This is a genomic window from Marinobacter sp. 1-4A (assembly GCF_016597725.1).
In the GTDB taxonomy this organism is placed as follows: domain Bacteria; phylum Pseudomonadota; class Gammaproteobacteria; order Pseudomonadales; family Oleiphilaceae; genus Marinobacter.
The window spans coordinates 1-57671 of record NZ_VCGY01000005.1 but is presented as its reverse complement, the minus strand read 5'-3'; the positions used below and the strand labels follow the sequence as shown (position 1 = coordinate 57671).

Here is a 57671-nt window from a genome sequence, read left to right as displayed (position 1 = left end):
CTTGGTCGTCGCCGTGATAACCGGGCACCAAAGGTACACCGGCTTTTTCCATAATGGCCTTGGCGGCGGATTTGGAACCCATTGCCGCAATGGCGGAAGAGGGTGGCCCAATAAAGACGATGCCGTTGGCTTCGCAGGCTTCGGCAAACCCGGTGTTTTCCGAGAGGAACCCATAGCCTGGGTGGATAGCCTGGGCGCCACTGCGTTTGGCGATTTCGATGATTTTCTCACCGCGCAGATAGCTTTCCGAGCTGGGAGCCGGGCCGATATGGAAGGCTTCGTCTGCCATGGCGACATGGTGGGCGTTGGCGTCTGCATCGGAATAAACGGCGACACAGCGGATACCCATGCGGTGTGCTGTTTGGATAATCCGGCAGGCGATTTCGCCGCGGTTGGCAATGAGGATTTTGCTGAACATGGTTAGTTGCTCTCCGGAATCCAGTTGGCGCGGCGTTTGTTCAGAAAGGCGCTTAGCCCCTCCTGACCTTCTTTGCCTACGCGGATATCAGCGATGCGATGTGCGGTGTCGTCAATCACGTTGCTATCAATAGGTTTGTGGCTGACGGCAAACACCAAGCTCTTGGCGGCCTTCATGGCTTCGGGGCCATTCTGGGCCAATTGTGTCAGCATTTCGTCACAGCGGGCGTTCATGGCATCAACGTCGTCACAGACAATATGCACAAGGCCGTGTTGCTCGGCGGTCCGGGCGCTAAAGACTTCCGCTGAAATGAAGTAGCGACGGGCCTGACGCTCGCCGATGGCGCGCACCACGTAGGGGCTTATCACAGCCGGGATCAAGCCAAGTTTTACCTCACTCAAACAAAAGCTGGATGTTTCTGTAGCAATAACTATGTCGCAACATGCTGCAAGGCCGACGGCACCGCCGTAGGCAGCCCCCTGAACAAGCCCGATGACGGGTTTGCTGAGGTGGTTCAGGCAGTCCATCAGGCGCGCTAGCTGGCGTGAGTCTTCTAAGTTTTCTTGCTGGCTGTTGTCTGCCATACGGCGCATCCAGCCCAGATCTGCGCCTGCTGAGAAGTGTTTGCCTTCGGAGCGTAGGACCACCACTTTGGTCTCACTATCGGCGTCTACTTCTGTTATCGCACTGATAAGCTGTTGGATAATCAGGTCATCAAAAGCGTTGCGTTTGTCTGGCCGGTTCAGAACGATTTCTGTTACGCCTTGAGCGCGGCGGTTGAGTAGAACGGCGGATTCCTGTTCTGTCATGATCATTCTCCCCGATTACATCCGGAACACGCCGAAGCGTGTGGGCTTCGCCGGCCGGTTAAGGGTGGCAGAGAGACTGAGGGCAACGACTTCCCGGGTTTGTGCTGGGTCGATTACGCCGTCATCCCACAGGCGGGCGCTGGCATAATAGGGGTGGCCTTGCTCTTCATAGGTGTCAGCAATTGGCTTTTTGAACGCGGCCTCTTCTTCGGCGCTCCACTCTTGGCCTTTACGCTCCATGCCATCACGGCGAACCTGGGCCAGTACGCCTGCGGCCTGTTCGCCACCCATTACGGATATGCGGGCATTTGGCCACATCCATAGGAAGTCGGGGCTGTAGGCGCGACCACACATGCCGTAGTTGCCAGCGCCATAGCTGCCGCCGATCAGTACGGTGATTTTTGGTACGTTGGCGCAAGCAACGGCCATGACCATTTTGGCGCCGTGCTTGGCGATGCCTTCGGCTTCGTACTTCTGGCCGACCATAAAGCCGGTGATGTTCTGCAGGAATAGCAGAGGGATATTGCGCTGGCAGCAGAGTTCGATGAAGTGCGCGCCTTTTTGTGCAGACTCGCTGAACAGTATGCCGTTGTTGGCGATGATGCCCACGGGGTAGCCGTGTATGTGGGCAAAGCCGGTGACTAGCGTTTGGCCGTAGTAGCGTTTGAATTCGTCAAACTCGGAGCCGTCTACGGTGCGGGCGATGACATCGCGCACATCGAAAGGTTTACGCAGATCGGTGCCGACGATGCCGTAGATTTCGGCAGGGTCGTATAGGGGCGCTTTGGGTTTGCGGATTTCAACGGGTACCGGCTTTTTGCGGTTGAGGTTGGAAACGCAGCGGCGGGCTATTTCCAGCGCGTGGGCGTCGTTTTCGGCGTAATGGTCTGCAACGCCGGAGATTTTGCAGTGTACGTCGGCGCCGCCGAGGTCTTCTGCGGTAACGACTTCACCGGTGGCGGCTTTTACCAGAGGCGGGCCTGCCAGGAAGATGGTGCCTTGGTTGCGTACGATGATGGATTCGTCGGCCATGGCGGGTACGTAGGCGCCGCCAGCAGTACACAGGCCCATTACGACGGCGATTTGCGGGATATCGTCGGCGGACATGCGGGCTTGGTTGTAGAAGATGCGGCCAAAGTGGTCGCGATCGGGGAATACTTCGTCTTGCCTTGGTAGGTTGGCACCGCCAGAGTCTACTAGGTAGATGCAGGGTAGGCGGTTTTCCAGGGCAATTTCTTGGGCGCGCAGGTGTTTTTTGACGGTAAGCGGGTAGTAGCTGCCGCCTTTAACTGTGGCATCGTTGGCGATGATCATGCATTCGGTGCCGGAGACGCGGCCTACGCCTGCAATAACGCCTGCTGCGGGGACTTCTTCACCGTAGACGTTGTAGGCGGCAAACTGGCCTATTTCAAGAAAGGGGGAGCCGTCGTCTAGTAGGTGGTTGATGCGGTCTCTCGGCAGGAGTTTGCCGCGGGCTATGTGGCGTTCCTGATAGGAGGGGCCGCCACCTTGTTGGATGGTGGCGACTTTTTCCCGCAGGTCTGCGACGGCTTCTGCCATGGCGGTTTGCTTGGCCTGAAACTCTTCAGATCTTGGGTTTATTTTGCTTTGGAGTATTGTCATGGTTTCCTGACCTGGTTGCATCGGGACTGGCGGGGTGTCGTTCCGGGAACCGCTACGAGCACATCCATGTGCGCTTGTCTCCGGCCGTCCTTGGCCTACGACATTCCCGGAACGACACCCCGCCAGTCCCTTGTCAAACTTGGGTGCTGGCTTCCGCCGGACAAGTGGGCCGAGGAAGCCTAAGGCTCGAACCTGCTGTTTAGTTGTTCAGGAACAGTTCCCGACCGATCAGCATGCGCCGAATTTCGGATGTGCCCGCGCCGATTTCATAAAGCTTGGCATCACGCAACAATCGGCCCGTGGGGTATTCGTTGATGTAACCGTTGCCGCCCAGAAGCTGGATGGCGTCCAGAGCCAGCTTTGTGGCCATTTCGGCTGAGTAGAGAATTGCACCGGCGGAGTCTTTGCGGGTGGTTTCGCCGCGGTCGGCAGACTGAGCCACCATGTAAACGTAGGACTTGGCGGTGTTCATGAAGGTGTACATGTCGGCAATTTTGCCCTGAACCAGCTGGAATTCGCCGATGGCTTTTTCGAACTGTTTGCGCTCGCGAACGTAGGGGATCACAACGTCCATGGCGGCTTGCATAATGCCTAGCGGGCCGCCCGCCAGTACCAAGCGTTCGTAGTCTAGGCCGCTCATGAGGACTTTTGCGCCTTTGCCTACTTCGCCCAGTACGTTTTCTTTGGGCACTTTGCAGTCTTGGAAGACCAGTTCGCAGGTGTTGGAGCCGCGCATGCCGAGTTTGTCGAGTTTCTGGTGTCGGCTGAAGCCTTCGTAGTCGCGTTCTACGATGAAGGCGGTCACGCCCTTTGAGCCAGCCTTTACGTCGGTTTTTGCGTAGATGACATAAACGTTGGCGTCTGGGCCGTTGGTGATCCACATTTTGTTGCCGTTCAGCACGTAGTGGTCGCCGGCGTCTTTAGCGCTGAGTTTCATGGAGATAACGTCGGAGCCAGCGTTGGGCTCAGACATGGCCAAGGCACCAATGTGCTCACCGCTGACGAGCTTGGGTAGGTATTTTTGCTTTTGCTCTTCGGTTCCGTTCCTGTGTATCTGGTTTACGCAGAGGTTGGAATGGGCCCCGTACGATAGGCCAACGGAGGCCGATGCGCGGCTGATTTCTTCCACGGCAATGACATGGGCCAGATAACCCAAACCGGAGCCGCCATAAGCTTCATCCACGGTAATACCCAGAAGGCCCATGTCGCCGAATTTTTTCCATAGGTCCATGGGAAACTCGTTGCTGCGGTCGATTTCTTCGGCGCGTGGGGCGATTTCGGTTGCGGCGAATGCGTTGACTTGCTCGCGCAGCATGTCTAGGGTTTCGCCGAGGCCGAAATTGAGTTCTGAGTATTGTGATTTCATGCTTGGTTGCCTTTTATTCTGCCAGATACGTGGTTGGAAATAGGTTGTGTGGCCAGAGATCAATTGTTGTCCGTTTTTTTAGCAATATTTTCTGGCTCGTCATTAGCCGGAGCTTGTTGTTTTTTCTTTTTCTGCAATTCGGTGAGGGCTTCACGACAACGGGCCTCGGCGGTGTCGATTTCCATTTCTGCCATGGCTATGTCGCTTTTCTGCTGTTCCATGTGAGCGCGTTTGTTGCTCAGTATAGTCAGCATTTTTAGTAGCTGTTTTTCGTTCCCGGTCGGGGTTTCATCCCATAGATCGAAAAGCTCTCTGGTTTCAGCAAGCGAAAAGCCCATGCGCTTTCCACGAAGAATCAGCTTTAGGCGCACTTTGTCTTTGGTGCTGAATATGCGCGTTTGCCCGCGCCGTGTCGGTTTTAGCAGCCCTTGATCTTCATAAAAACGGATGCTTCGCGTAGTTACGTCAAACTCGCTGGAGAGTTCGCCGATACTGAATGTTCTTTTTTGGATCATGGCGGTTTCCTTCTTTTAGTCTAGATTAGAGTAAGTTTACGTTAACGTAAAGTATTTGGTGGGGCGAAAGAGTTGTTAATGTGGACCAACAGAATTAGGCGAACTTATTGCGCGTAATGGAGGGCACTTAAGGAAGGGCCCGTAGTGACGGAGAGAATATCAGACGGCAGGCAGCTGGTCAGGCTCTCCAGGGGAATAAAGAGAGAGCCTGACGTCTTCGGAATAGGAGTGTTAAGAGAAGTCTTCTCTTAGCTTCCTTTTTAATAGCTTGCCCGCGGTGTTCTTGGGTAGCTGATCTGCAAAATGAATATGTTTCGGCACCTTGAAGCTTGCGAGTTTTGAGCGCGCATGGCTCATTAGGGCGTCAGGATCTTCGGTGTATCCGCTTCTAAGCACGACAACCGCACAGATGGCTTCAATCCACTTTTCATCGGGCACGCCTATCACCGCAACTTCTGCCACGGATTCGTGTTGGTAAAGGGCTTCTTCCACATCACGGCTGGCAACCAGAACACCGCCGGTATTCACCACGTCTTTTATGCGATCAACGATGTAGATATAGCCCTCATCATCTTGGTAACCCAAGTCTCCAGAATGGAACCAGCCGTCCTTGAAGGCTTCTTCGGTTGCTTCGGGCTTGGCCCAGTAGCCGACCATCAGTTGAGGGGACTGGTGCACCAGTTCACCTTGTTCGCCAGGTTTGCAGTCTTTGCCCGTCGCCGGGTCCACTATGCGGGTCATAACAGTTTGCATGGGGCGGCCAGCAGAAGAGGGTCGGTCAGCATGCTCTTCCGGGAGTAGAACGGTTGCCAGTGGTGCAATTTCACTTTGGCCGTAACAGTTGTAGAGGCCTGCGCCCGGTAGTTTTTCTCCCAGCTCTTTCACGACCTGTCCGGGCATGATGGACGCGCCATAGTAGAGTTTGTCCATATGCTGGAGTTTGTCTTGACTGAACTCCGGGTTCTGCAGCAGTGCAATCCATACGGTAGGTGGCGCGAAAAAGGCATTGAGTTGTTCACGGGCCAGCAATCCGAGAATGGCATCCGGCGTTGGTGTGTTGATCAGTCGGCTGTAACCGCCGCTTAGCAGCATGGGCATGGAAAACACATGCATTTGTGCAGAGTGGTAAAGAGGCAAGGCCGCGAGAGAGCGGTCGCTGGCGCGGATGTCCAAATGGTACTGGCAGGCGCTGTAGTGGCTCATTAGCGAGCGGTGCGTGTGCATGGCGCCTTTGGGGTCGGAGGTTGTGCCGGAGGTATAGAGTATCTGTACCACGTCTGTGTCTGAAAGCTCTAGCTCCGGTGCCGTGTCTTCACCCGCCGTAAGTGCGAGCTTTAGCGCGTCTGGGCTGTTTTCGCTCTGGCCCCCGTGAAGAGACCCGTAAATGCCAACCTCGATTGTGTCTTTAACGGCATCCACCTGCGGTTGCAGGTCTGTATCGAAAAACAGAGCCTTGCAGCCAGATTGGTTCACTACATAGGTCAGCTCTTTGCCAATCAGCGCGTAGTTAACAGGCACATGAATAAGTCCGGCTTTTGTGCAGGCAAGCCAAAGTAACAGGTAGGCATCTGAATTTTTACCATAAGCGCCAACTCGGTCGCCTTTGGTTAGTCCAAGCCCGATAAGACGGTGGGCCAGACGGTTTGAGGCTGTGTGAATGTCAGTGTAGGTCCAGACCCGATCTTCGAATGCCAAAGCTGTGCGCTTGCCATGAGTGTGCGCGGAGCGGGCGAGGGCATCACCTATAGTGTTGCGCAGTGCACGGGCAATGCCCGCAGGCAGAGAGTTGGAGGCCGTTGTGCTATGGGTGTTCATTCAAGTACCTCTATTGGTGTTTTTATACTGGTATGGCTGGCATTAACTCAAACAAGCACTGGCTCGGGGAATGACCTGTCAGGTCGAAAAAATTGACCCAATCGGCCAAGTAGATGCATTTTCTACAGGGTTTTCAGCCACCCCATTGCGAGGGTGATTTGCCCGTCCAGCGCTTGAAAGCACGGCAGAATGAGGCGGTTTCCGAGAAGCCAACCCGCTCGCTGATGTCTGCCACGCTGAGATTTTCTGTGCTCATGAGCTTAATTGCATACTCCCTCCGCAGACTGTTTTTGATCAGGCGCAGAGAGGTGCCTTCTTCCTGCAACTTGCGGCCTATGCTTCTGGGTGTCATGTGCAGCAGCTCTGCAATTTCAGCAAGGCTGGGCATGTTGTTCAGGCTCTGGCTTGCCAGCATGGTGCGAACACGATTCCGCAGGCTGTCGTCGATATCGGGCCTGTGCAGAATGTAGGCTGGTGCCTCCTTCAGAAACACCTCCAGTTCTGCTTCGCTCCGGGTTACGGGGAGTTGCAAGTACTTTTCATGCAATGAAAAGCCGCATACAGGCTCGTTAAATTGCAACTCCGCCGGGAACATAGCGCGATACTCGTTAAGATGTTTCGGCGCGGGGTACCTGAAGCAGGTTGTGGCGAACGGGATCTGTTGGTCCACTAGCCAGCAGGCGTATCGTTGCCACATAAGAAGCAGAAATTCCTGCAGCATGTGGTCTGTATCCTGGCTGGCATCTTCGAGACTTAGGCGGAAAAACACCAGTTTGTTGCTGTCGCTTTCGCCCAGACCGATATCGACGTTGTTGCAGGCGACGCTGTATACCCGGGCGCTTTTGCGCAGTACCGCCCCGAGGGAAGCTGAGCCGAGGGAGTAGTCTGCCATCAGCGCGAAGGTGCCGTTTTTGCAGGGGCTTGTTGAAAGCCCCATAAATTCATCACGGGTTACTCGCCACACACTCTTAATCAACTGGGTGAGCTGTTGCTCTGTAATGAGTTGCTCGGGCTTGCTGATCCAATCGGACGGAATCCCTGCCATGTCAAGAAGGGTGTCTTTGCTCACCCCTTGTCTTTCGGCCCCGCGAATGGAAGCTTGCAGGTAGTGGTTGGCGATGTGGGGTACGGATTGCGGTTTTGGCATATCTACGGATGATCAGGTGCGTATTGTGTCAATTTTTTCGGCTTGTACGGCCATTCCCGAGGAGCAGGATAACCCTTTAAATGATTGGCTGCCTGAATAATCAGATGACTAATGGGTTTGTTGATGGGTTTGCTAATTAAAGTTACTTGAGAGGTTATCTATGTCCGGACACCAAGAAGATACCGCGCTGTTTCATGAAATGATCAACCGGGTCTTAGATAAGGAAATCGCGCCGCACTACGAACAGTGGGAGGAGCAATCTGCAATCCCGCGCTCGGTTTGGAACACGCTGGGCCAGGCTGGCATGCTTGGCATAGATATGCCTGAAGAATACGGGGGAGCGGGTGCGAGCTTTGAAATCTCGCAGCTGGCCATCTCAGAGATCGCCCGCAAGGGCTTTGGCGGTCTGGCCGGTGGCTACAATATTCACGCCAATATAGTCATGCCTTATCTTCTGCATCTTGGTACACAGGCCCAGAAACAGCACTATCTCCCGGCGATGATCCGCGGCGATATTCTCAGCGCAATAGCCATGACCGAGCCGGGTGCCGGTAGCGATCTTGCGGCTATGCGCACCACGGCGCAGCGTACTGAAAAAGGCTATGTGATCAATGGTGCCAAGGTATTTATTACCAATGGTTTGCACGCCGAACTGGTGATTGTGTGTGCCAAAAGCGATCCCCAAGCCGGTGCTAAAGGTGTTTCCCTGTTTCTTGTGGATGCCAGCTTGCCCGGGTTTTCCCGCGGGAAAGGCATTCGTAAAATAGGTCAGCATGCCAGCGATACGGCGGAGCTCTTTTTCTCTGATCTTTTGGTGCCCCATGATGCGTTGCTTGGCGAGGAGGGCAGGGGCTTTGCTTATCTCATGCAGGAGTTGCCCCGGGAACGTTTGGGTGTAGGCGCACAAGCGGTGGGCGCAACTGAAGGCGTGCTGGCGCTGACTCTGGATTATGTGCAACAACGCCATGCCTTTGGCCAGCGGGTTGCGGATTTCCAAAATACCCGGTTCAAACTGGCTGAAGCCAAGGCACGGCTGGAAGTGGCGAAAGCCTATTTGAATCAATGTATCGGAAATTACCTGAAAGGCGAGATGGGGCCAACGGAAGCCGCCATACTCAAACTGATGCTCACAGAGATGCAGTGCGATATCGCCAACGAGTGCTTGCAGCTATTTGGCGGCTACGGGTATACCTTGGAGTATCCTGTATCGCGGTTCTTTGTGGATGCCCGTGTGCAGACAATTTACGCTGGAACCTCTGAAATTATGAAAGAAGTCATTGCCCGCTCCATGCTGGGCAAATAGATTATGTGCTCTCCAGTGCTTTAGTCATCCAACTCTTGAGGACGAATTAATGAAACTTACCGATGTTGTTATTCTCGACGGTGCCCGTACAGCCATTGGTGGCTTTGGCGGCAGCCTAAGCTCCTTGACGCCTGCAGAGCTGGGAACCTGCGCCGCCAAAGAGGCGATTAGCCGCTCTGGCGTGCCTGCGGAAGACATCGATCATTCGGTGTTCGGTCACATTATCCCTACTGGCCCGGCCGACGCCTATGTAGCCCGCCACATTGGCCTGAACTCTGGCCTTCAGAAAGGTTCGGCGGCGTTCAACGTAAACCGCCTTTGCGGTTCCGGCGTGCAGTCGGTTATCAGTGCTGCACAGATGATCATGATGGGCGACAGCAAGATTGCTCTGGCCGGTGGCACGGAAAGCATGAGCCAAGGCGCCTATGTTCTGCCCAACGTTCGCAAAGGTTTGCGGATGGGTGATGGGAAAGCGGTTGATATGACTCTGGGAACGCTCACCGATCCGTTTGGCAGTGGCCACATGGGCATGACGGCAGAGCGTATTGCCGAAAAATATGGCCTAACCCGCGAAGATTTGGATGCCTTCTCCGCAGAAAGCCACCGTCGGGCCAGCCAAGCTATTGAGCAAGGGTACTTTAAAGAACAAATCGTACCGGTAACCGTAAAACAGGGCCGTAAAGAGGTTGTTTTCGAACAGGATGAACATGTGCGTGCGGGCACCACAACTGAAAGCCTTGCAAGCTTGAAGCCGGCCTTCACAAAAGACGGCATAGTTACTCCTGGCAACGCATCAGGCATTAACGATGGCGCCGCCGCCATGGTGCTGACCAGCGCAGCCGAAGCGGAAAAGCGCGGCCTCAAAGCCCGCGCACGTATTGTGGGCTATGCCTTTGCCGGGGTAGACCCGAGTGTGATGGGGCTTGGACCAATCCCTGCGGTGCGGACCGTATTGGAGAAAACCGGCCTCAGCGTGGCCGATCTGGATGTGATCGAGTCTAACGAAGCGTTTGCAGCGCAAGCGCTGGCGGTTAGCAAGGAATTGGGCTTGCCAGCGGATAAGGTTAACCCGAACGGCGGTGCTGTTGCGTTGGGTCACCCAGTGGGCGCAACCGGCTCCATTATTATCATTAAAACCCTTGCAGAACTTGAGCGCACCGGCGGACGCTATGGCCTTATAACTATGTGCATTGGCGGCGGTCAGGGCATTGCGTTGATTGTTGAACGCATTAACTGATGTAACAGGCAGATTTCTTTTTAAGGCTGAATTGGGTACAGTTTACGTTAACGTAAACATTAATGCGGGCCAATCCAGCCGATAACACCCAATTCGAAGGGAGAAGTTAATGGAATTCAATAATGTACCAGCCATTGTAACAGGTGGCGCTTCAGGGCTTGGCGAGGGCGCGGCTCGGGCGCTGGCTGCTGCTGGTTGTAAAGTAGCGATCTTTGATTTGCAAAAAGAGCAGGGTGAGAAGGTTGCAGCGGATATAGGCGGAATCTTTGTGCACTGCGACGTGAGCTCCGCTGAAAGCGCGGAAGCGGCACTAGCTGCTGCCCGTGAAGCCCATGGCCTTTGTGGCATTGCTGTAAATTGCGCAGGCATTGGCCCCGCGGCCAAGATTCTGGGGCGCGATGGTGTTATGCCGTTAGAGAGCTTCAGCAAGGTTATACAGATCAACCTGATTGGTACCTTCAACATCCTGAGGCTTGCTGCCGCCGATATGGCCCAGCGCGAACCTAATGCTGACGGCGAGCGCGGCGTTATCATCAACACGGCATCAGTGGCGGCTTACGAGGGACAAATAGGTCAAGCAGCGTACAGTGCTTCGAAAGGCGGAGTTGTGGGTTTAACGATTCAATCGGCCCGTGAGCTTGCTCGCGAAGGCATTCGTGTAAACACCATTGCACCGGGTCTGTTCATGACCCCGATGATGTCCGGTATGCCGCAAGAAGTTCAGGACAGCTTGGCGGCAACGCTGCCGTTCCCGAAACGTCTGGGCGAGCCTGCTGAATTTGGCATGATGGTGGACCAGATGGTGCGCAACCCCATTTTGAATGGCGAAACCATCCGGCTGGACTGCGCTTTGCGCATGGCGCCTAGATAAATCCAATACCATTAAAGGAGAGCGCAATGACAAACACGGTAGATCAAGAAGAACTGGCTCTGTTCCGTTCATCTGTCATCAAGGCTTTGGAAACAGAAGTTGCGCCCCATTACGAGGCTTGGGAAAAGGCTGGCCTTGTACCCCGTGAGCTTTGGAACACTCTTGGCGATGCAGGCATGTTGTGCGTCGACATCCCCGAGGATTGCGGCGGCTGTGGCGCACCTTTCCAATACTCTGTGGTTGTTGGCGAAGAGCTGGCACGCATGGGGTTTGGTGCGCTCTCCACCAATGTAATGGTGCACTCGGATATCGTTGCTCCCTACATCAGCCATTTGGGGAATGAAGTCCAGAAGCAACAATGGCTGCCAAAAATGGTGTCGGGAGAGGTGGTGGGCGCCATTGCCATGACCGAGCCGGGTGCCGGAAGTGACCTGCAAGCGATGCGCACGAGTGCAGTGCGCGATGGCGACGACTATATTCTGAACGGATCGAAAACCTTCATCACCAATGGCCAGCACGCGGACATGGTGATTGTTGCCGCGAAAACCGACCCCTCTGCCGGAGCCAAAGGTATCAGCCTATTTCTGGTGGACACCAGCCTGCCGGGATACAGCAAAGGGCGGAATCTCGACAAGATAGGCCAGCACAGTGGCGATACCTCTGAGCTGTTCTTCTCCGATATGCGTGTGCCAGCATCGGCTCTTATTGGCGAAGAGGGCAAGGGGTTTGTTTATCTGATGCAGGAGCTGCCGCGGGAGCGGTTGGTTATAGGTGCGCTTGGCGTAGCTGCGGCCAGAGGTGCGTTAGATCTAACCATTGCATACGCCCAAGAGCGGGAGTTGTTCGGTCAGAAGCTGGCTCAATTGCAGAATACCCGTTTTGAAATCGCCCGCATGGAAACCGATTATCAGGTTAACAAGGCGTTTGTGATTCAATGCATCAGCCAGTACGAAGCCGGTGAGCTGGATGCACCCACCGCCTCCATGGCCAAATACAGCGCCACCGAAATGCAGTGCCGTGTTGCAGATGGCTGCTTACAGTTGTTTGGCGGCTATGGCTACACCACCGAATACCCCATTTCCCGTGCCTTTATGGATGCACGTGTGCAGCGCATATACGGCGGCGCCTCGGAAGTGATGAAGGAGATTATCGCCCGATCGGTTCTAGGTCGCTAATCTTTTAAATCCTGCGAACAGATATAAACGTTGAACGGGCAGGTGCGGGTGGCTCTTCAGAAACCGTCAAAAGCCATGGATTGCTTTTGTCGAGCGTACAGGGATGTATTTACAGCGTGTTTCTGAAGGGCCACCCGCACCTGCCCGCGCTCCCAAACCTGAGGACAGTCTCCATGAAAGAAAACGATGTAGTAATAGCCGGCTCCGCCCGAACCCCCATGGGCGGAATGATGGGCTCCCTGAGTTCCGTACGCTCTCCGGATTTGGGCGCTGCTGCTATCAAAGCAGCCATTGAGCGCAGCGGACTGCAGCCTGTAGATGTTCAAGAAGTGATCATGGGTTGCGTTTTGCCTGCCGGATTGGGTCAGGCCCCTGCTCGCCAGGCCTCCCGTGGCGCAGGTATTCCTGACAGCTCCGGATGCACCACTGTGAACAAAATGTGCGGCTCCGGTATGCAAGCAGTGATCATGGCCCATGATCAGATTAAAGCTGGCACCAACAATATTATGATTGCTGGAGGCATGGAGAACATGAGCCAGGCGCCTTACCTGCTACCAAAAGCACGTGGCGGTATGCGTATGGGCCATGGACAGGTAATGGACAGCATGTTCCTGGATGGTTTGGAAGATGCCTACGAAGGTGGCCTGATGGGCGTGTTTGCCCAGAAGAGCGCAGACGATTACAAGATTACCCGTGAGCAGATGGACGACTTTGCCATTCGGTCGTTAGAACGAGCCAATGCGGCGATCAGCAATGGTTGGTTCGAGCCGGAAATTTGCCCTGTGACCGTATCCGCCCGTGGTGGCGATACTCAGGTGAGCGTGGACGAACAACCCGGGAATGCTCGGCCCGAGAAAATCCCCAACCTGAAACCGGCGTTCAAAAAAGACGGCACCGTAACGGCGGCCAACGCCAGCTCCATCAGCGATGGTGCTTCGGCTCTGGTGCTGGCCTCGGCTGAGGAAGCGCAAGCACGCGGCCTGACTGCTCAGGCAAAAATTGTCGCCCACGCCACTCACGCCCAGCTGCCCGCTGAGTTCACACTGGCCCCCATCGGTGCCATCGAGAAGGTGCTGAAAAAGGCAGGATGGACCAAGGAAGATGTAGATCTGTTTGAGATCAATGAAGCCTTCGCCGTCGTTTCCTTATTGGCGATCAACGAGCTGGGACTGGATGCAGACAAAGTGAACGTCTACGGCGGCGCCTGTGCGTTAGGGCACCCCATAGGCTCCTCCGGCTCACGTATTCTGGTCACGCTGATGAACGCTCTAAAACAGGAGGGCCTCAAGCGCGGTGTTGCTTCGCTGTGTATTGGCGGCGGCGAGGCGACAGCGGTTGCTATCGAGCTGATCTGATGTTTATGTAAGCGGGGCAAGTAACGGCTTGCCCTGCTTACACTGAATCACGCAATACAACTTGCGGCAGCCACCACCGGCGCCGCAAGCTTAACCTCCGCTACCGTGTGCAGCTTTTCAAGCTGAGACTGAAGCATAGCGACAGGGCGAGTGCCCTGAATGGTTAGCGCGATATCCAGCGCCCCGTCTGCGGTCTCCACCGCCATCTTCGCAATGCGAAACCCCCTGATGCGAACCACTTGGCATAGGCGCTCAAGTGCTGCGGCTTCGTGATTCATACGGCAAGTAATGGTATAGCTTGTTGCATTATGGCTGCTCTCGGTCTTCATGCGGTCATCTCCTTTTTGTCCGCTGCAGTGCGGCGAGTTTCATCAATCATCTCTTTGTTGCTTCCGCCCGGTTTTACGATAGGCCAAACGTTTTCATCGCGTGCAATAGCCACGTGCAGCAGCATAGGGCCGCTGTATGCCAGTATGGTTTCAATTCCTCGCCGCACCTGATCTGTGCGTTCAATTTTCAGGGCAGGAATATCGAATGCCCGGGCCATGGCAACAAAATCCGGATTGTCATCGAGGTTAATTTGGCTTTCCCGATTGTTGTAGAACAGCTCCTGTTGTTGACGAACCATGCCCAAACACTGGTTGTCCATAATGATCAATTTAACGGGCAGGTTATATCGGCGAATAGTGGCCAGCTCCTGTGCGTTCATCATGAAGGAACCATCGCCGGTAACATTGATTACCGTGCTTTCGCGATTGGCAAACTGTGCGCCTATAGCCGCTGGTAATCCAAAACCCATAGTGCCAAGGCCCCCACTGGTAAGGTGATGCCGTGGGTGATCAAACTGGTAATGCTGGGCAACCCACATCTGGTGCTGACCAACATCACAGGCAATGATGGTGTCGTCTGGTGCGGTGCGAGAAAGCTGGCTGATAAAAGCTGGGCCGGTAATGGGCGCCAAGGGCTCTTCGTTATCTGCTGCCTGAAACCCACCCGTTGTACGCCAGGCTTGGCACTGCTTGCGCCAATCGTTGATTACCAGAGGGGTTTCCCTAAGAGCGCGGGTCAGTTCACCTAGAATAGTGTTTAGATCCCCGCGAAGCGCAACGTCAGCACTTCGGAGCTTATTGAATTCTGCCGCATCGGCATCGATGTGAATTGTTCGGGCATTGGGTGCGAAGCCATCGAGCTTGCCGGTGGCGCGGTCATCCAAACGAGCACCAATAACCAGTAAAAGGTCGCATTCGTCTACGGCTCTGTTGGCAGCGCGGGAACCGTGCATACCCAGCATGCCGAGGTTGTGGGCACTGTGTTTGCCGGAGTTTCCTATACCTTTAAGGGTTACTACTGCGGGCATCGCGGAGCACTCGGCAAACGCCCGAAAGCTTTCCTCTGCGTGGGCCAAGCTAATCCCGCCACCGCTATAAAGCAGCGGCTTACGAGCGGTGCGCAACAAAGCTATCGCGCTTTCGAGATCGGGGCAGGTGTCATTTGGCTGTGCCTGTGTGTTCATCGGTGCAGCAGTTACGTCCTCCAGTAATATGTCTTTAGGAATATCGATCCAAACCGGTCCGGGCCGACCGCTTTGTGCGAGGTCCATCGCTTCTTCAAGAATTCCGGGTATCTCGGCTGCGCTCTCAATCAAATAACTGTGCTTAACGATGCCAAGCGTCATACCCAAAACATCGGTTTCCTGAAAGGCATCGGTACCAATAAGCGCCGATGGAACCTGACCGGTAATAACCAACATGGGGATAGAATCCCGGTGCGCATTGGCAACGCCTGTAATCAGGTTGGTGGCACCCGGGCCGGATGTGGCAATACAAACCCCCAGCTTGCCGCTGGCCCGGGCGTAGCCGTCGGCGGCCAGAGCGCAGCCTTGCTCGTGACGACAGAGCACATGCTCCACACGCACATCGTCCACCAGTGCATCGTACAGCGGCATGATGCAGCCACCGGGATAACCGAAAACCGTTTGGATGTTGTGGCGATGGAATGCGTCGAGAATGTGCTGTGCGCCGTTCATTATCGTGTTCCCTATTTTTTTCTTTCGCAAAAAAGAAACCCCCGGGACCTTTCGGTGCCGGGGGTTTCTGGTGTTTGTGTCAGGTTTGTCGCTATCTCACCCGATTATCCACGCAAAATCCCCCGGAAGGTATCACTACCACGAGGACTAGCACTGCAAGGATAATTACTGAGTTGAGGTTCATAAAACGGACAATCTGCTCTGAATTCGATCAATGATTCTGTGTAGAATCTACCCCACGATTTAAACCGGTTGCAACCGTTTAATCGTTTTATTTTTCAAACAACGCTGCTTTCTGAGCTGTTGTTCACCAACTTCAGGCTGTGTAGGTACCTAATGAGCAAAGTAAAATGGAGTTCGCTGGGTCTGTCCGTGATTGTTGTGATTGCGTTGATTATCTGGATGGCAACCGGCGAAATCAAAGAGGCCAGTACTGAAGCACCTGCAGAACCCGAGGTTGCAGAACAGGAGCGAACACGGGTTCAGGTGACCACGCTCAATGCACAGCTATACGAGCCGGGCTTGTTGTTGCAGGGCCAACTGGAACCCTGGAGTGCAGTTACCCTGAGCGCACGGGTTGCGGGTACGGTGGAGTCTATTGCGGCAGAACTTGGCGATACAGTTAACGCTGGAGACGAGCTTTTAACCTTGTCTGAAGATGGCCGGGGCGCTGGGGTTCAGCGCTGGCAAGCGCGGGTTAAAAAGCTGGAAGCGGATTTGTCTGCAGCGCAAAAGCTTGGCTCTAGAAATCTGGCTTCCCAGTCGGAAATTCTTAATGTTGAAAGTGAATTAGCGGCGGCGCGCGCGGAATTGAAAAGCGCGCAGCTTGCCGTTTCCCATCTTAGACCCACAGCACCTTTTGAAGGGGTGATCAATCGTAAACACGTTGACGCTGGCAGCTTAGTTCAGGTGGGCTCGCCCTTGTATGAACTGGTGCGCATAGACCGTCTCAAGGCCAGAGGGCAGGTGCCCCAGCAGTCCGTTGCACAAGTCGCACCGGGCCAAAGCGTACGGGTACGACCACTGGATGGAGAGGCGCTCGACGGGGTGGTTACCTTTGTAGCCAGTGCTGCAAATCCTGAGACCCGAAGTTTTGCGGTTGAGATTGCGGTGGAAAACCCCGAACGGAAACGTATCGCTGGCGGTAGCGCCAACCTTCGGGTTGCTCTGGCTGATGTGCAAGCCACGTTTATCTCCCCGGCGTATCTCTCACTTGGCGACGATGGTCGTCCGGGTGTGAAGTATGTGGATGAGCAGAACCGTGTCGTTTTTCGCAACGTGAGGTTGCTCAGTGTGTCCACCGAAGGAGCCTGGGTGACAGGCCTGCCAGACGAGACTCGCCTGATTACCCGGGGTGCGGGTTTTGTTAGCGAGGGCGAGCTGGTAGAAGCTGTTGACGCCTCCGAAGAGCGGGGCTAAACACGATGCGCGCACTTATTTTTGCGGCCATAGACCGCAGCCGCACCACATTGCTGACACTGTTTTTTCTAACGCTTGGGGGTATTGCGGCATTTCAGGCTATCCCGCGGGAGGCTAACCCAGACGTCACCATTCCCATGATTTATATCTCCATGACACTGGAAGGTATAAGCCCGGAGGATGCGGAGCGGTTGTTGGTACGCCCCATGGAGCAGGAGCTGCGTTCCCTCGAGGGAGTAAAAGAAATGCGTGGCACTGCATCTGAAGGGCATGCTTCTGTGATGCTGGAATTCGATGCTGGCTTTGATCCGGACACCGCTTTGCAAGACGTTCGGGAAAAAGTAGACACGGCCCGTAGCAAGCTACCACGGGAAGCCGACGAACCGCGGGTGAACGAAATCAACGTTTCTTTGTTTCCGGTACTCTCCATTGGCTTGTCCGGGCCCTTATCTGAACGCGAGCTGATCACGATTGCCCGTGGGCTTCAGGATGCTATCGAAGCGATTCCTGAAGTTCTGGAGGTGGAGATCGGTGGTGACCGGGAAGACCTGTTGGAAATTATTGTGGACCCTCAGGTATTGGAAGGCTACGGCATAGATTTTGACCAGCTCAGCAGCCTAGTGACCCGCAATAATCAGCTAGTGGCAGCTGGGTCACTGGACACCGGCAATGGTCGTATGACACTCAAAGTGCCCGGCGTTATTGAAAATATCGAAGACGTTATGTCTATGCCTGTGAAAGTTGATGGCGATACCGTGGTCACCTTCGGCGATGTCGCCATGCTACAGCGTACCTTCAAAGATCCGACTGGGTTTGCCCGCATTAATGGTGAGCCAGCCGTGGTGCTGGAAGTATCCAAACGCAGCGGGGCTAACATCATCGAAACCGTGGCTCAGGTACGGGAGTTAATCACTCGTGCTCAGCCGCAGCTGCCGGATGCTCTGGATGTGCGGTACATCATGGATCAGTCCGATGAGGTTCGCGACCTGCTGAGCGATCTGCTCAACAACGTATTGACCGCCATAGTATTGGTTATCATCGTAATCATTGCCGCTATGGGGCCACGTTCTGCTTTGCTGGTGGGGCTTACCATTCCGGGAGCCTTTCTCACCGGCATTCTGGTTATCTGGAGCATGGGGCTCACCCTCAACATTGTGGTGCTTTTCAGCCTTATTCTTGTTGCCGGAATGCTGGTGGACGGAGCCATTGTGGTATCGGAACTTGCAGACCGAAATTTGTCTGAAGGTCATACCGTGAAAAGCGCTTGGGCGGAAGCTGCAAGCAGAATGGCCTGGCCGATAATTGCGTCTACCGCCACCACCCTTGCGGTGTTTGTGCCGCTTTTGTTTTGGCCTGGCGTGGTGGGTGAATTCATGAAGTTCCTACCCATTACCGTAATCATCTGTTTGATTGCCTCTCTTGCCATGGCTCTGGTGTTTTTACCGGTGCTGGGCGGCGTAAGCGGCGGGCGCCGTGCACGCACCGTTAGTGAAAACGGGCGAATGATGCAGGGCTACCGCAAGTTGCTTTCCGCACTGCTCTCATATCCCGGATTTACGCTGGTGGGCGTTTTGGGTGTGGTTGTGTTGGTGTACGTCGCCTACGGCAAATTCAACTATGGCATCGAATTTTTCCCCAGCGTAGAGCCAGACTCTGCTCAGGTGCAGATTCGCGCCCGGGGTGACCTTTCTGTTATGGAACGGGACGCCATTGTGCGTCAGGTTGAGGGGCGCTTGCAGGGTATGCCGGAGGTGAAAGCGGTTTATGCGCGTTCCATGCTGAGCACCAGTACGCAAATGGCACCCGATGTGATTGGGGTGCTCCAGTTCCAGTTTACCGACTGGTTTACCCGGCGCCCGGCAAGTGCCATTTTGGATGACTTTTTGGCTCGCACGAAGGGTATTCCGGGCATTGAGTTGGAGTTTCGCGAGCAGGAAAACGGCCCTGCTGGCGGCAAACCGATAGAGCTTCAAATAAGCAGTCGGGACAGCTCCAAGCTCAACGGCTATGTTGATCAAATCGAGGATCAGATGCGCGCCCAAGGCGGCTTTGTGGATATTGAAGATGACCGAAGCTTGCCGGGCATTGAATGGCGACTGGAAGTGGATAGGGAAGCGGCTGCCCGTTTCGGAACCGATGTACTTAGCATTGGCAGCGCCGTTCGTTTGGTCACCAACGGTTTGGTTTTAGCTACGTTCCGACCGGAAGACGTTCGGGATGAGGTAGACATTGCCGTGCGGGTTCCCAACAACTGGCGCGAGCTGGATCATTTGCAACGTCAAACGATTAACACGGCTCGGGGGCAGGTGCCTCTATCACAATTTCTCGATCTGCAGCCGGGGCACAAAACCGGCAGCATTGCCCGTGTCGATGGCCAGCGAACCATTACCATCAAATCCGATATTCAGCCGGGAGAGCAGGTGGACAGCTTGTTGAAACAGTTGCAAGCCAAGCTCCCTGATACACCAGAGGGTGTGTCGGTAAAGTTTGCTGGTGAAAACGAAGACCAGCAACAGGCTTCTAATTTCCTGATCAGTGCGTTTTTGATCGCGATTGCCATGATGCTGCTTATTCTGGTGACCCAATTCAACTCGCTCTATCAGAGCTTTTTGATCCTTTCGGCTATTGTTCTCTCCACAGCGGGGGTGCTTTTGGGGTTACTGCTGAACGGCCAGTCCTTCGGGATCGTAATGGTGGGTATGGGCATTATTGCGCTGGCGGGTATCGTTGTGAACAACAACATCATTCTGATCGACACCTACAATCAGATGAAAAAGGACGGTATGGAGGCCTATGAGGCGGCGCTTGAAACCAGCTGCCTGCGTTTGCGTCCCGTGTTGCTCACAGCTGTTACCACGGTGCTCGGGCTGATGCCGATGGTACTAAGTGTCAACGTGGACCTGCTCACTCCCTCCCTAGGGCTGGGCGCGCCATCAACCCAATGGTGGGCGCAGCTTTCAAGCGCTATCGCCGGTGGTCTGGCATTTGCCACCATTCTGACACTGTTGTTAACACCGGCGATGCTGGTGTTGGGTGAGCGAGTGGGGCAGGCTGTCCGCAAAATATTTCGCCGATCACAACCAGCACAATGATGTAAATAAACCGCACTTATGAGTGCGGTTTGTAGCTTTTTTTGTTGATTTGCGCCAATTAGTACGAAGGGTAGGTAAAAAACCGAAGCTTGGGCCATACTTCTAGCATAAAGCTAAGCGACACATTTGGTCAGCGTAAAATCGGGGCTGGTTTTTGCAAAAACACTTCGGGCTGTTATGCATATTCATCCTACTGTTTATGTCCGTGTCGGCATACTCTGCCGATCAGGTGGCCATGTGGGGAAAACACTCTAAGCACATGGAATTGGCCAGCTATGTCGACTACTGGCAGGAGCCAGCAGCAGAGCGCGCAGGTATTTCCGAAATCACCAACTTGGGTGGTGATGTCTGGACTCGTAATGGCACCGATAGTGTCAATCTTGGCTATGGTCAGCATATTTACTGGTTTCGAGTGAAACTGGAAAACGTCACTGGCACAGAAGCCAATACGTTCCTTGAAATCGGTTATCCGGTCCTCGACCACATCGAGGTATATATCAACCCCAACCAACAGCTAGAAGCGCCGCTGATTTTGGGTGACAAACAGCCCTTTTATGACAGGCCAATTCTGCATCGCAATTTTGTTGTACCCATCACGCTTGCCTCCAAAGAGAAAACGACGGTTTACCTTCGTGTAAAAACCACCAGCTCTATGCAGGTTCCGCTGACGTTGTGGAATCAAAATGCATTTTATTCAGTAGAGCAGGCTCGGAGCATGTTTGAAGGGCTTTACTATGGCATTGTTCTGGTAATGATTCTGTATAACCTGTTTGTGTTTTTAGCAGTCGGGGAGCGTAGTTTCCTTCATTATGTAGGATTCATGGTTGCTATGCCGTTATTCCTGTCCAGCTTTCACGGCGTGGCGTTTCAGTATCTATGGCCGGAAGCAATCTGGTGGAATGACCAATCTATTATCGTTTTTCTCAGCTTGGTGGTTCTGTTTGGAGGGACCTTCACGCTCAGATTTATAAATGTTACCCGCGAAAACCACCCTGTGCTAAACCCGTGGACGCAGGGGATTGTGGTGGCCGCCGGGTTGATGGCTGCCGGTGGTTTTTTGATACCTTATAAGTACCTAATTTTACCAACAATATTAGTGGCTTCTGTCGGCTGCACAACCTTGTTGCTATTGAGTATTGTCCGGTGGGTCAAAAAAGATCCGGCAGCCCGATATTACACCTTTGCTTGGGTGTTCGTATTGTCCGGCGGGCTTGTACTGGCGCTCAGTAAGTTCACCCTGCTGCCCAGCAATCTGCTAACGGAGAATGCTACTCAGGTTGGCTCTGCCCTTGGCGTTATCTTACTGTCCATTGCTTTGGCAGATCGGCTTAACAAAGACAAGAAGCGAGTTTTTGAGGCCCAGCAAGGGCTTTTGCGCGAGGAACGTAAGGCTCGGATAGCTCAGGCGAAAACTCTGGAAATACAGCGGGAAGCCAATGCCTTGCTTGAAGAGAGAGTGCAAGAGCGTACCCGCGATCTTGAGCGGTTGAACTCGCAACTGTTGGAGCTGAGTTCAACAGACGCGTTAACAGAGCTTAAAAATCGTGGCCACTTTGATAGGGTGTTTCAGTCTGCGGTGGTGCATGCCTACCGGCACCAAGAGCCCCTTTCACTTTTGCTGCTTGACATTGATTACTTCAAACAATTTAACGATAACCACGGCCACTTGGTGGGTGATGATTGTTTGAAGATGGTCGCTCAATGTGTGCGGCAGTTGGTAACGCGGCCTCAGGATTTGGCTGCACGTTATGGTGGGGAAGAGTTTGTTGTACTGCTGCCGAACACGCCACATAAAGGGGCCGTTGACGTTGCCGAACGTATTCGTAAAGCCGTTGAAAAAATGGCTTTTCCGTTGTCGGGGCAAACACTTCATCTTACAGTGAGTGTGGGGGTGTGTTCGGAGCTACCTGCCAGTTCAGATGCCACTGAAGCGCTTTTTAGCAAAGCAGATGAAGCGCTATATCAGGCCAAAGCTAGAGGGCGTAATTGTGTGGTGGCTTGGTCAGCGCCCAGCGAGGACGCGACCACAGCTAACGTTCAAGCCTAGCCCCTCGGCGCAGCCCAAGGTGAGTATTCAGACTCTAGAGCAAACGCCAATTCCAGTAGTGTGCGTTCATCGCCGTGTTTGCCCATGAACTGCACTGAAATTGGCAGGTTCTCGGGCGTCATGGCCATGGGAATCGACAGCGCGGGTGAGCCGGTAACGTTGGCTAGCGGTGTAAAGTTCGCGTATCGGGTTAGGCGACCAAACAGTACATCGAAAGGTACTTTAGGGGTGAGATGACCCAACTTCGGAGTGGTGTGCCCCAGAGTCGGTGTCAGCACGGCATCCAAGCCTTTTATAGCATCGGCGTATTCGAACCTGGCACGGCGCAAGCGCCACAAAACCGCAGGCATCTTCCAGAAACCCCGCTTGAACATTTTGTCCAAACCTTCAGTTAGACCGTCTACCTGCCGCTTATCAAATCCTGAGTGGGTTATCTTGCGACCGTTGAGCTTCATGCCAAAAGCCAACAACGCCCAGTACATGGCAAAATCGTCAGGGAATTGCGAGTTTGCAGGTGTTGTTACAGGCTCAATAGTGTGGCCTTGAGCTTCTAGTTTTCGTGCAGTGGCTTCAACGGTTTGGCGAGTCATATCGTCGGTCTTGTGACCATTAATGGAGTCGATAACCAAGCCGATTCTTAACCGCTTCGTAGATGGGCCATCTACTTTGCCGATGGTTGGTAGTTTTGGGTTTCGGAAATACTGTTCAGCCTGATAGATAAAATTGGCAGTGTCTCTCACCGACCGGGTAACGACTCCGTCGCTGAGAATGTTGATAGGCAGTGATTTTGCGGCATCATTGTCGATAACGCGCCCGCGAGTTGGCTTTAAGCCCACCAGTCCACAACACGCAGCGGGAATCCGAATGGAGCCGCCACCGTCGTTAGCGTGGGCAATGGGCACAGCGCCGCTTGCCACCAACGCGGCTGCACCGCCCGAGGAAGCGCCGCTGGAAAACGCAAGATTCCAGGGGTTTCGGGTTGGTGCATCATGAACCGGCTCGGTAGACGCATTAAATCCAAATTCAGGCATGGTGGACTTGCCAAGACATAAAAAGCCCTGCGCCAGCATTTGCTGCGCGAAAGGGCTAGTGTCTTCTACAAGGTGTCCGGGAGGGACAGCTTGCGAACCTTGGCGCGTGGGCATTCCGGCCACATTCGTGTTGTCTTTTATAAACGTTGGCACGCCGGTGAAAAATGGCGTATCTGCCAGGCTTTTCTCTTTGTCCAGCTTGGCTGCGGCTTCCAGCATTTGTTCGTAGCGTTCCGCAATAACACCGTGCACCAGTGGTTCGGCTATGTGGAGGCGGTCGATGGCGGCTTGGGTCACTTCGGTAACGGAAACTTCGCGGTTGCGAATGCGTTCTGCCAAGGCTGTTGCGTCATCGTTGCCCAGCGCGTCGTTGGTGAAGGTATGTGCAGTATGTGCCGCGTCAGCAGACTGGCTCATGCATTGCTTCTCCGGGATTCTTTAATAACGTCGTAGGCATGGGTGATTTCTTGTGTGCGTTCTTCTGCCATTTCGCGCATGCTTTCCGGAAGACCCCGACCCGCAAGCTTGTCTGGATGGTTCTCGCTCATCAGCTTGCGGTACACCTTTTTCAGCTCTGCATCGCTAATTGATGGAGAAACCCCCAGCACTTTATAAGCATCGTCGGTTTGTTGTGCGGTAGATCGTTGGCCGCCGGTCTGGCCCGCGTGCGCGCCGCGTAACATGGCTTCCAGTTGATCTACTTGGCTTTCAGGCAGGCCAAGGCCGCGAGCAACACGAACAAGCATCTCGTGCTCTGCTGGATGAACAACACCGTCGGCCGCAACTGCGGAAACTTGCACCTGCAGAAACATCTGTAGGAAAGCAGGCTGGCGTCCGCTGATGGTCAAAAAGTGGTTCAGTTCGGCATCCAGATCAAAATCGTCGGCCTTACCGCGGCTGAAGGCAGCTTTGGCTGTTTCGCGCTGGGCTTCGTTCAGGCGAAAGCGCACGAACATGGCTTCTGCCATCTGGATTTCGTCTTTTGAAACCACGCCATCGGCTTTACACAGGGCGCCCATAACCGCAAATACAGATTCAATAAAACCGGATTGGATGTTCTGGAGTTTGCCAATCAGGCGGGTTTTCAGCCGGTTAAGCAAAAATGCGCCAAGAGCTGCCCCCACAAGAAAGCCGGGGAATTTGCCAAAGGCGTAACCAATCAAACCACCAATGATCATTGCAAACAGCATTAAAGCGTCCTTTAGGAATTATGGATAAGGCTACAGAATATACGTGTTTTTTGGAGGATCTTCATGAACAGGCTTTCATTCAGGCCATCTGTTTTCATTAGCGCTTGTATGCGAGCCTATTTTTTGTGATAAACATAGCATTTATGACGCCTGACCTGTTCGCAGACCTGCCTACTGAAGCCTTCACTGAGCACATCTCGGAGGGTGCACTTGTGCTTAGGCAATTTGCCACGACACAGGGGCATGATCTGCTGAAAGAAATCAGCGAGATAGTCGCCTTGGCGCCTTTTCGGCACATGACAACACCCGGCGGTCACAGAATGTCTGCGGCCATGAGTTGTTGTGGAAGCTATGGTTGGGTGACTGATGCGCGAGGGTATCGCTATCAGCGGGAAGACCCCAGTTCTGGCAAACCTTGGCCGATAATGCCGTCTGCCTTTGCTCATTTGGCCCAATCAGCTGCTCAGACAGCGGGCTATGCCGATTTCATCCCGGATTCCTGCCTGATCAATCGGTATGAGCCCGGTGCAAAAATGGGGCTGCATCAGGACAAAAACGAGCAAGATTTCACTCAGCCGATAGTGTCTGTATCGCTTGGCTTGCCTCAAGTGTTTCAATTTGGCGGGCTGGTACGCGGCGAACGGCCAAGAAATATTCCGCTAGGCCATGGCGATGTGGTGGTCTGGGGTGGGTCGTCACGATTGCGTTATCACGGTGTGCTTACGCTCAAGGCCGGAGAGCACCCGCTGACTGGCACTTGCCGATACAATCTCACGTTCCGCTGCGCCCGTTAACAGTGAGTGATTCTGGCAACTTTGGTCATTGAAACCCAGCCACCAAAAGCCCCGCGGCCAGTGATAGCAGCATAGGCCCGGCCACATAAACCCCGATTTTTCGGTTGCCGATCACCCAAGCCATGCCAGACTTGACCAAATTGTTGGTGGCCGCAGCAATAACAATACCGAGAACAGCTGCATCCATGGCCAGGCCGTTGTTCGACATGCGGGTGAGCGACAAGGTGATGGCGTCTACATCCGCAATGCCCGAGGTGGCCGCCAACATATAGATGCCGGTATCCCCCAGCCAGTTTTCCAAGAAATCACCCAGTAGCAGGATAGCTGTTAGCAGCATGCCGAAAACCAAAGCGGATTTCAGATCTAGCGGGTTTTGGTTAAGCGCTGGCTGGCTAACCTGAGCTGTGCCTGAGTTCCTGCGCCATATAATGATTGCCGGTATATAGAGCAGCATAGTCATAACCGCTACAGGCCCGACCAGACTTGGTAACAACTCCCGGTTAATAATGAAACAGTACACCAGAATGCGGGGGAACATAGTGCCGCAGGCAATCAGAATACCTGTAGCAAATTGGGCATTCAGGTCAGGGTGCCTGTCAGCCTGACGGGCAAAGTGCAGGGTGAGGGCGGTGGAAGAGCTTAAACCCGCAAACAGGCTGGTAAAAAGTATACCTTTGCTGGTGCCCGCCACTCGCATGGCGAAATATCCCACAAAGGATATAGATGCGATCATTACCACCATCCACCAAATCTCACGGGGGTTTAGCACGCCACCAGAGCCCATTTGCTCGTTGGGCAGCAAGGGCAGCATTACAACCGAAATAACCAGAAGTTTGAGTGCTGCATCCAGTTCGTGGGCTTGGAGTTTGTGCACCCAGCCGTGAATTTCATCTTTGTTATCGAGAATAATGGCTGTGATTACTGCTGCAGACGTTGCCATGACCGGATCGACGGCTACCGCTATGGCGCCAAAGCAGAAGGTGAGCACCATGCTCACCATGCCGGTGATGCTGAAGTTACGAATATGATCGAGCCGCTCGCTGTAAGCCACAATCGCCATTGCGACCACGCTGAGCAGAAGAACAGGAAATGCCCACACAGTAATCTCCTGCGCCAGTACCGCAGAGATGCCGCCCAGAAGACCAATAAGAGAGAAGGTGCGAATGCCGGCTATGCGCTCGCCGGATTTCTGTTCGCGCGATCCCCAGCCTCGCTCTAAACCTATGATGGCGCCCAGAAGAAGGGCTACGGCAAGATTAAATGTGGTCTGGTTCGCGATAAGAAACTGGGATGCAACATCGTCCATGAACGAATGTAACTCCTTTCGGGTGTAGGTGTTGCCGGGATAATAACAGCCAGTAAGGCTTGGAGGACAGGCACCCTTACGCCGGAACCCGTATTTTGATAGAATTCGCGCCCTTTATTTTGCCGTCATCCGCAATTCAAGCAACGGCAATCCTATCCTCATTAAACCGCGCAGCCACCCGGGTACCCAAAGCTATGTTAAATACAATGAAAGCCGAATGGTTTTCCAATATTAAGGGCGATTTGCTCGCCGGGATCGTGGTTGCCCTTGCGTTGATTCCGGAAGCAATTGCTTTTTCGATCATCGCAGGCGTCGATCCCAAAGTTGGGTTATACGCCTCGTTTTGTATTGCCGTGATCATTGCCTTTGTGGGTGGTCGCCCGGGAATGATCTCGGCGGCAACCGGCGCTATGGCGTTGCTGATGGTTACGCTGGTTAAGGAGCATGGCCTCGAATACCTGATGGCAGCCACTCTGTTAACCGGTGTAATCCAAATCCTGGCCGGTTGGCTGAAGTTGGGCAGCCTAATGCGATTTGTGTCGCGCTCCGTGGTTACGGGCTTTGTGAATGCTCTGGCTATCCTAATCTTTATGGCACAGCTGCCCGAACTAACGAACGTAACCTGGCATGTGTACGCCATGACAGCGGCAGGGCTGGGCATTATTTACCTGTTCCCCTATGTGCCGATGCTGGGCAAACTGCTGCCCTCGCCACTGATCTGCATCGTGGCTCTGACCATTGTTGCCGTGCTGTTCAATATAGACGTGCGCACGGTGGGCGACATGGGCGAACTGCCCGATACCCTGCCCATATTCCTTTGGCCTGATGTACCGCTGAACCTTGAAACCCTGATGATTATCTTGCCGTATTCTATTCCACTGGCCGTGGTGGGCTTACTGGAGTCCATGATGACTGCGACCATTGTGGATGACCTAACCGATACGGAAAGTGACCGCAACCGCGAATGCCGAGGGCAGGGCATTGCCAACATAGGCTCCGGTCTGTTCGGTGGTATGGCTGGCTGTGCGATGATTGGGCAATCGGTTATCAACGTAAAATCCGGGGGTCGAGGTCGGCTTTCCACGTTCACCGCTGGTGTATTCCTGATGGTGATGATTGTGGTGCTGGACGACATATTGGTGCAAATTCCCATGGCTGCTTTGGTTGCAGTCATGATCATGGTGTCTATCGGCACCTTCTCCTGGGAGTCCATCCGCAACCTGAAAACTCACCCGCTCTCCACCAATATTGTGATGCTGGTCACCGTGTGCGTGGTTGTTGCAACCCACAATCTGGCGCTGGGTGTGTTTGCCGGTGTGTTGCTCGCGGCTCTGTTTTTCGCCAACAAAATCGGGCACTTTATGGAAGTGCAGTCCACTCTGGATGAAGAATCGGGCACGCGCACCTATAAGGTGATGGGCCAAGTGTTTTTCAGCTCTTCAGAAAAATTCGTGGCGGCATTTGATTTCCGCGAAGTGGTCGATAAAGTGGTTATAGATGTGAGCCGTGCCCATTTTTGGGACATTACTGCCGTAGGCGCGCTCGACAAAGTCATTATCAAATTCCGTCGAGACGGTGCGGAGGTGGAAGTGATAGGCATGAATCAGGCCAGCGCAACCATCGTTGACCGTTTTGGTGTGCACGATAAGCCGGAAGGCATTGATCAGCTGATGGGCCACTAATATGCAAGATACAAACGGAAATTCCCAAGCAACCGAGCAGGATGCGTTGCACGTTGTGGCTTGTGTGGACGGCTCCCGCGCAGCGCCAGCCGTATGCGACTATGCAGCTTGGGCCAGCAAGCATATGGGGTCACCGCTAACGCTTCTGCATGTACTTGACGAAGAGCGTTATCCGTCAGAGCCAGATCTTGCCGGTAATATTGGCTTGGGTAGTCGTGAGCACCTGCTCGATGAGCTGGCGCAGCTGGATCGTAAGCGGGCCAAACTGGCGTTGGAACACGGTAACCACATGTTGGACGAAGCCGTCCACAGGTTGCAGGGTGCCGGTCTTGGCGAGATCAAAAAGCGCCAACGCCATGGTGACTTGACCGAATCTTTGCTGGCCATTGAAGATGAAACGCGGCTAGTTGTCATGGGCTTGCACGGCGAAAGCAGTTCGGATCGGGAGGCTCGCGTTGGCAGTCAGCTCGAAACCGTAATCCGCAGTGTACATAGGCCGATTTTGCTGGTGCCAGACGAGTTTTCAACACCGCGCACGGCCATGCTCGCGTTCGACGGCAGTGCCACAGCGTTTAGAGGCGTAGAGCTGCTGGCTGGCAGCCCAGTACTCAAAGGCATGCCCTTACACCTAGTGATGGTCGGATCAGACACGAAAGAGCATTGGGGCCAGTTGGAGAAGGCTAAGCTGATGCTGGCGCCGCTTGATGCGGATATCACCCTGACCATTCTGGCCGGCGATGTGGAGCAGGCTCTACACAGCTATCAGGAAAAGAACGGTATCGATATCACCGTTATGGGTGCCTACGGCCACTCCCGTATTCGCCAGTTCTTTGTTGGCAGCACGACTACAAACATGCTGAGAACAGCGGAGAAGCCGCTGGTTATTCTTCGTTAGTTCACCTTGATGGTTTTGAGCTTGTTAAGGCTCGATAAGGATTGGCGTGCCATTACCTACTGCGCGCCAAATCTCTTCAATTTCTACATTGCTTACCGCAATGCAGCCGTCTGTCCAGTCCCAGAGCTGAAGCAGCGGGCTTAGCCAACCTAGGCCGTTGGGCTGGCCGTGAATCATGATCATGCCTCCGGGGGGAACCGACATGGCAGCAGCCTGTGTGCGATCCTTCGAGTTGGGATATGAAACATGTAATGATCGGTGGTAGGCGCTTTTGATATTTCTCCAGTCGAGCAAATATCGGCCTTCGGGTGTGCGTTGATCACCTTCCTGTTGCTTATGCCCTTCTGGGTTTCCACCAAGGGCGATGTTGTAGGCTCGATAAGTTAAACCGTCCCGTACCAAGTAGAGCTTTCTTTCCGCCTTTTTGACCAGCACGGAATCAGCAGCTGGCAGATCTTTGGCTAGCAACATTGGTAGTTTTTTATCTATAAAATACAAAGCGATAACCAGCGTAGCCAGTAACACAATGATAGCAATGAACCACTTATGCTTCATGTTTGCTGTGGAGTCTAGAACAAAAAGCCCCGAATAGAGCAGCAGTTAACGTTGTGAAAGATGATAGGTAACCAAAAATGAAATAGCTTTCTCCCATTTCGTTGAGCACCACTTGCCGGAGCACATGATCTGATTCCATGTCGTAATAACCGTAAGCTAGGAACAAGGAAATGCCGACAGCTGGTATTAGAAACAGAGGCTTGAGATAGGAAAGGCCACCGAGCAAAGCAGCCAGAAGCAGTGCTGAAAACCACATACTTGGATAGCTCTGGACTTTGTCGGTTACTTCAGCGAAGGCAGTAATGGGTATCCAGAGTAGTATCACAAGAGCACGAGCGGCCATTTACTTGACAACCTCAACCGGAATGCGAACCTGACTCGACTCAATGGCATTTCTTAATCGATCAGTATGGTTGTTACCAAATATCCCGCCGCCAACATCAATGCAACCAGCCGAACCGGATGTGTCGCCACCGTGAATAAAAAAGCCGTCGCGACCGAAAGTCGCTGTTCTATTGTCCGGGTGGAGCCTTACTCGCCAGTCTCCCCAGTCGCCCTGTGTTCGTCGCGCTAAATCTCCTAATAAACTTGGGTCGCTTAACTCGGACGGCACTATGTAATAGGTGCCAATGGGTATCGGACCTTCATTTTTTTTGGAAATACAGGCTTGTATGGCATTGTTCATACAGCTACCGCGACCACTAGTAGCCGGTATAGTAAGCGAATTAGCGTGTGTTTTCAGAGTAAGGGTACGGTCGGTAATACTGAAGCTAATTTTCATTAGACATCCTTGTCAATTATTGATTTACCAATGCTACCTTTTGGCTCTAGTCAAGGCAAAAAAATTCTCGGTCTGAATGCTGGGTCAAGCCCAAAAACTATCTTAAGGTGCTAATCATATATTTCTATTGCGACTTATGGTTTTGGTGTATATAGTGATTCTGTCTTGGCTTTCCACTATATGTTGTGTTTTGTGGTGGGGAATCCGGTGAGACTCCGGAGCTGACGCGCAGCGGTATTGGGGAACAAACGTAGCAATGAAGACACTGGTGAAAACCGGGAAGTCGTCACGTAAGGCAGATCCGAAAGGTTCACGCCCCTGAGTCCGAAGACCAGCCAAGACACTCAACACTGCACCTTCGCGACTCAGGGTAAACAGTTGGCAAATTGCACGGGGCAACTATCCGTTGGATAACCCTATGTGAACGGCCTCCTGTGTATGCGAAGGGAATATACCTGACGCGATACCAGGAGTCGTAACATGCCAGCTTTCCCCGCAATTCCCGAGCCAGTTGAACCTTCGTTACTGGATATCTCGGCAACCGTCAGCGAATATCTTCAGCGAAGCGATTGGCGAGTCAATGCCAATGCTAATCAGGGCTACTCTCTGGGTGGCCTGATTCTGAACACTGCCGGAAAAGTCATCGCCAACTATTGGCTTAATGATGTCTATACACAAACCATCGGACAGGCGCACCGTGAGGCAGACCTTCATATACACGATCTAGATATGTTGAGTGGCTACTGTGCTGGTTGGTCGCTGCGTACCTTATTGCATGAAGGCCTTAACGGCGTGCCCGGTAAGGTGGAGTCAGCACCCCCGAAGCACTTATCGAGCGCCATCGGCCAGATGGTAAACTTCTTGGGTACGCTGCAAAACGAATGGGCCGGAGCTCAAGCCTTCAGCTCTTTCGATACCTACTTGGCACCTTTTATCCGCAAGGATAATCTGGATTACGAAACAGTACGCCAGTGCATCCAAGAGTTTGTTTACAACCTCAACGTGCCTTCACGCTGGGGCACCCAAACGCCCTTTACCAACATCACCTTTGATTGGGTTTGCCCGGAGGATCTACGAGAACAGATACCGGTCATCGCCGGTGAAGAGATGCCTTTTAGCTACGGTGATCTGCAGTTAGAAATGGATCTGATCAACCGAGCCTACATTGAGGTGATGGCTGCTGGAGACAGTAAAAATCGGGTATTCACTTTCCCGATTCCTACCTACAACATTACTCGGGATTTTGATTGGGAATCTGAAAATGCCCAGCGCCTGTTTGAAATGACAGCGCGGTATGGCCTGCCTTACTTTCAAAATTTCCTCAATTCAGACCTGGAACCCAGCATGGTGCGATCCATGTGTTGCCGTTTACAACTGGACCTGAGAGAACTGCTAAAACGCGGCAATGGCTTGTTCGGCTCTGCAGAACAAACCGGTTCTCTTGGCGTGGTAACGATTAATTGTGCCCGGCTGGGGTATTTATACAAAGGCCGCAAGCAGGCGCTATATGCTCGATTAGATGAACTGATGGAGTTGGCACGGGATAGTCTGGAAGTAAAGCGAGAAATAATAAGCCGACACATGGCCGACGGGCTGCTGCCCTATAGCCAACGTTATTTGGGTACTCTGCGAAACCATTTTTCTACCATTGGCGTGAATGGGCTAAATGAAATGATCCGAAATTATTCGGACGATCGCGAAGATATTGCTACCGAGTGGGGCAGAGCGTTTGCGCTGGGGTTGTTGGATCATGTTCGGGATCGAATGAAGGAGTTTCAGGAACAGACCGGCAACCTTTATAACCTTGAAGCAACCCCGGCAGAAGGCACCACCTATCGGTTTGCCAAGGAAGACCAAAAACGCTTTCCAAGCATTCTGCAGGCGGGAACGCATGATGCACCTTATTACACCAATTCCAGTCAGCTGCCCGTAGGTTTTACTGATGACCCTTTTGAAACGCTGGATCTGCAGGATGAGTTGCAAACACGTTACACGGGCGGCACGGTGTTACACCTCTATATGCGTGAACGCATCAGCGATGCGGCCACCTGTGGCCGGTTTGTCAAGCGTGTTCTGGAAAACTATCGACTGCCGTATATCACGGTAACGCCCACCTTCTCCATTTGCCCTGTACATGGCTATCTCAACGGCGAGCACGAGTTCTGCCCCAAATGTGATGAGTTGCTGATGACGGGCCAGAATACGCAAATGGCTGCTGCAGCGATTGCCTGAATTTCGGAGCACCGCTCCGATATTGACGGTGGGTAACTGCGAACAAAGCGACCTACCGGATTTCCTCAAGAAGCAAATGCAAAGGAGATGTTATGGAAAACCAAAAGCTACCCAACGAAAATCAACGCCAACGCTGTGAAGTATGGACGCGGGTTATGGGCTATCACCGCCCTGTTTCTGCCTTTAACAAAGGCAAGCAATCAGAGCACCATGAACGTACTCATTTTAAGGAGCGTTGATATGCTTGCGGATAACCTGGTGATAGGCGGTATGACAGCCTTTTCGACCGTTGATTATCCGCAACATCTGGCGACAACCCTGTTTTTACAGGGTTGTCCCTGGCGTTGCCATTATTGCCACAACCCACACCTGATTCCGCTGAAGCCGCTGGATGGCGCACCCACGTGGCAAAGGGTTTGTAGCCACCTAAAGCGGCGCAAAGGGTTGCTAGATGCCGTGGTGTTCAGCGGGGGAGAACCCACGATTCAGAAAGCACTGTTACCCGCTCTGCAGCAAACCCGGGATATGGGGTTTCGAAACGGGCTTCACACGGGAGCGCCCAGTCTAAAATCGCTCCGCCCGTTATTGCCATGGCTAGACTGGGTCGGTCTGGACATCAAAGCGTTACCTTCAGGGTACCAACCCGTAACCACCTGTAGCCGCTCAGGTATAGATAGCTGGGCCGCCATCGACGTGTTGAGGGACTCAGGGGTTAATTTTGAGTGCCGGATGACGTGGCATGGCGCTCTGCATAGTATTGAGCAAGTGTTGGGTATCAGCAGAGAGTTGGCAAACAGAGGGGTAAAGCGGTTTTCGGTACAAGTGGCCCGTACCGCACAAATGCTGAATCCAACGTTGGGGAATAGCTATATCGCGACACCTGACATCGAAAAACTCCGGTATGCGTTAGCGGCTGTATCAGAGGAGTTTGATGTGCGGGCGTGATTCAGGGCTCCAGCTTTCGGAGCCCTTTGGCGTTGTCTGAGTTAAAAATTACTCTCAAGTCTTGCAACAAGACCTCTGCCAGGTGACAGAATGTCACCGTCAGTAAGGTGAGCTCGATACTGTTTGTCCAACAGGTTGTTGCCTTCTAAGGTGAATTTAAGCTTGTTCATATCGCCTATTGAGTCAAAGTTCCACCCTAGCGTTATATCCACGGTCGCATAGCCGGGCGTTGAGGTTTCTGTATTGTTGGAGAAAGTATCTGCAGTTCTATCCTGTTCTGCTACCGCACGAACCTGACCATGCCAATTGAATCCCGGGCGGGATTGTTGGCCTACACCCAGTGTCAATTCCGGCGCTGGCATTTGGTATAACGGCTCATTATCCTGTTTGTTTTCACCTCGAAGCCAGGTGAGGCTGCCGTCGATATCAACGGAAGGAGCGCTGGCAACCAGTGCTTCAAACGGCATAATAAACCCGGCCTCCGCCCCGTAGATTGTTACTTCATCCAGATTTTCCGTTTGTTTTATAGGTAGGTTGTTGGCCGGGTTGTTGGCACCCGTTACTCGCCCAGCAATGTAATCATCAATTCGGGTATAAAACGCCGCAAGCTGATACTCACCGAAGCGACCGCGCCCCTTCAGGCCAATCTCTGCACTGGTGGATTTTTCCGGGTCGAGTTGGGGGTTCCCTTTGTGGAAATAGCCGTCGCCACGGGATGCGTCTTCAAAACGTTCCCGCATATCCGGGGCTCGGTAGGCTGTCCCTAATGAGATGAAGGGGTTGACCATAGCACTCGCGTTGTAGATAGCGCCGGTTGACCAAGAAAGGGTTTCGGCACTGCTTTCCAAGCCGGTCGTTCGCGCGCCCGGGCCGTTGCCCACTACTCGGGCATCGCCAGTAACTTTGTCATATCGGGCACCGAATTGAATGTTCCAGTTGCCTGCTGCTATGTCGTCTTGCACAAACACACCCCGGCTTTGTATTTCTCCATCTCGAAATGGAGAGTTGGACACAGCCGTGTCTGACATCGGCGGGCTATAGGTAAAGCGTGCAGGGTCTGCGGTCATCTCCCAAGCCTCCAATCCAACAGTAACCAAATGGGCACCGCCGAGTGGCATTCTGTATTGCGCTTTTGCGCCATCTGTATCGAAGCTGACGTCGTTCCAAACCTGATTCCGGTCTTTGAAATCCCAGAATGCTCTTATCTGCCGATCAACATTCTGTTGATAAATGCTGGCTTTAAGTGTTCCTGGTCCGATCGAGCCTTCGTAGCCCAGCTCAGTCAGGGTTCTGGTCTGTTTGGGGGAGTGAATTATGAGTGTGCCACTACCGCCAGGACCCGTTTTTGCCGAGCCGGGGTACCAGACATCGCGATCCTCATGTTTTTGCAGGTTCAGGGTTAGCTTTTGATCATTGCTGAGCCTATAGGCGTACTTGGCGAGAAAGGACTCCGAGCGGTAACCGCTTTTATCGACATTACCGGCCGGGGTTTCGTAGTCGTCTACATCTTTAACGGCTGCCCCGAGAACCAGACCATGATCTTTGCTTGAGAGTTTAACTAGGGCTCCGCCAGCAAGGCTGCTGTCTACCGTTCCCGTGCTACCAGAGAGGCGCCCATGGACCTCAGCAGTCTCTGAAAACTCAGCTTCAGGAGTGCGTAGATTGATCGCGCCACCTAGAGCCCCTGTTCCGTGCAACACAGAGCCGGGCCCTTTCACTACCTCTACACTATCTAGAAGGCTCATGGCGGCAAGAGACGCAATGGCACCTTGAGGTTGTGCCGAATTAAGTCGTACGCCGTCTACCAGCATAACAACGCTTTCTTTTTTTAACCCACGTATGACCGGGTTGCCGCCCCAGGCGCCACCGTCGCCCTGAACGGCGAGACCTGGTTTGCCTCTGAATAGATCTCCAGCGGTTTTCGCTGCTGCTGATTCACTAGCTGCCAGTTTTTCTATCGCACTGGCCGTTTCTAGAGTGTCGGATTCATAACCCTTCGCCGTGATGACGAGTTCATCTAGGTGTTTGGGCTGTGCGGATGCAGGGGTTGCAAAGGTCGTGGTGGCGGACACGAAAGCAATGGCAATGCTCAATCGATTGCGGGTCATGAAAACTCCGGACGTGATATGGGTTTATGCGCAAATACAAATCATTATCAATAATAATCTAAGTGCAAATGAATATCATTTGAGCTTTATCAAGTAATCATGGGAAAGTAACGTTTACCCTAATCTCTTGATCAAAGAGCGTTGAACTATGAGTCGTCTGATCCGAACCGGTCTGAGTTGGGGTGGCAGCCTTACCGGTATGTTGTTGTTTGTGGCCTTATGGGAGTGGGGGAGCTTGAACTACGGTAGCTTTTTACTACCGGGGCCGAGAGATGCACTTCTTTCTATACAGGGTTTTTGGCACCAGGGTGAGCTTTTGAGTGCGGTCTGGGCCACAACCTGGCGAGCAATGGTTGGGTTTGCTTTGGCATCGTTAGCTGGCTTGATATTGGGTTTGTTGGCTGGCCTGTCCCGCACACTTGGGCGAGCGCTGGAGCCGGTATCAACCGTTCTATTGGGCATTCCTCCGATCGCCTGGATTGTGCTAGCTATTTTGTGGTTTGGGAGTGGGTCGATGGCAGCTATCTACACGGTTGCCGCAACAACCTTGCCCGTTACTTTTGCCGGTGCGCAGATCGGGGCGCTTACTCTTGATAAACGGTTACAGGAGATGGGCGATGTATTTCGTGTTCCTGTCTGGATGCGTTTGTGGGATTTCTATCTGCCCCATATCGTTTCGTATGTGTTTCCGGCGTTGATTACGGCGCTGGGCGTGGCTTGGAAGGTGACAGTCATGGCGGAATTGTTCGCCACAGAAAACGGTGTGGGCGCTGGCTTAGCAATGGCTCGGGTGAATCTTGATACAGCGGGCGCCATGGGCTGGATTTTGGTTGTAGTGGCACTCTTATTGATTGCTGAGCATGGCTTTTTGCGACCGCTACAAAAGAAAATGGAACCATGGCGCCAGAGCGTCTCGCAGGCAAAATCATGATGGAACTTCGAAATGCTTCATTGCAGCTTGGGCCGAATAGAATCCTTGAGGCCATCAACTTTAGTGTACAGCCAGGTGAGTCAGTTTGTGTCGTCGGCCCTTCGGGGTGCGGTAAAACCAGTTTACTGAGGCTGGCAGCCGGGCTAGTCGATATTTCCGGTGGCTCAGTGGAAAACCGTTTTGCCTGCACGGCCGCAGTATTTCAGGAACCGCGACTGCTACCCTGGCGGCCCATGTTGGACAATATTGCACTGGGCCTGAAAGCCAGAGGTGCCCCACGAAAAGAGCGTCTGGCGATAGCACGGGAGTTGGCAGATTCAGTCGGTCTTGCAGACAAGTACACATTATTCCCTCACGAACTCTCCGGCGGTATGCAGCAGAGGGTTGCGTTAGCCCGGGCGCTGGCTGTAGGGGCTGATCTGCTACTGCTGGATGAGCCGTTCAGTGCTTTGGATGTCGGGCTGCGAAGTGAAGCCCAGGAGTTGGTACAACGTCTTGTGGTTGATCGTGGTATTGCCAGTTTGTTGGTGACTCATGATTTAACCGAAGCCCTGCGATTGGCTCACCGTGTTGTCGTCATTTCGGGTTCCCCTGGTCATATAGTTCACGAGCATCGGGTAGATGAGCCATTTGCGAGCAGGACTCAGTCCTGGCTCTATGAAGCTGCAGCTCATTTGTTGAGGCAGCCTGTGGTTAGTGAGAGTTTCCTCTATAAAACCCAATCGGAGGTAACATGAATCCGTTAAATCGTCGTGATTTACTGAAATTGACAGCCAGCGCGACGCTATTAACGGCTTTGCCTTTCCAGCGTGCCATTGCGCAGGCATCCGGTCAGCTTGTCGCAGCAACACCCTACGGCATTCCACAGGTGATTCTGGCGAGAGCGCTGGAAGACCCCGCCGTGCAAGAGCTGATTCCAAAACGGGAGTTGAAGGCGTGGAAGGACCCCGACCAACTTCGTGCCTGGTTAGCCAGAGCAGAGGTGATGCTTACCGCGACACCCACGAATGTGGCCGCTAACCTCTATAACCGTGGTGTTCCCCTTGTACTAATGAATGTAAATGTATGGGGTACTCTCGGTATGCTCGGGTTGAAAGAGAAGGGCCCCTTGCAATCCGTGAAGGATCTTGCCGGTCGCCATGTGGGTGTGCCTTGGCGTGGCGACATGCCAGATCTGGTATTTCGGTATCTTCTCGGGAAAGCGGGTTTGGAAGTAGGTCGGGATCTTAAAGTAAGCTACCAGTCGAGCCCTTTCGAAACCGTACAAATGTTTGTTGCCCAACGCCTCGATGCAGCCGTTTTACCTGAACCCATGCGCACAGCTACTCGGTTGCAAGCGGCACAGTTTGGCCAGTTACCGACGGAGCTGGATTTACAAGAAGAATGGGCGCGACTTACTGGTGAAATAAAGGGTCTGCCGCAAGCCGGAGTTGTTTGTCGCCGAGAGCTTCTGGATCAATGTCCAGAACAGGTTGCGGTAATACAAGGTGCCATCAGACGCGCAGTGGACTGGGTGGCAGCTAAGCCTAATGACGCGGCCGTGGTTGGGAGCCAAAATTCCCCCTTATCTAACAAGGTGTTTGAAGGCGCAATACCTCGAACTCAAATTCGGATGGCCTCTGCTGCAGAGTCTCGACCGCAGCTTGAGTCGTTCTTTACTGCGCTTACAGACCTCTCCAGCGGATTTATCGGCGGCAAACTGCCCGACAATGATTTCTATCTTCCGGAGACAGCTACAAAAGCTGAAGGCAAAGTATGAAGACTGTAATAGCAGGCTTTCAAAGCCCTTGGCTTGCCTATGGGTTTCGGCCATTCTTTTTGTTGGCGGCTCTTTACGCTCCGTTTGCATTGGTTCCGTGGGTAGGTGCGCTGCTTCAACAATTTACCTTGCCCATGGCGATGATGCCTATCCTTTGGCATGGCCATGAAATGCTGTTCGGGTTTGCCAGCGCTGCGTTGGTGGGCTTTTTATTAACCTCTATTCCATCCTGGGCGGGCGTACCACATGTTCAAGGTAAAGCGCTTGCTGCTCTGGTTGTTTTATGGCTTCTGGGCAGGCTGGCATTTTGGTTGTCAGCAAGCCTACCGGGAGTCTTGATTGCAGCATTAAATATTGCTTTTCCACTTTCCGTAATTTTCTGGGCAATGCCAGCTTTGCTATCTGCAACAGGGCGTAAACACCTAAGTATAGGTGTTGTATTGCTGGCATTTGTCCTAATTCAGGGACTGTTCTATTTAGGCTGGCTTTGGCCAGAATTAGCGTTGTTATCGCCTCAAGCTGCTCTTAACACTGCGGTAAATGTATTGCTTGTTTTGATCGCGCTGACAGCGTCACGCATAGTGCGGGTGGTCGCGATGGCCGCAAGAACGGAGGTCGGGGAAACTGGCCCAGTGCGTCTGACACCTGCCCGTGAGTATCTAGCAATTGTTGCCCTTATCGTTTACGTAGTGGCCGATATGCTTGCACCGGGGCACCCAGTTACCGGCTGGATTGCGCTGGCAGCCGCAGCCGCTCAGGCAGGCAGGTTGAGCGAGTGGCCATGGGGTAAGGCCATGGGCAAATTATATTTGTTACTACTGACAACGGCTTACCTATGGATGATTGCTGGCTTGTTTCTAGTGGGTATCAGCGCATTGGTAGATAGCTTGCCGGGCTATGCTGGCCGTCATGCACTTTCTGTTGGCGCGGCTGGCACCGCTATTCTGGCTGTATTCTGCATTGCCGGGCTACGGCATACGGGGCGTTCGCTTACTATGCCAAGGCTTATCTGGCCAGCACTGGGTGCGCTTTTTCTTACCGCATTGCTGCGCACCCTCGTGCCGATCTGGTGGCCAGAGATGTATTTGTTGGCTGGCGTTGGCTTGCCTTTTTTGCTGTGGTTGATTGCGTACTTTCTGTACGTGATCGCTTATGCACGGTTTTTAGTTAGTGTGCGTGCAGATGGACTACCCGGTTGACCGGTTTAGTTCAGCCCCAGCTTCTCCGCCACGTAGTCGACATCTTTGTCCCCACGGCCTGAAAGGTTAACGAGTATCGACTGCTCTTGCGACAGCTTAGGCGGCTAGCCCAGCCGCCACCCCCGAAGCCCAGGCCCATTGAAAATTGTGCCCACCCAAGTGCCCGGTCACATCCACAACCTCGCCGATAAAATACAAGTTCGGATGCTCCATTGCGGCCATGGTTTTCGACGAAAGCTGGCGGGTGTCGACGCCGCCTAAGGTAACTTCGGCCGTTCGGTATCCCTCTGTGCCTGCCGGCTTAACCGTCCACTGGCCCAGCGTTTCCGAGATCTTTTCAAGATCGCTGTTCTTATAGTTCTGCAGAGGGCCTTCCCACCGGTGTAGCTCGCTAAAGGTCTGTGCGAATCGCTTAGGCAAATGCTGGATAAGATATTGGGCGATGGTTGATTGCGGCTTTTGTTTGCGCAGAGATTCTAAATCTTCCCGAATGTTGCGTTCCGGCAGCAGATTGATGGTTAGCGGGTCGCCGGGTTGCCAAAAACTAGAGATTTGCAGCATTGATGGCCCGCTTAACCCGCGATGTGTTACCAACATGGGTTCACGGAAACCGTGGTTGTTGCAGGACGCTTCCACGGGGCAGCTAACACCAGAGAGCGGGGCCAGCTGTTGTTTCAATTCGGGATGCAGGGTGAAAGGCACAAGCCCAGCCCGGGTGGGCAGAACAGTAAGCCCGAATTGCCGTGCGACTTCGTAGCCAAAACCTGTGGCGCCCATGGTGGGGATGGAAAGGCCGCCACAGGCGATAACCAGAGATTCGCAGGTGAGGGTGCCTGAACTGGTGTTAACGCGGTAGTCTTCAGCGCTCCGGGTAAGGCTCGTTACGCTGGTTTTCATGCGAATTTCAGCTCCGGCCCATTCGCATTCCGTCAGCAACATGGCAAGTATTTCTTTCGCGCTGTCTTTGCAGAACAGTTGGCCAGCGGCCTTTTCTTCGTGCTCAATGCCGTGGCGCTCAACGAGGTCCAGAAAGTTCTGTGGGGTATAGCGCTTAAGGGCAGAAATACAAAAACGCGGATTGTCGGATAAAAAATTGCTAGGCGTACTGTTCAGGTTGGTGAAGTTGCAGCGCCCGCCACCAGACATGAGAATTTTTTTCCCCGGCTTGTTGGCGTGATCAATTACCAACACCTTGCGCCCACGATAACCTGCTGTGGCAGCGCACATGAGGCCAGCGGCTCCTGCGCCGATAATGATCACATCGTACTGGTTGCTGGAACTTGCCGTCATTGCTGCTCGCCGGTTGGTTTGTGTGGCGCGCAGTATACCAGCCTCATAGCCTTGGTTCGGCTCATTCCAGATGAACCGCTCCTTCCATATAAAACGCAGCCTGCCCGGCGATGGCAACTCGGTCGCCTTTGAGCTCGCAGCGCAACACTCCGCCCCGTTCAGACAACTGCCTAGCTTCCAGTTTGGTTTTCCCGAGCTTTTCGGCCCAGTAGGGCACTAAAGCGCTGTGAATCGAGCCGGTAACAGGGTCTTCATCAATGCCGGAGCCAGGCACGAAATATCGGCTCACAAAATTAACCTGATCGCCGGGCGCAGTGATAATCAGGCCCTTATTGCCTAGCTGCTTGAGTATTCGCATATCTGGTTGCGCTGCTATTACAGCAGCCTCGTTTTCTAGAACGACCATATAATTGGTGTCGTTCGTTACGTGGAACGCTGTTTCGGGCGCAGTGCCAAGGGCTTCAATGATAATCTTTGGCGTTTTCTGTTCTTCAATCCGGAGGTTTGGAAAGTCCAAAACCAGCCAATTGTCTGTGGTCATGTGAACGCCCAAAGGGCCACTTTTGGAATGAAAGCGAATCAGGCTTTCGCCCCAACCTAGCTTGTTAAAAATTACCCAAGCACTAGCCAGAGTAGCGTGTCCGCAAAGCGGCACTTCTACGCGCGGCGTGAACCAGCGTATGTGAAAATCTGCGCCCTCACGGTCGGCCTCACGCACAAAAAACGCCGTTTCCGCCAGATTGTTCTCGGCGGCCAGTGCCTGCAAGGTTTCGTCGGGAAGCCAGCTTTCCAGAGGCATAACGGCGGCGGGGTTACCTTTAAAAATGTCACTGGTAAACGCGTCCACCTGATAAATAGGGTAAGTCATGTTCTATTCTCCGGGAGCAAACGCTTAGCGTAGTGGTGTGCTTTGTAGCTGGCAAACTGAGCAAGTTCACGAACACTGTAAAAATGGATTTCGGGCAGGGTTGTGTGGTGTGTTACCACCCAGTGTTCCTGATCCACTGTATTAACAGAAAACCCTAAACGTTCCAGCCATTGGTGGCTCGTTTTCCCACCGTCCTCAAATAATGACGGAACGTTTGGCTGAAACCCAAAAAGATTGTTACGTGTTGCCGCCTGTGCGTGGTTGTTTGCTATGCCCATGATGAAACTCCTTCTTCTGTTTGCGATGTAGTTATTGTCCTCCCGTGCATACAGCCATAACAGATTCAGATAATATGGTTTTGAACCGGTACAGAGTGGTTGTTACGCAATCTGTACCGGTTGTTTTTCTCGGTATCTGTACTCTTCTTGTTGGATGCTGATCTGATGCAATAGCAGCTTGCATGCTTATACAGGCAAGTGGATAAGTGATTGAGCGAGGCCAGTCGGATGGGTGTTCTTTATAATCAGGTGGCAGATAGGCTTCAGGCGCTGATACAAGACGGCGTATACCGGGATGGCGACCGCCTGCCGGGTGTACGGGTATTGAGCAAACAGTTGGAAGTCAGTATTTCAACGGTACTGCAGGCGCACCAAACCCTAGAGGCCCGAGGTTACCTTCAAGCCCGGGAGCGCAGCGGGTATTTTGTGCGTTTACCGGTCGTTGACGCGCCCGAACCGGTTATGCGTAAGCATCGGAGCAAGCCTGTCCCAGTCAGTGCGCGCGAGATGACTTTGGATTTGTGTGCAGATGAGCAGAAGCGCATGGTGCCGCTGGCGACAGCCGTTCCCCATGCAGACTTCCTACCCTTGCGGCAGATTCAGCAGAGCACGCTATGGGCGGCACGGCATGGCCTTGAGACACTGGACTACGCCTTTCCCGGCAAAGAGTCGCTGCGCCGACAGATTGCCCAGCGCATGGCTTCCGTTGGTGTTCCGGTTACACCGGATGATGTTCTTGTCACCAACGGTGCTCAAGAAGCTATTATTCTGGGCTTGCGTGCCGTTACCCAGCCCGGGGACATTGTTGCGGTTGAGTCGCCATCGTTCCCGGGTATTCTTCAGGCACTCGAAGTGGTCGGGCTGCGAGCGATAGAAATACCCACTCACCCATCCGATGGCCTTAGCCTTGAAGGTTTGCAGCTCGCTTTGGAGCAGTGGCCCCTAAAGGCCTGTGTTGTGGTGAGCAATCACAGTAACCCAATGGGTGCCAGAATGCCGGACGAGCGCAAGAGGCAGCTTGTGTCTATGCTGGCCGCCGCTGATGTGCCTTTGATTGAAGACGACATATACGGAGACCTTTATCACACAGGAGAAAGGCCAAGACCTGCCAAGGCCTTTGATCGCGCCGATAACGTGATTTACTGCAACTCTTTTTCAAAGACTATTTCACCCGGGCTTAGGCTGGGTTGGATGTTGCCCGGTCGCCACATGGCTGGTGCCCGGCAACAAAAGTACTTTTCCAATCTGGCGACATCGTCTATTCCGCAACTGGCGGTTGCGCATTTTCTTGAACAAGGCGGATATGATCGCTATCTGCGCTCTGCCCGGCAGAACTACCGCGAAGCGATAGAGCGCATGAGGGCTGCTGTGGCACGTTCATTTCCAGTGGGTACGGCAGTCAGCAGGCCTCAGGGTGGCTTTGTACTCTGGGTGCAATTGCCTGCTGGCGTTTCCGGCACACGGGTTTATCACCGTGCTCGTGCAGAGAATATCAATGTGGCACCGGGCCTGATGTTCTCGATTTCAGGTAAGTTTGAATCATGCCTCCGGCTAAACGGCGGCAATCCATGGTGCGAGAGGATAGATCAAGCCATTGCGAGACTTGGTGCATTGACCCACGAAGAGCAGGCACTGAATGGCTAAGGGCGCAGGTTCAAGGGGTCAATCAACCCAGCGGTCACTGCTATCCCTGTAACATCGGGCAGTCGTTCCACGCCTAGTCGCTTCATGACGCGCGCCCGGTAAAGATCAATGGTTTTGACACTCACTCCCAGTTGCTCGGCAATTTCCCTGCTGATATAGCCTTGCGCCATAGGTAGAAAAACGTCCCGTTCGCGGCGCGTCAGTGTTGAGATGAGCGCGTGAGTTTGCTCGTCGCCCTGTTGGAGATTGTTGGAGTGCTGATGAGCCTCTAGGGCCTGTTGCACACTGTCCAGTAATAGCTGCTCATTGAATGGCTTCTCAATGAAATCAAAGGCGCCGGACTTGAAGGCCCGGACCACAATGGGTACATCGGCATGGCCAGAAACAAAAATAATCGGTAACTCAATACCGCGCTTTTGCAGCTCCTCTTGCACGTTGAGACCGCCGAGGCCAGGCATTCTTACATCCAGCACGACACAGCCCCCCTTTGTATCTTCCAGAGCATCAAGGAACTTTCGCCCGTCACTATAAGCTCTTACGTTTAAACCGACAGACTCTAGCAGCCACTGGGTTGACTCCAGCATGCCTGCGTCGTCATCAACCACGTAAACAGTGGGGGTTTCGAGGGCTGGTTGGTTACTCATTAGGAGCAGTCTCCATGTTTAGTATGCGTTTGTTTGCGGGTGCGGCCGGGAAGCGACAGGTTAAGGTAAGGCCGCCTGATGGAGCTGTCTGGGCGTCCAAAAAACCGCCAAAGCCTTCAATAATCGAGCGACTCATGGAAAGGCCGAGCCCCAGACCCTGAGGTTTACTGGTGTAAAAAGGCTGGAACATTTGCCTTATTCCCTGTTCATCAAGGCCGGGGCCTTCGTCTGTTACATCAATCAGCGTTTCGCCTTCGCTGTTTATGGACGTTGAGATGACCAGACGGGAACCTTCGGTGTCCGGTTGATGGGTGCGCGCTTCCGCATTTGCTTCCATACCGTTACGGATCAAATTGATCAGTACCTGCTCCAGCAACACCGGGTCAGCGATAATCGTCGGTTCGCAGTTAGCAGGTGTGCAGATAATATCGACGTTATTTTTGTCAGCCTCCCATTGGCAAAGGCGGGCGACATTCATGATCGTTTCGTTTAGCTGGACAGCTGCTGTGCGCTTCTGACCTTTGCGCAGGAATGCGCGTAAGTGTTTGATGACTTCTGATGCGCGATTGGCATGGTGGATGATTTTATCAAGCCCGTCATCAACACGCTCAAGGTGTTCCGGGTGTGTGTCGGCACTTTTCAGGTAGCGTTGGCTGGCGCTGGCAAAGTTGACGATAGTTGCCAAAGGCTGGTTCATCTCGTGGGCGATGCTGGACGCTAACTCCCCGAGTGCAGCAAGCCGCGCGGTGCGTGCAAGCTCGTCGGCCAGGCGGCGGTTGTTGTCTTCTGACGCTACCCTTGCCGTGATATCTCTGGATACGCTTACCACCTCAACCACAGCGCCGGTATAGGTTTCTCTAATAGCCCGGCTTGCGATTTCGAACCAACGTTTACTCCCATCACGATGGGTTAAGTCCAACGTCATGATGGCATAGCCATCATCTCTCAAACGGTTGCGCGTCTCCGTTAGCTGTCGGGTGGCGCTGTCACTCTGAAAAATGTCCTCCAGTAACTTGCCCCTAAGTTCTTCTGGCCAATACCCAAGCAAACGCCATGACGCCTGAGTTGCGTCGATAAAGCGCCCATCCGGAGCATGCCGTGAAATTAGATCGGTGGTGTTCTCGGTGATCACCCGATAGAGGCGGTTTGATCGGATGGCTTGCTCGTGGGTCAGAACGTCGGCTGTGGCATCCCGACCTCGTGCGAGCACCTCACCAGATTGCAGACAGGGAATAAACGTCCACTTTAGTATGGTGCTGTTGATCCGGGTTTCTACATCTTCAATAGCCCGCGTTTGTTGCAGTGCGGCCTTAACCAAAGCCTGCACATTTGTTGGCAACAGGCCAGAGGCGTTTGTCAGACCATGTTCTGTCCCCAATTCCTTAGCTGCTAGATTGCTTTGTAAGACGCTGGCGAGCTTATCCAGCCTCAGCCCGGGTTGCGGGTCTGCATCTGACAAACTAATACTCATAGTGATAACCGCATGTTTCGAAAAATGATAAATATAGTGCTTATACTATAATACATTGGTGTAATTTCTAGTTTTTGTTCGATTTAATATTATTTCGACTATAAAAGGCTATAAGTAGTCTAACGATTTTGCTGAATACGCCACAAGAACAACAGTCTCACAGACGGCAGACACACCGAGAGGAATACCCCATGACCTCAATCTTCGATCAGGGCCTTACGCCCCTTGATGCTAATTACGCAGTTCAATCGCCGATTGATTTTATCGAGCGCACAGCCAGCGTTTACCCGGACTATCCCGCTATTATTCATGGGGCTATCCGCTATAACTGGGCCCAAACTTACGATCGCTCCCGGCGGCTTGCTTCGGCTCTGAAGGGGCGTGGTATTGATCGTGGAGACACAGTGGCTGCCATGTTGCCCAATATTCCAGCCATGGTGGAGTGCCACTTCGGTGTGCCGATGATCGGCGCTGTTCTAAACACTCTGAATGTGCGTCTGGATGCAGAGGCCATTGCATTCATGCTGGAGCACGGCGAAGCAAAAGCTGTTATTGCCGATCGCGAGTTTGGTGATGTGGTGCGCGATGCCGTCAGCCGCTTGGAAAACAAACCGTTGGTTATCGATGTGGACGACCCGGAATACGGTGAGGGTGTTCAGGTCAGTGATTTGGACTATGAAGCGTTTCTGCAGGAAGGTGATCCGAACTTCCAGTGGAGCTTTCCGGACAACGAGTGGGACGCCATATCGTTGAACTATACTTCCGGCACTACAGGCAACCCGAAAGGCGTGGTTTATCACCACCGTGGCGCTTACATCAACGCCTTGGGTAATCAGGCTGTGTGGTCGATGGGAATGCACCCCGTATATCTGTGGACCCTGCCAATGTTCCACTGCAACGGTTGGTGCTTTCCATGGACGATTACTGCTATGGCAGGAACGCATGTTTGCTTGCGCAGGGTTGATCCAGAAAAAATTCTACAGTTGATTCGCGACCATCAGGTTACGCACATGTGCGGCGCACCCATTGTGTTGAACGCTTTACTGAATGTACCGGCAGAGTCTAAAGCGGGCATTGACCACGAAGTTCGTTCGATGACAGCTGGTGCAGCGCCCCCTGCCCAAGTGATTGGTGCGGTAGAGGAAATGGGCATCAAAGTGACTCACGTTTACGGTTTAACGGAAGTTTATGGCCCGGTGACTGTGTGCGCGTGGAAATCTGAGTGGGATGATCTGCCATTACATGATCGAGCGAAGATAAAAGCCCGCCAAGGCGTGCGCTATCATACCCTCGCGGGCACCATGGTGGGCGATCCGAATACCATGGAAGCCGTGCCCAAAGATGGCAAAACCATTGGCGAGATATTCCTGCGCGGCAATACCGTTATGAAGGGCTATCTGAAAAACCCGAAAGCCACTGAAGAAGCCTTTCGAGGCGGCTGGTTCCATACTGGCGACCTCGCCGTATGGCACGAAGACGGTTATATGGAAATCAAGGATCGTTTGAAGGACATCATCATTTCCGGCGGTGAGAACATATCCACCATCGAAGTGGAAGATACGCTGTATCGACACCCTGCTGTTCTTGAGGCCGCTGTTGTTGCGCGTCCGGACGAGAAGTGGGGCGAGACGCCTTGCGCCTTTGTGACTTTAAAACCGGAGGCCGGAAATGTGAGCGAAGAGGATATTATCAACTTCTGCCGCGAACATCTGGCTCGCTTTAAAGTGCCAAAAACCATCGTCTTCTCAGAACTGCCCAAAACCTCCACGGGCAAGATCCAGAAGTTCGTATTAAGGGATCAAGCCAAAGAGCTTCACTAACCTCCCAAAGGGCAGCGCCAACTCTGGCGCTGCCGGATACCACACCACAATAACCTAATCGGGCACGCGCTGAGCGACTGTGCCGGGAGACTCTGTTATGCAAATGTTCCATCGAAAAAACGGGGAAGAGCAGCCGTTCTGGCCTGCGGGTCCTTTCAAAATCCGCCTTCCTTTTGTGCATTATCGCTGGGAATTTGCGGAAATGGTCCAAGCACTGATCATGTTTGTGGTTAGCTTGGCCATGATCCCTCTGCTGCAAAAATACCTTGGCGTGCCTTATGACGTAGCACTTGCCTATGCGGTTATTTGCGGTATTGGCTTTATGCTACCGGCCTTGCTGGGGGTACCACTGGTGCCAGGCTGGATCACGCCGGGTATTCCTGTTGTGCTGCTTTTTCTGAGTGACTTCGAGCCGGGCCCCGAGGCTATACAGGCTATGTTCGCCCTGCAGTTTTTGGTGTTTATTATCTTCCTATTTTTGGGCGTTACCCGGTTGGGGAGCAAACTGGTGGATCTTATTCCCCGGTCCATGAAGGGCGGCATTATTATTGGTGCGGGCATCGCAGCTCTGATGGGCGAAATTGAAGTAGGCGGTCGCGTGGCCAATACGCCAATATCGCTGATTGTTGGCGGCCTGGTTTGTTTGTATCTCATGTTTTCTGTGTCGTTCAAGGGCTTTGTTGAGAGCAACTCCTTTGCCCGCAAGATCGCCAACTACGGCATGGTGCCCGGTATGGTTGTGGCTATTCTCGTGGGTTTTGCCACAGGCGAATACGACGTACCGAATGTTGAGTGGGGCATTACCAAACCCGCCTTTGATGAGCTGTGGAACTATCTGCCGTTTACTGTCGGTTTCCCCGACCCCAAAGTCTTCCTATACGCTGTTCCGACTGCGGTCATCGCTTACATTATTGCCTTCGGGGATATTGTAGTAGGCCAATCCCTGATGAATCGTGTGGACCATTTGCGTAAAGACGAGGACATCGACAACAGCATCGACCGTGTGCATTTGGTAACGGCCATCCGTAACGGCGGTCACGCTTTCTTTGCGCCTTACCCCGGTTTGGCTGGCCCAATTTGGACCGCCGTAACCGCCACCATGGCCGAGCGTTACAAGTACGGCCGCAACGCCATGGACTCCATCTACAGTGGCGGTGGCACCTTCTGGATTACCGGCTTTATTGCCCTGTTTATCCTACCGTTGGTGAGCTTTTTCCAACCGGTATTGCCCATTGCCTTGTCTCTGACGCTCTTGTTGACCGGCTACATCTGTTTGATGGTGGGTTTGGAACAGTTGGAAAATAATACCGAGCGGGGCATTGCTGGCACCATGGGCGTGGTATTGGCTGTCTATGGAGCAGGCTGGGGCCTTGGGACCGGAGTGGTGCTCTACTTGCTGATAGAGCGAACCAAGCTGATTGGCTTTACTCCAGATCCCGAAGCACCGAGTGTCGAAGAGGCAAACAAGGATTGAAATTGTGGCCTCCGGCTAAAGCTGGAGGCAGTTTAGAGTCTGTGTGTCTTTGGGAGGCTAAATGCCTCCCCTTTTTTTGCCTGTAACTTTTGAATGACGATGTGTCATTTTGTGACAACCTGTCCGTTTTTCTGGCTTGCCCCTTCCTTCTGCCTTGCTCCGGGTACTAAACTGACCATATTGATGATTTTTTGCCCACTGCTCAAAAGACATAATAAAAAGGAGGCAGTCATGACAATAAGCTCCACCCCCGATGGCGTGTCCGTTAAACCACGACACCTGCACTTTGATGTCAGTGAAGATCTAAAAACCCACTGGCATGGCGATGATGCGTTCCGTACAGCGTTCTTCAACGCCTTGTCACTCCAGTTTCCGGATGGCGAACAGCAGTTTATTAATGCGGTTAGGCTATATCGGGACAAAATTGAGGATCCGAAACTCAAGGCCGAGATTCGTGGGTTTATTGGTCAAGAAGCCTTGCATAGCCGGGAACACAAAGCATACAACGAGGCTTTGAAAGCGCGCGGTTATGATATTGATAAGCTCGACCGTCGTTTTCGCAAGCACATGGAATGGGTTGGAAAGCTTCCACCCAGTCGGCAACTGGCGGGCACTTGCGGTGCCGAGCATTACACGGCGGTGCTGGCGAATGCCATTCTCAGCCACCCTGAATGGCTACAAGGTGCAACACCGGTTATGGCGCAACTCTGGCGCTGGCATGCCATCGAGGAAACCGAGCATAAGTCGGTGGCGTTTGATGTTTACCGTGAATGTGTGGGGAATGAGCGCTTAAGGCGGATTATTTTTTTATTTGTGACCTGGAACTTCTTTAAATACACCTTTTTGAATACCTGCAGCCTGCTAAAAACAGACGGTAAGCTCTGGAGCCTTCGTACTTGGGCTGGCGGGCTCAATTTCCTGTGGGGAAAACCCGGCATTTTGCGTCAGTGTTTGCCTGAGTTTTTGGCATATTTCCGCAAAGGCTTTCACCCATGGCAGCAGGACAATAGGGCGCTTTTGGAGAAAAATCTGCAGGAGTTGGATGCTGGAGGTCTGGCATGAAGGTAGGTCTGATCATCGATTCCGCTTGTGATTTGCCTTACGAGTTCAGCCGCAAACACGACTTATTTATTCTCCCGGTGACGGCCGTAATCGATGGTGAGACATACATCGACGAGCATGACCCTGTAAGAACCCAAGAGTTTTATCAGAGCGGATTGCTGCAAAAAGGCCACCATGCCGAAACCCACGCGTTTTCCACTGAACAAATCCATGACCTGTTCATGCAAAAAATTGTTCCCCAGTTTGATGTCGCCATCTGTGAAACAGTCACTCGCAGCAGAAGTCTGGTTTATCAGAATGCCTCAGAAGCCATGAATAGCGTGATGGCCAATTGCGAGCAGGCGCGTGCGGATTCCGGCCGTGACGGTAAATTTTCGATGAGAGTGATTGATAGTAAACAGATTTTTGCGGGGCAGGGGTTGCTGGCCGCTCATACGCTCAAACTCATAGATCAAAAGCTTTCCAAGAATGCATTGCGGAACGAGGTAGAAAGGTTCTCGGACAAAATATTCACCTGCGTAATCCCCCGGGACCTCCATTATATTCGCGAGCGTGCCAGACGCCGTGGCGACAAGAGCATATCTGGCGTTGTGGCGTTTTTGGGTAAAGCATTGAACATCACACCGATTATTTTCGGGCAGGGCGTGGACGGCCAGCCCGTTGCGAAAACACGCAGTTTCGACATGGCGGTAGAGAAAGTAATGAATTACGCCACTGCAAGAGTTGAGGCCGGGCTACTTACACCCTACTTAAGCTTGTCTTGCAGTCTGAGTTGGACGGAGATTGAAGACCTGCCCGGCCTGAATCAGCTTAGAAATGCTTGTGAGAAAAACGGTGTTGAGTTGTTGCTTTCACAAATGGGCATCACCAGCAGTATTTATGTTGGGCCCGGCAGTCTGTGCTTGGCACTGGCGGCAGAACCACATAATTTCAGCGATTTTCAATAATAGCCTCAACTGCGGCAGGTACTGGCCCGGCCGCAGCAATTCGACCGCATTTACGGCGAACCCGTCTTTAAGATCTTCGTGTTAGCCTCCCGGTATCCAGTTCAAATTAAGCTGAGTTTCATCATAACAACAGGGCCGTGAACACCATGAGCAAGGACAAAATCGATCCAGCCAGTCAACTGCTGGAATTGCACGTGAAGCACGAAGTTGCCTCACTAAAAGGCGCTAAACTCCGCAAATTTCTCAATCAGGAGGTTAGCGAGATTCTGGACCACGCAGGCACTATCACGTTGAATCGCATAGCCTCGAAAGAGCAGGTGATGGAGACCATTCAACGGGTTGTTGTGGACATGGAATTGGATGCTGGCATCCCTGAGTTGGCGGGTGAGATGGCCACCGAGGTACTCAATGCACCGGTTCAGGCAAACACAGTATTGAGTGACATTATCACCCGTGAGCAAGCCACGGGTTTTGTAGAAGAAATGCTTGAGTTGCGCCAGCAGCGCGAACGGGTCATCAGCGAAATCATGGCCCACCCGGTCTATCAGGAGCTGGTTTCAAATGTGGTCTATCAGGGCATTGTTAACTATCTCTATGAAGACAACCTGATCACCAAATCGGTACCCGGTGTTGGCTCCATGATGAAGTTTGGCAAACGCATGGCTAACAAAGCCGTGCCCGGGTTGGATGAAACCTTTGAACGCAGGCTAAAAGCCTGGCTGTCCGATAGCTTGCCAGGGCTGATTAGTCGCAGCGAGCAGTTCCTGCAGCGCGCACTCTCCGATGATGAGGTACGGGATACGGTTATGGCAGCCTGGGTCGCCGTAGAGGACCGCACGGTTGACGAGCTTCGCGAAGGCCTTGGCGACGTTGAACTCCAAGCATTTGTGGTATTAGGCTATGAGTTCTGGTTGCAGTTCCGGAAAACTGCCTACTTTGAAGGCTGTACTCAGGCAGTGGTTGCGCACCTGTTTGTGAAATACGGTGATCGACCACTTACCGACCTTCTCAATGACCTGGGTGTGACGCGCGAGGTGATTATTGCAGAGGTCGACGCCTGGGCTATTCCGGTAATCGGCCTGCTTCAAGAGGAAGGTTATATTGAAGCGCTCGTGCGTAGGAGGCTATCGGCTTTTTATAAATCCGCTGCGGCGCGTAAAATACTGGAGCCGTCTGCTTAAGGCTTGCTGGTTTCTATCCGTTATCTATTTAGAGCGCACAAACAAAAAAGGGAAGCCTATAACGGCCTCCCTTTTTTGTTTAGACCTTACGGGTACCGCAAGGCCTGATTGAGATTATTTTTCCAGATATTGAAGTTTGTTGGGCTTGCCATCCCACTCCTCTGCATCTGGTAGTGGATCTTTCTTCTCTGTGATGTTGGGCCACTTGCCCGCCAGATCGGCGTTAATCTCAACAAACTCAACCTGGTCGGCTGGCAACTCATCTTCTGAGAAGATCGCTTCGGCCGGACACTCGGGCTCACACAGAGCACAATCGATACACTCGTCCGGGTCGATTACCAGAAAGTTTGGCCCTTCATAGAAGCAATCTACCGGGCATACTTCCACACAGTCTGTGTATTTGCACTTGATGCAGTTATCGGTAACGATAAACGCCATAATCAGATCCCTGGTCCAGTGGTCAATCTCATCCGGAGCATGTTGTCAGGCTCCATGGTTATATTTAATGGGCGATATTGTAGGGAGCAGCCCGCACTGCCGCAAGCGTCTGGCCGCTATAACCTTATTACTCAGGTCAATTTCCCCTTAGTTTTTCAATAATTTTTTCAATTCATAGAGCCGATTCATGGCTTCTCTGGGGGATAAGTCGTCCAGATCAAGGCTTTTTAAAGCGTCTTCAACAGCGCTGGGCTCTGCACTGGCAAACATATCACCTTGGTATACGGTTTGGGCGGGTGTTGCTGGTTGTCTTTTGGGTGACTCTGCGACGGATTTAGGTGCAATGGCCGCAGGTACAGCGCTGCCCTCTAGCAATTTTAACTGCGCCTTGGCGTTGCCTATAACGCTCTGGGGCACGCCTGCCAGTTTCGCTACTTGTAGGCCATAGCTCTGGCTGGCGGGGCCTTCGTGCACATTGTGCAGGAAGACGATGCTGTCGTCGTGCTCTGTTGCTGTGAGGTGCACGTTTACTGCGAGCTCTAGATCGTCTGCAAGCTGCGTAAGCTCAAAGTAGTGAGTAGCAAACAGGGTGTAACAGCGAATTTCTTTTGCCAAGTGCTCTGCGGTCGCCCAAGCCAGAGACAAACCATCAAAGGTGCTCGTGCCCCGGCCCACTTCGTCCATCAGTACAAGGCTGAGCTCAGTGGCATTATGCAGAATGTTCGCGGTTTCGGTCATTTCCACCATAAAGGTCGAACGGCCGCCAGCGATATCATCCGATGACCCCATTCGAGTAAAGATTCGATCAACCGGCCCCAATACAGCGCGATTGGCGGGCACAAAACTCCCGGTGTAAGCCAGCAAAGCAATCAGAGCCGCTTGGCGCATATATGTAGACTTACCGCCCATGTTGGGACCGGTAATAACCAGCATGCGGCGCTGCGTATCCATCAGCAGGTTGTTGGGTACGAAAGGCTCATCCAGAAGTTGCTCAACAACCGGGTGGCGGCCATCCTCAACATCAAACCCCGGGGCATCTCGAAACTCCGGTGCAACAAAGCGTAAGGTGGTGGCGCGTTCAGCGAAGTTGCTGATCACATCCAGCTCTGACAAGGCCTGTGCGGCATCCTGCAGGGGGGCGAGTTGTTCGGCAACGGTTTCTAACACCTCGTCATAGAGTGCTTTTTCTCTAGCCAACGCACGGCTCTTGGCACTCAACGCTTTGTCTTCAAACTCTTTAAGTTCCGGTGTAATAAAACGCTCTGCGTTCTTCAGGGTCTGGCGACGGATGTAATCAACTGGTGCCTGAGCAGACTGAGCCCGGCTGATTTCGATGTAATAGCCGTGTACCCGGTTGTAGCCAACCTTCAGGGTGCTTATACCGGTGCGCTGTCGTTCACGGGTTTCGACATCCAACAGATACTGGCCCGCGTTCTCGCTGATGTTACGCAGCTCGTCGAGTTCTTCATCAAAGCCCTCTCGAATCACACCGCCTTCGCGAATCACGACGGGAGGGTTGTCGATAATCGCGCGCTCCAGCATATCGGCGAGCTCGGGATATTCGCCTATTACCGTAGCGAGCTTAACAATGTGGTGGGAGTTAACCGGCTTTAGGGCTTTCTGTAATTCTGGCAGTGCATGAAAGGCGTCCCGCAGGCGGGCAAGGTCTCTCGGGCGGGCCGAACGCAGGGCCACACGAGCGAGCACTCGCTCAATATCGCCTACGGTTTTGAGCAGGTCGTGTACAGGCTCGTAATGGAAGCCTTCGAGCAGCGCCGATACCGCCTGCTGGCGTTGCTGCACTACGTTTACATCCCGAAGAGGACGGTTTAGCCAGCGCCGCAACTCGCGGCCGCCCATAGAAGTAGCGGTTTTATCCATCACCCAGGCCAGTGTGTGCTGATGGCCGCCCATAAGATTAATGTCGATTTCTAGGTTGCGGCGGCTGGTAGCATCGAGAACCACCGCTTCATCCCGGCGTTCCCGGGTGAGTTTGCGAATGTGGGGTAGGGCCGTGCGCTGAGTTTCTTTTGCGTATTGCAACAGGCAACCGGCTGCACAAATGGCCAAGCTTAGATCTTCGCAGCCGAAGCCGGTGAGGTCGCGAACCTGCAATTGCTGAGTCAGTACCCGGCGCGCAGTATCCGATTCAAAAAGCCAAGGGCCTTGACGCCGCACGCCGGTAAGCCCGGCGACAACGTCCTGGTAGGGGAAATCTTCGCTGATAAGAATTTCCGCTGGGCGTAGCCGTTGCAGTTCACCTTGCAGGGCTTCTAGGCTATCCAGTTCAGAAACAACAAAACGACCGCTAGAGATATCCAGTGAGGCAAAACCAAAATGCTCGCGTTGGTGGTAGATTGCAGCCAGCAAATTGTCGCGGCGGTCTTCCAAATAGGCGTCGTCGCTTAGAGTGCCCGGGGTAACAATCCTAACCACCTGGCGATCTACCGGGCCTTTGCTGGTTGCCGGGTCGCCAATTTGCTCAACTATGGCAATGGATTGACCGGCGCGGACCAGACGGGCAATGTAGCCTTCAGATGAATGAAACGGAATGCCCGCCATGGGGATCGGGCTACCGCCGGATTGCCCCCTTGCGGTGAGGGTAATATCCATTAGCTCTGCGGCTTTCTTGGCGTCGTCATAAAACAGCTCGTAAAAGTCACCCATGCGGTAGAACACCAACTCATCCGGGTGCTGGCCCTTGATTTTGAGGTATTGCTGCATCATAGGTGTGTGCTGGGGTTTGCTGTTTTGAGCTGCTGACATGGACGAGTCCGGATAATCTTGCTTTGGATGAAGCCACGGATTGTAAGAAAATAACGCCCGTGATGAAACGAGGGAGACCATTATGCCTGCCACTGACCACGAACTCGAACAAGCAGGAAACCAATTGGCCGATGAATTGCTAAAAGCTGGGCTCACGGTAGTTACTGCTGAAAGCTGCACTGGTGGCTGGGTGGCCAAGGTGTTGACCGATAAGGCGGGATCGTCTGACTACGTGATAGGCGGTCTGGTTACCTACAGCAATGAGGCGAAGCAAAAGCTTCTGAGCGTTACCGATGCGTCGCTGGACAACCACGGAGCCGTAAGCGAACCGGTGGTTCGGGAAATGGTTGCCGGTGCACTGGCAACAACCGGGGCGGATGTTGCAGTTGCGATTAGCGGCGTAGCAGGGCCCGGTGGTGGTTCTGAGGAAAAGCCGGTAGGAACAGTTTGGTTTGCCTGGGGGAGTGGTATCGCGAGTACCGAAGCGGTTGTTCAGCATTTCGCTGGCGACCGTGATCAGGTGCGTCGACAGGCGGTTCTCTTTGCACTGCAAGGTGTTAGGGAGTTTTTGAAACAAACCTGTAGGCTTTCACAATAACAGGGGTTGGCCTCTTCTTCGGGGTATGTTTTAATACTGTTCAAATATACAGGGAATCTGCTGTAACCACTGTACGGCTTCCCGTTTAACTATATCTCCACCGGCTTGACTACAGTGCCGTTGGCCAAGGCAACAGAGGGTTTACACTGATGGAAGACAACCGCAAAAAAGCATTGAGCGCAGCATTAGGCCAGATTGAACGGCAGTTTGGTAAAGGCGCCGTGATGAAAATGGGTGATCAGCCCCGCGAAGCCATTCCTGCGGTCTCCACCGGGTCCCTTGGCTTGGACGTTGCTTTGGGTATAGGTGGCCTGCCTTACGGTCGAATCGTGGAGATTTACGGCCCCGAAAGCTCCGGTAAAACAACGCTGACTCTTCAAGTAATCGCCGAAGCACAAAAAGCCGGAAAGACCTGTGCGTTTATCGATGCTGAGCACGCGCTAGACCCCATCTACGCAGAAAAACTCGGCGTTAATGTTGATGACCTGTTGGTTTCCCAGCCGGATACCGGTGAGCAGGCGCTGGAGATCGCCGACATGCTGGTGCGTTCCAACGCAGTTGACGTCATCATTGTTGACTCTGTTGCTGCTCTTACGCCAAAGGCGGAAATTGAAGGCGAAATGGGCGATAGCCACGTTGGCCTGCAGGCCCGCCTAATGTCGCAAGCACTGCGTAAGCTCACGGGTAACGTGAAGCATGCCAACTGCTTGATGGTATTTATCAACCAGATCCGTATGAAGATTGGTGTGATGTTTGGTTCCCCGGAAACCACGACCGGTGGTAACGCTCTGAAGTTCTACTCATCTGTGCGTTTGGATATCCGTCGCATCGGTGCTGTGAAAGACGGCGATGAAGTAGTGGGTAACGAAACCCGTGTGAAAGTGGTTAAGAACAAAGTGTCTCCTCCTTTCCGTCAAGCAGAGTTCCAAATTCTCTACGGTAAGGGCATTTATCACATGGCTGAAGTGCTCGATATGGGTGTGAAAGAGGGCTTCGTAGACAAGTCTGGTGCTTGGTACGCCTATAACGGTGATAAAATCGGCCAAGGCAAAGCCAATGCCTGCAAATTCCTTGAAGAGAACATTGAGGTCGCCAAGGAAATCGAAGCCAAAGTACGTGAACGCTTGATGCCGAAGCCGGTCGCCAAGAAAGATGCCGCTGCGGAAGTTCCTGCTGAAGCGGACGGTGAACTGCTCTAAATCAGCTTGAGGTGCATATGGACCGTAAAAAGAAATTACTCATCGTTTCCCATGCGCCCTCCCCGAATACTCTCACCCTGCGCGACGCAGTCGCGCAGGGTGCAGGGCACGAAGATATCGAAAATGTAGAAGTAACCGTGCTGGCGCCATTAGATGCTGGTCCGGATGATGTTCTTGCCTGTGATGCCATTATCCTCGGCACCACCGAAAATCTAGGGTATATGAGCGGTGCTTTGAAGGACTTTTTTGATCGCAGCTACTACCCATGCCTAGAGAAAACCCAAGCTCTGCCATTTGCTTACTACATACGCGCCGGCCACGATGGCACTGGCACTCGCAGGGCAATAGAAAGCATTACTACCGGC

General features: G+C 53.1%; 49 protein-coding genes, 1 pseudogene and 1 riboswitch (1 of these 51 running past the window's edge). Of the genes and pseudogenes, 27 read left to right on the top strand and 23 right to left on the bottom strand.

Translation table 11 applies throughout. The features are described 5' to 3' along the window. From FE845_RS11900 to FE845_RS11870, 7 genes are all read right to left on the bottom strand, one after another. Positions 1–418, bottom strand: the beginning of a protein-coding gene (locus tag FE845_RS11900) for an acetyl/propionyl/methylcrotonyl-CoA carboxylase subunit alpha (protein ID WP_200364870.1). 1598 nt of this gene lie to the left of the window's left edge; the window shows 418 of its 2016 coding nt (coding positions 1–418); its start codon is at positions 416–418; its stop codon lies off the left edge, out of view. A 2-nt stretch (positions 419–420) separates the two neighbouring features. Next, complete coding sequence (locus tag FE845_RS11895; RefSeq protein ID WP_200364868.1) at positions 421–1227, bottom strand: enoyl-CoA hydratase-related protein; 807 nt, start codon at positions 1225–1227, stop codon at positions 421–423. Positions 1228–1242: 15 nt separating this feature from the next. Continuing rightward, positions 1243–2850 (bottom strand): carboxyl transferase domain-containing protein, encoded by a 1608-nt coding sequence (locus tag FE845_RS11890; RefSeq protein WP_200364866.1) that lies wholly within the window; start codon positions 2848–2850, stop codon positions 1243–1245. 199 nt (positions 2851–3049) lie between these two features. After that, positions 3050–4216 carry an isovaleryl-CoA dehydrogenase gene (locus tag FE845_RS11885; protein ID WP_200364864.1) on the bottom strand — a complete coding sequence of 389 codons (1167 nt, stop codon included), beginning with the start codon at positions 4214–4216 and terminating at the stop codon, positions 3050–3052. 59 nt (positions 4217–4275) lie between these two features. Next, positions 4276–4731: a MerR family transcriptional regulator gene (locus FE845_RS11880; RefSeq protein ID WP_200364862.1), complete on the bottom strand. Its 456-nt coding sequence runs from the start codon at positions 4729–4731 to the stop codon at positions 4276–4278. A gap of 231 nt (positions 4732–4962) precedes the next feature. Further along, positions 4963–6546 carry a fatty acyl-CoA synthetase gene (locus FE845_RS11875; protein WP_200364860.1) on the bottom strand — a complete coding sequence of 528 codons (1584 nt, stop codon included), beginning with the start codon at positions 6544–6546 and terminating at the stop codon, positions 4963–4965. Between the two features lie 133 nt (positions 6547–6679). Next, entirely contained in the window at positions 6680–7693 is a 1014-nt protein-coding gene (locus tag FE845_RS11870) for an AraC family transcriptional regulator (protein WP_200364858.1), read from the bottom strand. A 160-nt stretch (positions 7694–7853) separates the two neighbouring features. On the opposite strand from FE845_RS11870, the gene FE845_RS11865 reads away from it, so the two are divergent. From FE845_RS11865 to FE845_RS11845, 5 genes are all read left to right on the top strand, one after another. Next, positions 7854–8996, top strand: coding sequence for an acyl-CoA dehydrogenase family protein (locus FE845_RS11865; protein ID WP_200364856.1), 1143 nt, complete (start codon positions 7854–7856; stop codon positions 8994–8996). Positions 8997–9045: 49 nt separating this feature from the next. Further along, positions 9046–10233, top strand: a complete 1188-nt coding sequence (gene bktB, locus FE845_RS11860; protein WP_200364853.1) for a beta-ketothiolase BktB — start codon at positions 9046–9048, stop codon at positions 10231–10233. Between the two features lie 109 nt (positions 10234–10342). Further along, positions 10343–11104 (top strand): SDR family NAD(P)-dependent oxidoreductase, encoded by a 762-nt coding sequence (locus FE845_RS11855; RefSeq protein WP_200364851.1) that lies wholly within the window; start codon positions 10343–10345, stop codon positions 11102–11104. Between the two features lie 26 nt (positions 11105–11130). Continuing rightward, positions 11131–12279, top strand: coding sequence for an acyl-CoA dehydrogenase family protein (locus FE845_RS11850; protein ID WP_200364849.1), 1149 nt, complete (start codon positions 11131–11133; stop codon positions 12277–12279). 173 nt (positions 12280–12452) lie between these two features. Continuing rightward, complete coding sequence (locus tag FE845_RS11845) at positions 12453–13634, top strand: thiolase family protein (protein ID WP_200364847.1); 1182 nt, start codon at positions 12453–12455, stop codon at positions 13632–13634. A 47-nt stretch (positions 13635–13681) separates the two neighbouring features. Here the strand turns inward: FE845_RS11845 and FE845_RS11840 are convergent, their stop codons facing one another. Further along, the gene (locus tag FE845_RS11840; protein WP_200364845.1) at positions 13682–13963 is read right to left on the bottom strand and encodes an ACT domain-containing protein; all 282 of its coding nucleotides are present in this window, start codon (positions 13961–13963) and stop codon (positions 13682–13684) included. Further along, a complete protein-coding gene (gene ilvG, locus FE845_RS11835; protein ID WP_200364843.1) occupies positions 13960–15660 on the bottom strand; it encodes an acetolactate synthase 2 catalytic subunit in 1701 nt (566 codons plus the stop codon). Before ilvG ends, FE845_RS11840 begins: the two co-directional genes overlap by 4 nt. Positions 15661–15996: 336 nt before the next feature. Between ilvG and FE845_RS11830 the strand changes: the two genes are divergently transcribed. From FE845_RS11830 to FE845_RS11820, 3 genes are all read left to right on the top strand, one after another. Further along, positions 15997–17079, top strand: a complete 1083-nt coding sequence (locus FE845_RS11830) for an efflux RND transporter periplasmic adaptor subunit (protein ID WP_200364841.1) — start codon at positions 15997–15999, stop codon at positions 17077–17079. Between the two features lie 5 nt (positions 17080–17084). Then, entirely contained in the window at positions 17085–20171 is a 3087-nt protein-coding gene (locus FE845_RS11825) for an efflux RND transporter permease subunit (RefSeq protein WP_200364839.1), read from the top strand. Between the two features lie 154 nt (positions 20172–20325). Beyond that, the gene (locus tag FE845_RS11820) at positions 20326–22218 is read left to right on the top strand and encodes a 7TM diverse intracellular signaling domain-containing protein (protein ID WP_227714303.1); all 1893 of its coding nucleotides are present in this window, start codon (positions 20326–20328) and stop codon (positions 22216–22218) included. On the opposite strand, the gene FE845_RS11815 is transcribed toward FE845_RS11820, so the two are convergent. Both FE845_RS11815 and djlA read right to left on the bottom strand, forming a co-directional pair. Further along, complete coding sequence (locus tag FE845_RS11815; RefSeq protein WP_200364837.1) at positions 22215–23666, bottom strand: amidase; 1452 nt, start codon at positions 23664–23666, stop codon at positions 22215–22217. The two genes, FE845_RS11820 and FE845_RS11815, sit on opposite strands and share 4 nt — an antisense overlap. Continuing rightward, the gene (gene djlA, locus FE845_RS11810) at positions 23663–24439 is read right to left on the bottom strand and encodes a co-chaperone DjlA (RefSeq protein WP_200364834.1); all 777 of its coding nucleotides are present in this window, start codon (positions 24437–24439) and stop codon (positions 23663–23665) included. The genes FE845_RS11815 and djlA overlap by 4 nt, the downstream gene beginning before the upstream one ends. Positions 24440–24582: 143 nt before the next feature. On the opposite strand from djlA, the gene alkB reads away from it, so the two are divergent. Continuing rightward, on the top strand, positions 24583–25233 hold the full coding sequence (alkB, locus tag FE845_RS11805; RefSeq protein WP_200364832.1) for a DNA oxidative demethylase AlkB: 651 nt from the start codon (positions 24583–24585) through the stop codon (positions 25231–25233). A 25-nt stretch (positions 25234–25258) separates the two neighbouring features. On the opposite strand, the gene FE845_RS11800 is transcribed toward alkB, so the two are convergent. Further along, on the bottom strand, positions 25259–26539 hold the full coding sequence (locus FE845_RS11800) for an MgtC/SapB family protein (RefSeq protein ID WP_200364829.1): 1281 nt from the start codon (positions 26537–26539) through the stop codon (positions 25259–25261). Between the two features lie 194 nt (positions 26540–26733). On the opposite strand from FE845_RS11800, the gene FE845_RS11795 reads away from it, so the two are divergent. Continuing rightward, positions 26734–28221: a SulP family inorganic anion transporter gene (locus FE845_RS11795; RefSeq protein WP_200364827.1), complete on the top strand. Its 1488-nt coding sequence runs from the start codon at positions 26734–26736 to the stop codon at positions 28219–28221. Position 28222: 1 nt separating this feature from the next. Beyond that, positions 28223–29116 (top strand): universal stress protein, encoded by an 894-nt coding sequence (locus FE845_RS11790; protein WP_200364825.1) that lies wholly within the window; start codon positions 28223–28225, stop codon positions 29114–29116. A gap of 24 nt (positions 29117–29140) precedes the next feature. Here the strand turns inward: FE845_RS11790 and FE845_RS11785 are convergent, their stop codons facing one another. Genes FE845_RS11785 through FE845_RS11775 form a run of 3 tightly spaced genes read right to left on the bottom strand, consistent with a single transcriptional unit; the run spans position 29141 to position 30452 of the window. Then, positions 29141–29671, bottom strand: coding sequence for a L,D-transpeptidase family protein (locus FE845_RS11785; protein ID WP_200364823.1), 531 nt, complete (start codon positions 29669–29671; stop codon positions 29141–29143). Then, the gene (locus tag FE845_RS11780) at positions 29661–30014 is read right to left on the bottom strand and encodes a hypothetical protein (protein ID WP_200364821.1); all 354 of its coding nucleotides are present in this window, start codon (positions 30012–30014) and stop codon (positions 29661–29663) included. Before FE845_RS11780 ends, FE845_RS11785 begins: the two co-directional genes overlap by 11 nt. Next, on the bottom strand, positions 30015–30452 hold the full coding sequence (locus FE845_RS11775) for a tlde1 domain-containing protein (protein WP_200364818.1): 438 nt from the start codon (positions 30450–30452) through the stop codon (positions 30015–30017). It abuts the gene before it with no gap. Positions 30453–30601: 149 nt separating this feature from the next. After that, a riboswitch (cobalamin riboswitch) is annotated at positions 30602–30807 on the top strand. A 176-nt stretch (positions 30808–30983) separates the two neighbouring features. Between FE845_RS11775 and FE845_RS11770 the strand changes: the two are divergent. From FE845_RS11770 to FE845_RS11760, 3 genes and pseudogenes are all read left to right on the top strand, one after another. After that, a pseudogene (locus FE845_RS11770) lies at positions 30984–32684 on the top strand (ribonucleoside triphosphate reductase); the annotation flags it as partial. A gap of 92 nt (positions 32685–32776) precedes the next feature. Beyond that, the gene (nrdD, locus tag FE845_RS11765; protein WP_200364814.1) at positions 32777–32923 is read left to right on the top strand and encodes an anaerobic ribonucleoside-triphosphate reductase; all 147 of its coding nucleotides are present in this window, start codon (positions 32777–32779) and stop codon (positions 32921–32923) included. A gap of 1 nt (position 32924) precedes the next feature. Next, positions 32925–33629 carry an anaerobic ribonucleoside-triphosphate reductase activating protein gene (locus FE845_RS11760; RefSeq protein WP_200364812.1) on the top strand — a complete coding sequence of 235 codons (705 nt, stop codon included), beginning with the start codon at positions 32925–32927 and terminating at the stop codon, positions 33627–33629. A 41-nt stretch (positions 33630–33670) separates the two neighbouring features. Here the strand turns inward: FE845_RS11760 and FE845_RS11755 are convergent, their stop codons facing one another. Next, entirely contained in the window at positions 33671–35737 is a 2067-nt protein-coding gene (locus FE845_RS11755; protein ID WP_200364810.1) for a TonB-dependent receptor plug domain-containing protein, read from the bottom strand. A gap of 148 nt (positions 35738–35885) precedes the next feature. Here FE845_RS11755 and FE845_RS11750 point away from each other — a divergent pair, with 148 nt between their 5' ends. The 4 genes from FE845_RS11750 to FE845_RS11735 are packed head-to-tail and all read left to right on the top strand — an operon-like array spanning position 35886 to position 39626. Then, positions 35886–36668 (top strand): ABC transporter permease, encoded by a 783-nt coding sequence (locus tag FE845_RS11750; protein WP_200364807.1) that lies wholly within the window; start codon positions 35886–35888, stop codon positions 36666–36668. Then, positions 36665–37405 (top strand): ABC transporter ATP-binding protein, encoded by a 741-nt coding sequence (locus FE845_RS11745; RefSeq protein ID WP_200364804.1) that lies wholly within the window; start codon positions 36665–36667, stop codon positions 37403–37405. The genes FE845_RS11750 and FE845_RS11745 overlap by 4 nt, the downstream gene beginning before the upstream one ends. Next, entirely contained in the window at positions 37402–38427 is a 1026-nt protein-coding gene (locus FE845_RS11740; protein WP_200364802.1) for an ABC transporter substrate-binding protein, read from the top strand. Before FE845_RS11745 ends, FE845_RS11740 begins: the two co-directional genes overlap by 4 nt. Then, positions 38424–39626 (top strand): NnrS family protein, encoded by a 1203-nt coding sequence (locus FE845_RS11735; protein WP_200364800.1) that lies wholly within the window; start codon positions 38424–38426, stop codon positions 39624–39626. Before FE845_RS11740 ends, FE845_RS11735 begins: the two co-directional genes overlap by 4 nt. 96 nt (positions 39627–39722) lie before the next feature. On the opposite strand, the gene FE845_RS11730 is transcribed toward FE845_RS11735, so the two are convergent. From FE845_RS11730 to FE845_RS11720, 3 genes are all read right to left on the bottom strand, one after another. Next, the gene (locus FE845_RS11730; protein ID WP_200364797.1) at positions 39723–40916 is read right to left on the bottom strand and encodes an NAD(P)/FAD-dependent oxidoreductase; all 1194 of its coding nucleotides are present in this window, start codon (positions 40914–40916) and stop codon (positions 39723–39725) included. 61 nt (positions 40917–40977) lie between these two features. After that, the gene (locus tag FE845_RS11725) at positions 40978–41784 is read right to left on the bottom strand and encodes a PhzF family phenazine biosynthesis protein (protein ID WP_200364795.1); all 807 of its coding nucleotides are present in this window, start codon (positions 41782–41784) and stop codon (positions 40978–40980) included. After that, positions 41781–42062 (bottom strand): hypothetical protein, encoded by a 282-nt coding sequence (locus FE845_RS11720; protein ID WP_200364793.1) that lies wholly within the window; start codon positions 42060–42062, stop codon positions 41781–41783. Before FE845_RS11720 ends, FE845_RS11725 begins: the two co-directional genes overlap by 4 nt. A 228-nt stretch (positions 42063–42290) precedes the next feature. Here FE845_RS11720 and FE845_RS11715 point away from each other — a divergent pair, with 228 nt between their 5' ends. Then, positions 42291–43706: a PLP-dependent aminotransferase family protein gene (locus tag FE845_RS11715; RefSeq protein WP_200364791.1), complete on the top strand. Its 1416-nt coding sequence runs from the start codon at positions 42291–42293 to the stop codon at positions 43704–43706. Here FE845_RS11715 and FE845_RS11710 read toward each other — a convergent pair. After that, a complete protein-coding gene (locus FE845_RS11710; protein WP_200364789.1) occupies positions 43703–44350 on the bottom strand; it encodes a response regulator transcription factor in 648 nt (215 codons plus the stop codon). The genes FE845_RS11715 and FE845_RS11710 overlap by 4 nt on opposite strands. After that, complete coding sequence (locus FE845_RS11705) at positions 44343–45821, bottom strand: sensor histidine kinase (RefSeq protein ID WP_200364787.1); 1479 nt, start codon at positions 45819–45821, stop codon at positions 44343–44345. Before FE845_RS11705 ends, FE845_RS11710 begins: the two co-directional genes overlap by 8 nt. Positions 45822–46012: 191 nt before the next feature. Here FE845_RS11705 and FE845_RS11700 point away from each other — a divergent pair, with 191 nt between their 5' ends. From FE845_RS11700 to FE845_RS11680, 5 genes are all read left to right on the top strand, one after another. Further along, on the top strand, positions 46013–47641 hold the full coding sequence (locus tag FE845_RS11700; protein ID WP_200364785.1) for an acyl-CoA synthetase: 1629 nt from the start codon (positions 46013–46015) through the stop codon (positions 47639–47641). Between the two features lie 97 nt (positions 47642–47738). Continuing rightward, positions 47739–49115: a solute carrier family 23 protein gene (locus FE845_RS11695; RefSeq protein WP_200364783.1), complete on the top strand. Its 1377-nt coding sequence runs from the start codon at positions 47739–47741 to the stop codon at positions 49113–49115. 231 nt (positions 49116–49346) lie between these two features. Continuing rightward, positions 49347–50177, top strand: coding sequence for a metal-dependent hydrolase (locus tag FE845_RS11690; RefSeq protein WP_200364780.1), 831 nt, complete (start codon positions 49347–49349; stop codon positions 50175–50177). Then, positions 50174–51124: a DegV family protein gene (locus FE845_RS11685; protein ID WP_200364778.1), complete on the top strand. Its 951-nt coding sequence runs from the start codon at positions 50174–50176 to the stop codon at positions 51122–51124. The genes FE845_RS11690 and FE845_RS11685 overlap by 4 nt, the downstream gene beginning before the upstream one ends. A gap of 146 nt (positions 51125–51270) precedes the next feature. After that, positions 51271–52305 (top strand): hypothetical protein, encoded by a 1035-nt coding sequence (locus FE845_RS11680; protein ID WP_200364776.1) that lies wholly within the window; start codon positions 51271–51273, stop codon positions 52303–52305. A gap of 114 nt (positions 52306–52419) precedes the next feature. On the opposite strand, the gene fdxA is transcribed toward FE845_RS11680, so the two are convergent. Further along, the gene (gene fdxA / locus FE845_RS11675; RefSeq protein ID WP_200364774.1) at positions 52420–52743 is read right to left on the bottom strand and encodes a ferredoxin FdxA; all 324 of its coding nucleotides are present in this window, start codon (positions 52741–52743) and stop codon (positions 52420–52422) included. A gap of 147 nt (positions 52744–52890) precedes the next feature. Next, positions 52891–55509 (bottom strand): DNA mismatch repair protein MutS, encoded by a 2619-nt coding sequence (gene mutS / locus FE845_RS11670; RefSeq protein ID WP_200364772.1) that lies wholly within the window; start codon positions 55507–55509, stop codon positions 52891–52893. Between the two features lie 82 nt (positions 55510–55591). Between mutS and FE845_RS11665 the strand changes: the two genes are divergently transcribed. The 3 genes from FE845_RS11665 to FE845_RS11655 all read left to right on the top strand — a co-directional run. Further along, the gene (locus tag FE845_RS11665) at positions 55592–56107 is read left to right on the top strand and encodes a CinA family protein (protein ID WP_200364770.1); all 516 of its coding nucleotides are present in this window, start codon (positions 55592–55594) and stop codon (positions 56105–56107) included. Positions 56108–56256: 149 nt separating this feature from the next. Continuing rightward, the gene (gene recA, locus FE845_RS11660; RefSeq protein WP_200364768.1) at positions 56257–57306 is read left to right on the top strand and encodes a recombinase RecA; all 1050 of its coding nucleotides are present in this window, start codon (positions 56257–56259) and stop codon (positions 57304–57306) included. A gap of 17 nt (positions 57307–57323) precedes the next feature. After that, positions 57324–57671 (top strand): flavodoxin family protein (locus FE845_RS11655; RefSeq protein ID WP_200364765.1); only part of this gene is annotated, 348 nt, incomplete at its 3' end.

What these genes read in the sequence shown, in the direction of transcription:
- FE845_RS11830 (WP_200364841.1), top strand. Translation starts at nt 15,997, where the DNA reads ATGAGCAAAGTAAAATGGAGTTCGCTGGGTCTGTCCGTGATTGTTGTG.
- FE845_RS11680 (WP_200364776.1), top strand. Translation starts at nt 51,271, where the DNA reads ATGAGCAAGGACAAAATCGATCCAGCCAGTCAACTGCTGGAATTGCAC.
- FE845_RS11825 (WP_200364839.1), top strand. Translation starts at nt 17,085, where the DNA reads ATGCGCGCACTTATTTTTGCGGCCATAGACCGCAGCCGCACCACATTG.
- FE845_RS11785 (WP_200364823.1), bottom strand. Translation starts at nt 29,671, where the DNA reads ATGAAGCATAAGTGGTTCATTGCTATCATTGTGTTACTGGCTACGCTG.
- FE845_RS11880 (WP_200364862.1), bottom strand. Translation starts at nt 4,731, where the DNA reads ATGATCCAAAAAAGAACATTCAGTATCGGCGAACTCTCCAGCGAGTTT.
- FE845_RS11800 (WP_200364829.1), bottom strand. Translation starts at nt 26,539, where the DNA reads ATGGACGATGTTGCATCCCAGTTTCTTATCGCGAACCAGACCACATTT.
- FE845_RS11700 (WP_200364785.1), top strand. Translation starts at nt 46,013, where the DNA reads ATGACCTCAATCTTCGATCAGGGCCTTACGCCCCTTGATGCTAATTAC.
- FE845_RS11760 (WP_200364812.1), top strand. Translation starts at nt 32,925, where the DNA reads ATGCTTGCGGATAACCTGGTGATAGGCGGTATGACAGCCTTTTCGACC.
- FE845_RS11840 (WP_200364845.1), bottom strand. Translation starts at nt 13,963, where the DNA reads ATGAAGACCGAGAGCAGCCATAATGCAACAAGCTATACCATTACTTGC.
- FE845_RS11780 (WP_200364821.1), bottom strand. Translation starts at nt 30,014, where the DNA reads ATGGCCGCTCGTGCTCTTGTGATACTACTCTGGATACCCATTACTGCC.
- FE845_RS11775 (WP_200364818.1), bottom strand. Translation starts at nt 30,452, where the DNA reads ATGAAAATTAGCTTCAGTATTACCGACCGTACCCTTACTCTGAAAACA.
- FE845_RS11730 (WP_200364797.1), bottom strand. Translation starts at nt 40,916, where the DNA reads ATGACGGCAAGTTCCAGCAACCAGTACGATGTGATCATTATCGGCGCA.
- FE845_RS11665 (WP_200364770.1), top strand. Translation starts at nt 55,592, where the DNA reads ATGCCTGCCACTGACCACGAACTCGAACAAGCAGGAAACCAATTGGCC.
- FE845_RS11815 (WP_200364837.1), bottom strand. Translation starts at nt 23,666, where the DNA reads ATGAGCCAGTCTGCTGACGCGGCACATACTGCACATACCTTCACCAAC.
- FE845_RS11795 (WP_200364827.1), top strand. Translation starts at nt 26,734, where the DNA reads ATGTTAAATACAATGAAAGCCGAATGGTTTTCCAATATTAAGGGCGAT.
- mutS (WP_200364772.1), bottom strand. Translation starts at nt 55,509, where the DNA reads ATGTCAGCAGCTCAAAACAGCAAACCCCAGCACACACCTATGATGCAG.
- FE845_RS11715 (WP_200364791.1), top strand. Translation starts at nt 42,291, where the DNA reads ATGGGTGTTCTTTATAATCAGGTGGCAGATAGGCTTCAGGCGCTGATA.
- FE845_RS11890 (WP_200364866.1), bottom strand. Translation starts at nt 2,850, where the DNA reads ATGACAATACTCCAAAGCAAAATAAACCCAAGATCTGAAGAGTTTCAG.
- FE845_RS11895 (WP_200364868.1), bottom strand. Translation starts at nt 1,227, where the DNA reads ATGACAGAACAGGAATCCGCCGTTCTACTCAACCGCCGCGCTCAAGGC.
- FE845_RS11875 (WP_200364860.1), bottom strand. Translation starts at nt 6,546, where the DNA reads ATGAACACCCATAGCACAACGGCCTCCAACTCTCTGCCTGCGGGCATT.
- ilvG (WP_200364843.1), bottom strand. Translation starts at nt 15,660, where the DNA reads ATGAACGGCGCACAGCACATTCTCGACGCATTCCATCGCCACAACATC.
- FE845_RS11690 (WP_200364780.1), top strand. Translation starts at nt 49,347, where the DNA reads ATGACAATAAGCTCCACCCCCGATGGCGTGTCCGTTAAACCACGACAC.
- nrdD (WP_200364814.1), top strand. Translation starts at nt 32,777, where the DNA reads ATGGAAAACCAAAAGCTACCCAACGAAAATCAACGCCAACGCTGTGAA.
- FE845_RS11845 (WP_200364847.1), top strand. Translation starts at nt 12,453, where the DNA reads ATGAAAGAAAACGATGTAGTAATAGCCGGCTCCGCCCGAACCCCCATG.
- FE845_RS11720 (WP_200364793.1), bottom strand. Translation starts at nt 42,062, where the DNA reads ATGGGCATAGCAAACAACCACGCACAGGCGGCAACACGTAACAATCTT.
- FE845_RS11750 (WP_200364807.1), top strand. Translation starts at nt 35,886, where the DNA reads ATGAGTCGTCTGATCCGAACCGGTCTGAGTTGGGGTGGCAGCCTTACC.
- FE845_RS11865 (WP_200364856.1), top strand. Translation starts at nt 7,854, where the DNA reads ATGTCCGGACACCAAGAAGATACCGCGCTGTTTCATGAAATGATCAAC.
- FE845_RS11790 (WP_200364825.1), top strand. Translation starts at nt 28,223, where the DNA reads ATGCAAGATACAAACGGAAATTCCCAAGCAACCGAGCAGGATGCGTTG.
- FE845_RS11685 (WP_200364778.1), top strand. Translation starts at nt 50,174, where the DNA reads ATGAAGGTAGGTCTGATCATCGATTCCGCTTGTGATTTGCCTTACGAG.
- fdxA (WP_200364774.1), bottom strand. Translation starts at nt 52,743, where the DNA reads ATGGCGTTTATCGTTACCGATAACTGCATCAAGTGCAAATACACAGAC.
- FE845_RS11705 (WP_200364787.1), bottom strand. Translation starts at nt 45,821, where the DNA reads ATGAGTATTAGTTTGTCAGATGCAGACCCGCAACCCGGGCTGAGGCTG.
- FE845_RS11870 (WP_200364858.1), bottom strand. Translation starts at nt 7,693, where the DNA reads ATGCCAAAACCGCAATCCGTACCCCACATCGCCAACCACTACCTGCAA.
- djlA (WP_200364834.1), bottom strand. Translation starts at nt 24,439, where the DNA reads ATGCTGTTTGCAATGATCATTGGTGGTTTGATTGGTTACGCCTTTGGC.
- recA (WP_200364768.1), top strand. Translation starts at nt 56,257, where the DNA reads ATGGAAGACAACCGCAAAAAAGCATTGAGCGCAGCATTAGGCCAGATT.
- alkB (WP_200364832.1), top strand. Translation starts at nt 24,583, where the DNA reads ATGACGCCTGACCTGTTCGCAGACCTGCCTACTGAAGCCTTCACTGAG.
- FE845_RS11885 (WP_200364864.1), bottom strand. Translation starts at nt 4,216, where the DNA reads ATGAAATCACAATACTCAGAACTCAATTTCGGCCTCGGCGAAACCCTA.
- FE845_RS11725 (WP_200364795.1), bottom strand. Translation starts at nt 41,784, where the DNA reads ATGACTTACCCTATTTATCAGGTGGACGCGTTTACCAGTGACATTTTT.
- FE845_RS11850 (WP_200364849.1), top strand. Translation starts at nt 11,131, where the DNA reads ATGACAAACACGGTAGATCAAGAAGAACTGGCTCTGTTCCGTTCATCT.
- bktB (WP_200364853.1), top strand. Translation starts at nt 9,046, where the DNA reads ATGAAACTTACCGATGTTGTTATTCTCGACGGTGCCCGTACAGCCATT.
- FE845_RS11755 (WP_200364810.1), bottom strand. Translation starts at nt 35,737, where the DNA reads ATGACCCGCAATCGATTGAGCATTGCCATTGCTTTCGTGTCCGCCACC.
- FE845_RS11740 (WP_200364802.1), top strand. Translation starts at nt 37,402, where the DNA reads ATGAATCCGTTAAATCGTCGTGATTTACTGAAATTGACAGCCAGCGCG.
- FE845_RS11855 (WP_200364851.1), top strand. Translation starts at nt 10,343, where the DNA reads ATGGAATTCAATAATGTACCAGCCATTGTAACAGGTGGCGCTTCAGGG.
- FE845_RS11710 (WP_200364789.1), bottom strand. Translation starts at nt 44,350, where the DNA reads ATGAGTAACCAACCAGCCCTCGAAACCCCCACTGTTTACGTGGTTGAT.
- FE845_RS11695 (WP_200364783.1), top strand. Translation starts at nt 47,739, where the DNA reads ATGCAAATGTTCCATCGAAAAAACGGGGAAGAGCAGCCGTTCTGGCCT.
- FE845_RS11735 (WP_200364800.1), top strand. Translation starts at nt 38,424, where the DNA reads ATGAAGACTGTAATAGCAGGCTTTCAAAGCCCTTGGCTTGCCTATGGG.
- FE845_RS11745 (WP_200364804.1), top strand. Translation starts at nt 36,665, where the DNA reads ATGATGGAACTTCGAAATGCTTCATTGCAGCTTGGGCCGAATAGAATC.